54 protein-coding genes and 1 riboswitch (2 of these 55 running past the window's edge) are annotated in these 56,544 nt (G+C 64.0%); of the genes, 21 read left to right on the top strand and 33 right to left on the bottom strand.

Features of this window, described 5'->3' with window-relative positions; all coding sequences use genetic code 11:
* The 5 genes from SB753_RS22105 to SB753_RS22085 all read right to left on the bottom strand — a co-directional run.
* Positions 1-1,059, bottom strand: partial view of an ABC transporter substrate-binding protein gene (locus SB753_RS22105; RefSeq protein ID WP_087752462.1) — the 5' portion only. Its footprint begins 570 nt before the window's first position; 1,059 of the gene's 1,629 nt are visible here — the first part of the coding sequence; the start codon lies at positions 1,057-1,059; its stop codon lies off the left edge, out of view.
* 341 nt (positions 1,060-1,400) lie between these two features.
* Positions 1,401-2,231, bottom strand: a complete 831-nt coding sequence (metF, locus tag SB753_RS22100; protein ID WP_020070782.1) for a methylenetetrahydrofolate reductase [NAD(P)H] — start codon at positions 2,229-2,231, stop codon at positions 1,401-1,403.
* A gap of 11 nt (positions 2,232-2,242) precedes the next feature.
* Positions 2,243-2,596 carry a phage holin family protein gene (locus SB753_RS22095; RefSeq protein ID WP_006052549.1) on the bottom strand — a complete coding sequence of 118 codons (354 nt, stop codon included), beginning with the start codon at positions 2,594-2,596 and terminating at the stop codon, positions 2,243-2,245.
* Positions 2,597-2,743: 147 nt separating this feature from the next.
* A complete protein-coding gene (ahcY, locus tag SB753_RS22090; RefSeq protein ID WP_020070781.1) occupies positions 2,744-4,165 on the bottom strand; it encodes an adenosylhomocysteinase in 1,422 nt (473 codons plus the stop codon).
* Between the two features lie 32 nt (positions 4,166-4,197).
* A riboswitch (S-adenosyl-L-homocysteine riboswitch) is annotated at positions 4,198-4,336 on the bottom strand.
* Between the two features lie 158 nt (positions 4,337-4,494).
* Positions 4,495-5,304: a glycosyltransferase family 2 protein gene (locus tag SB753_RS22085; RefSeq protein WP_410801816.1), complete on the bottom strand. Its 810-nt coding sequence runs from the start codon at positions 5,302-5,304 to the stop codon at positions 4,495-4,497.
* 191 nt (positions 5,305-5,495) lie between these two features.
* Between SB753_RS22085 and SB753_RS22080 the strand changes: the two genes are divergently transcribed.
* Complete coding sequence (locus SB753_RS22080; protein WP_410801814.1) at positions 5,496-6,446, top strand: LysR substrate-binding domain-containing protein; 951 nt, start codon at positions 5,496-5,498, stop codon at positions 6,444-6,446.
* 63 nt (positions 6,447-6,509) lie between these two features.
* On the opposite strand, the gene SB753_RS22075 is transcribed toward SB753_RS22080, so the two are convergent.
* Together SB753_RS22075 and SB753_RS22070 are read right to left on the bottom strand one after the other, a co-directional pair.
* Positions 6,510-8,357 carry an OmpA family protein gene (locus tag SB753_RS22075; protein ID WP_410801812.1) on the bottom strand — a complete coding sequence of 616 codons (1,848 nt, stop codon included), beginning with the start codon at positions 8,355-8,357 and terminating at the stop codon, positions 6,510-6,512.
* A 195-nt stretch (positions 8,358-8,552) separates the two neighbouring features.
* Positions 8,553-10,205, bottom strand: a complete 1,653-nt coding sequence (locus SB753_RS22070; RefSeq protein WP_410801810.1) for a GMC family oxidoreductase — start codon at positions 10,203-10,205, stop codon at positions 8,553-8,555.
* Positions 10,206-10,681: 476 nt separating this feature from the next.
* Between SB753_RS22070 and SB753_RS22065 the strand changes: the two genes are divergently transcribed.
* Both SB753_RS22065 and SB753_RS22060 read left to right on the top strand, forming a co-directional pair.
* Positions 10,682-12,391 carry an isovaleryl-CoA dehydrogenase gene (locus tag SB753_RS22065; RefSeq protein ID WP_410801808.1) on the top strand — a complete coding sequence of 570 codons (1,710 nt, stop codon included), beginning with the start codon at positions 10,682-10,684 and terminating at the stop codon, positions 12,389-12,391.
* 115 nt (positions 12,392-12,506) lie between these two features.
* Entirely contained in the window at positions 12,507-13,925 is a 1,419-nt protein-coding gene (locus tag SB753_RS22060) for a coniferyl aldehyde dehydrogenase (RefSeq protein ID WP_410801806.1), read from the top strand.
* 34 nt (positions 13,926-13,959) lie between these two features.
* On the opposite strand, the gene SB753_RS22055 is transcribed toward SB753_RS22060, so the two are convergent.
* From SB753_RS22055 to fliE, 5 genes are all read right to left on the bottom strand, one after another.
* On the bottom strand, positions 13,960-14,319 hold the full coding sequence (locus SB753_RS22055; protein ID WP_288828550.1) for an EscU/YscU/HrcU family type III secretion system export apparatus switch protein: 360 nt from the start codon (positions 14,317-14,319) through the stop codon (positions 13,960-13,962).
* Positions 14,319-15,788, bottom strand: a complete 1,470-nt coding sequence (locus SB753_RS22050; protein ID WP_410801804.1) for a flagellar hook-length control protein FliK — start codon at positions 15,786-15,788, stop codon at positions 14,319-14,321. Before SB753_RS22050 ends, SB753_RS22055 begins: the two co-directional genes overlap by 1 nt.
* Positions 15,789-15,855: 67 nt before the next feature.
* Positions 15,856-16,182, bottom strand: a complete 327-nt coding sequence (locus SB753_RS22045; RefSeq protein ID WP_013589910.1) for a flagellar protein FliT — start codon at positions 16,180-16,182, stop codon at positions 15,856-15,858.
* Complete coding sequence (gene fliS / locus SB753_RS22040) at positions 16,179-16,613, bottom strand: flagellar export chaperone FliS (protein WP_027805060.1); 435 nt, start codon at positions 16,611-16,613, stop codon at positions 16,179-16,181. Before fliS ends, SB753_RS22045 begins: the two co-directional genes overlap by 4 nt.
* A 239-nt stretch (positions 16,614-16,852) precedes the next feature.
* Positions 16,853-17,203 (bottom strand): flagellar hook-basal body complex protein FliE, encoded by a 351-nt coding sequence (gene fliE, locus SB753_RS22035; protein WP_087752472.1) that lies wholly within the window; start codon positions 17,201-17,203, stop codon positions 16,853-16,855.
* A 236-nt stretch (positions 17,204-17,439) separates the two neighbouring features.
* Here fliE and fliF point away from each other — a divergent pair, with 236 nt between their 5' ends.
* The 13 genes from fliF to fliR all read left to right on the top strand — a co-directional run bounded on the left by fliF (position 17,440) and on the right by fliR (position 29,488).
* Complete coding sequence (gene fliF, locus SB753_RS22030) at positions 17,440-19,239, top strand: flagellar basal-body MS-ring/collar protein FliF (protein ID WP_410801802.1); 1,800 nt, start codon at positions 17,440-17,442, stop codon at positions 19,237-19,239.
* Positions 19,229-20,224 (top strand): flagellar motor switch protein FliG, encoded by a 996-nt coding sequence (fliG, locus tag SB753_RS22025; RefSeq protein ID WP_020070768.1) that lies wholly within the window; start codon positions 19,229-19,231, stop codon positions 20,222-20,224. The genes fliF and fliG overlap by 11 nt, the downstream gene beginning before the upstream one ends.
* Positions 20,211-20,894, top strand: coding sequence for a flagellar assembly protein FliH (fliH, locus tag SB753_RS22020; protein ID WP_410801800.1), 684 nt, complete (start codon positions 20,211-20,213; stop codon positions 20,892-20,894). Before fliG ends, fliH begins: the two co-directional genes overlap by 14 nt.
* A complete protein-coding gene (gene fliI / locus SB753_RS22015; RefSeq protein ID WP_410801798.1) occupies positions 20,888-22,552 on the top strand; it encodes a flagellar protein export ATPase FliI in 1,665 nt (554 codons plus the stop codon). The genes fliH and fliI overlap by 7 nt, the downstream gene beginning before the upstream one ends.
* A gap of 2 nt (positions 22,553-22,554) precedes the next feature.
* The gene (gene fliJ / locus SB753_RS22010) at positions 22,555-23,004 is read left to right on the top strand and encodes a flagellar export protein FliJ (protein ID WP_020070765.1); all 450 of its coding nucleotides are present in this window, start codon (positions 22,555-22,557) and stop codon (positions 23,002-23,004) included.
* A 60-nt stretch (positions 23,005-23,064) separates the two neighbouring features.
* Positions 23,065-24,627, top strand: a complete 1,563-nt coding sequence (locus SB753_RS22005) for a flagellar hook-length control protein FliK (RefSeq protein ID WP_410801796.1) — start codon at positions 23,065-23,067, stop codon at positions 24,625-24,627.
* A gap of 248 nt (positions 24,628-24,875) precedes the next feature.
* Positions 24,876-25,373 carry a flagellar basal body-associated protein FliL gene (gene fliL / locus SB753_RS22000; RefSeq protein WP_020070763.1) on the top strand — a complete coding sequence of 166 codons (498 nt, stop codon included), beginning with the start codon at positions 24,876-24,878 and terminating at the stop codon, positions 25,371-25,373.
* A gap of 64 nt (positions 25,374-25,437) precedes the next feature.
* Entirely contained in the window at positions 25,438-26,436 is a 999-nt protein-coding gene (fliM, locus tag SB753_RS21995) for a flagellar motor switch protein FliM (protein WP_020070762.1), read from the top strand.
* Positions 26,429-26,896 (top strand): flagellar motor switch protein FliN, encoded by a 468-nt coding sequence (gene fliN, locus SB753_RS21990; RefSeq protein ID WP_087752476.1) that lies wholly within the window; start codon positions 26,429-26,431, stop codon positions 26,894-26,896. The genes fliM and fliN overlap by 8 nt, the downstream gene beginning before the upstream one ends.
* Positions 26,893-27,504, top strand: coding sequence for a flagellar biosynthetic protein FliO (gene fliO, locus SB753_RS21985; RefSeq protein ID WP_204522544.1), 612 nt, complete (start codon positions 26,893-26,895; stop codon positions 27,502-27,504). The genes fliN and fliO overlap by 4 nt, the downstream gene beginning before the upstream one ends.
* A complete protein-coding gene (fliP, locus tag SB753_RS21980; protein WP_408197649.1) occupies positions 27,504-28,337 on the top strand; it encodes a flagellar type III secretion system pore protein FliP in 834 nt (277 codons plus the stop codon). The genes fliO and fliP overlap by 1 nt, the downstream gene beginning before the upstream one ends.
* A gap of 58 nt (positions 28,338-28,395) precedes the next feature.
* A complete protein-coding gene (gene fliQ / locus SB753_RS21975; RefSeq protein ID WP_011490196.1) occupies positions 28,396-28,665 on the top strand; it encodes a flagellar biosynthesis protein FliQ in 270 nt (89 codons plus the stop codon).
* A 40-nt stretch (positions 28,666-28,705) separates the two neighbouring features.
* Positions 28,706-29,488: a flagellar biosynthetic protein FliR gene (gene fliR / locus SB753_RS21970; protein WP_410801794.1), complete on the top strand. Its 783-nt coding sequence runs from the start codon at positions 28,706-28,708 to the stop codon at positions 29,486-29,488.
* 231 nt (positions 29,489-29,719) lie between these two features.
* On the opposite strand, the gene flgL is transcribed toward fliR, so the two are convergent.
* From flgL to flgB, 12 genes are all read right to left on the bottom strand, one after another.
* Positions 29,720-30,943 carry a flagellar hook-associated protein FlgL gene (gene flgL, locus SB753_RS21965; RefSeq protein ID WP_020070757.1) on the bottom strand — a complete coding sequence of 408 codons (1,224 nt, stop codon included), beginning with the start codon at positions 30,941-30,943 and terminating at the stop codon, positions 29,720-29,722.
* Positions 30,944-30,953: 10 nt separating this feature from the next.
* The gene (gene flgK / locus SB753_RS21960) at positions 30,954-32,927 is read right to left on the bottom strand and encodes a flagellar hook-associated protein FlgK (RefSeq protein ID WP_408174325.1); all 1,974 of its coding nucleotides are present in this window, start codon (positions 32,925-32,927) and stop codon (positions 30,954-30,956) included.
* A gap of 175 nt (positions 32,928-33,102) precedes the next feature.
* Positions 33,103-33,873: a flagellar brake protein gene (locus tag SB753_RS21955; protein WP_027805058.1), complete on the bottom strand. Its 771-nt coding sequence runs from the start codon at positions 33,871-33,873 to the stop codon at positions 33,103-33,105.
* Positions 33,874-34,246: 373 nt separating this feature from the next.
* A complete protein-coding gene (flgJ, locus tag SB753_RS21950; RefSeq protein WP_020070754.1) occupies positions 34,247-35,251 on the bottom strand; it encodes a flagellar assembly peptidoglycan hydrolase FlgJ in 1,005 nt (334 codons plus the stop codon).
* Between the two features lie 12 nt (positions 35,252-35,263).
* Positions 35,264-36,445 carry a flagellar basal body P-ring protein FlgI gene (locus SB753_RS21945; protein WP_027776978.1) on the bottom strand — a complete coding sequence of 394 codons (1,182 nt, stop codon included), beginning with the start codon at positions 36,443-36,445 and terminating at the stop codon, positions 35,264-35,266.
* 2 nt (positions 36,446-36,447) lie between these two features.
* Positions 36,448-37,146, bottom strand: coding sequence for a flagellar basal body L-ring protein FlgH (flgH, locus tag SB753_RS21940; RefSeq protein ID WP_020070752.1), 699 nt, complete (start codon positions 37,144-37,146; stop codon positions 36,448-36,450).
* Between the two features lie 49 nt (positions 37,147-37,195).
* Positions 37,196-37,984, bottom strand: coding sequence for a flagellar basal-body rod protein FlgG (gene flgG / locus SB753_RS21935; RefSeq protein ID WP_020070751.1), 789 nt, complete (start codon positions 37,982-37,984; stop codon positions 37,196-37,198).
* Positions 37,985-38,084: 100 nt separating this feature from the next.
* Positions 38,085-38,843 carry a flagellar basal-body rod protein FlgF gene (flgF, locus tag SB753_RS21930; RefSeq protein ID WP_020070750.1) on the bottom strand — a complete coding sequence of 253 codons (759 nt, stop codon included), beginning with the start codon at positions 38,841-38,843 and terminating at the stop codon, positions 38,085-38,087.
* A gap of 20 nt (positions 38,844-38,863) precedes the next feature.
* Positions 38,864-40,372, bottom strand: a complete 1,509-nt coding sequence (locus SB753_RS21925) for a flagellar hook protein FlgE (protein WP_087752480.1) — start codon at positions 40,370-40,372, stop codon at positions 38,864-38,866.
* A gap of 42 nt (positions 40,373-40,414) precedes the next feature.
* Positions 40,415-41,146 carry a flagellar hook assembly protein FlgD gene (gene flgD, locus SB753_RS21920; protein WP_310066047.1) on the bottom strand — a complete coding sequence of 244 codons (732 nt, stop codon included), beginning with the start codon at positions 41,144-41,146 and terminating at the stop codon, positions 40,415-40,417.
* Positions 41,147-41,156: 10 nt separating this feature from the next.
* On the bottom strand, positions 41,157-41,582 hold the full coding sequence (flgC, locus tag SB753_RS21915) for a flagellar basal body rod protein FlgC (RefSeq protein ID WP_027805057.1): 426 nt from the start codon (positions 41,580-41,582) through the stop codon (positions 41,157-41,159).
* 102 nt (positions 41,583-41,684) lie between these two features.
* On the bottom strand, positions 41,685-42,176 hold the full coding sequence (flgB, locus tag SB753_RS21910) for a flagellar basal body rod protein FlgB (protein WP_410801790.1): 492 nt from the start codon (positions 42,174-42,176) through the stop codon (positions 41,685-41,687).
* A 216-nt stretch (positions 42,177-42,392) separates the two neighbouring features.
* Here flgB and flgA point away from each other — a divergent pair, with 216 nt between their 5' ends.
* The 5 genes from flgA (at position 42,393) to SB753_RS21885 (ending at position 46,017) form a co-directional block, all read left to right on the top strand.
* Positions 42,393-43,961 (top strand): flagellar basal body P-ring formation chaperone FlgA, encoded by a 1,569-nt coding sequence (flgA, locus tag SB753_RS21905; protein WP_410801788.1) that lies wholly within the window; start codon positions 42,393-42,395, stop codon positions 43,959-43,961.
* A gap of 153 nt (positions 43,962-44,114) precedes the next feature.
* The gene (gene flgM, locus SB753_RS21900; RefSeq protein ID WP_087754255.1) at positions 44,115-44,468 is read left to right on the top strand and encodes a flagellar biosynthesis anti-sigma factor FlgM; all 354 of its coding nucleotides are present in this window, start codon (positions 44,115-44,117) and stop codon (positions 44,466-44,468) included.
* Positions 44,469-44,562: 94 nt separating this feature from the next.
* The gene (locus SB753_RS21895; RefSeq protein WP_410801786.1) at positions 44,563-45,009 is read left to right on the top strand and encodes a flagella synthesis protein FlgN; all 447 of its coding nucleotides are present in this window, start codon (positions 44,563-44,565) and stop codon (positions 45,007-45,009) included.
* A 418-nt stretch (positions 45,010-45,427) separates the two neighbouring features.
* Positions 45,428-45,610, top strand: a complete 183-nt coding sequence (locus SB753_RS21890) for a type II toxin-antitoxin system HicA family toxin (protein ID WP_408188220.1) — start codon at positions 45,428-45,430, stop codon at positions 45,608-45,610.
* Positions 45,607-46,017: a type II toxin-antitoxin system HicB family antitoxin gene (locus tag SB753_RS21885; protein WP_410801784.1), complete on the top strand. Its 411-nt coding sequence runs from the start codon at positions 45,607-45,609 to the stop codon at positions 46,015-46,017. The genes SB753_RS21890 and SB753_RS21885 overlap by 4 nt, the downstream gene beginning before the upstream one ends.
* Positions 46,018-46,089: 72 nt before the next feature.
* On the opposite strand, the gene SB753_RS21880 is transcribed toward SB753_RS21885, so the two are convergent.
* The 9 genes from SB753_RS21880 to cheY all read right to left on the bottom strand — a co-directional run.
* Positions 46,090-46,824 (bottom strand): RNA polymerase sigma factor FliA, encoded by a 735-nt coding sequence (locus SB753_RS21880; protein ID WP_020070741.1) that lies wholly within the window; start codon positions 46,822-46,824, stop codon positions 46,090-46,092.
* A gap of 28 nt (positions 46,825-46,852) precedes the next feature.
* Positions 46,853-47,722, bottom strand: a complete 870-nt coding sequence (locus tag SB753_RS21875) for a MinD/ParA family protein (RefSeq protein ID WP_408188221.1) — start codon at positions 47,720-47,722, stop codon at positions 46,853-46,855.
* Positions 47,715-49,706 carry a flagellar biosynthesis protein FlhF gene (gene flhF / locus SB753_RS21870; protein WP_410801781.1) on the bottom strand — a complete coding sequence of 664 codons (1,992 nt, stop codon included), beginning with the start codon at positions 49,704-49,706 and terminating at the stop codon, positions 47,715-47,717. The genes SB753_RS21875 and flhF overlap by 8 nt, the downstream gene beginning before the upstream one ends.
* Before the next feature lie 361 nt (positions 49,707-50,067).
* Positions 50,068-52,170: a flagellar biosynthesis protein FlhA gene (gene flhA / locus SB753_RS21865; protein ID WP_020070737.1), complete on the bottom strand. Its 2,103-nt coding sequence runs from the start codon at positions 52,168-52,170 to the stop codon at positions 50,068-50,070.
* Complete coding sequence (gene flhB / locus SB753_RS21860; protein WP_392392861.1) at positions 52,167-53,372, bottom strand: flagellar biosynthesis protein FlhB; 1,206 nt, start codon at positions 53,370-53,372, stop codon at positions 52,167-52,169. Before flhB ends, flhA begins: the two co-directional genes overlap by 4 nt.
* 217 nt (positions 53,373-53,589) lie before the next feature.
* Entirely contained in the window at positions 53,590-54,906 is a 1,317-nt protein-coding gene (locus SB753_RS21855; RefSeq protein WP_410801779.1) for a DUF3443 domain-containing protein, read from the bottom strand.
* 15 nt (positions 54,907-54,921) lie between these two features.
* Positions 54,922-55,458, bottom strand: coding sequence for a DUF2844 domain-containing protein (locus SB753_RS21850; RefSeq protein ID WP_204522551.1), 537 nt, complete (start codon positions 55,456-55,458; stop codon positions 54,922-54,924).
* A gap of 261 nt (positions 55,459-55,719) precedes the next feature.
* Positions 55,720-56,430 (bottom strand): protein phosphatase CheZ, encoded by a 711-nt coding sequence (gene cheZ, locus SB753_RS21845; RefSeq protein WP_020070733.1) that lies wholly within the window; start codon positions 56,428-56,430, stop codon positions 55,720-55,722.
* A gap of 1 nt (position 56,431) precedes the next feature.
* On the bottom strand, positions 56,432-56,544 hold the 3' portion of the coding sequence (gene cheY / locus SB753_RS21840) for a chemotaxis response regulator CheY (protein ID WP_006050905.1). Its footprint extends 283 nt past the window's final position; the window shows 113 of its 396 coding nt (coding positions 284-396); its start codon lies off the right edge, out of view; its stop codon occupies positions 56,432-56,434.

Here is a 56,544-nt window from a genome sequence, read left to right as displayed (position 1 = left end):
ATAGGACCATTGGGTCGGCGGCATCGGGTTCGTGGCGGCCTGGCCTGCGCCCTGGTACACGGAGTCGATGATCGCCTTCTTGTTGATCGCCATGTCGAGCGCCTGACGCACTTCGACCTTGTCGACAGGCTTGTGCGTCACGTTGTACGCGAGGTAGCCCAGGTTGAAGCCAGGCTGCGACGGCATCGCGAGACTCGATTCGGCCTTCAGCGGTGCAATATCGGCCGGGCGCGGATAGCTCATCACCTGGCATTCGTCGCGCTTCAGTTTCTGCACGCGCACGCCTGCGTCCGGCGTGATCGAGAAGATCAGCTTCGAAATCTTGACCGCATTCGGCTTCCAGTAATCGGGATTGCCGTCGAAACGGATGGTCGCGTCTTTCGTATAGCTGCGGAAGATGAACGGACCCGTGCCCACCGGGAACTGGTTGATGTCGGCGGCTTTGCCGGCCTTCAGCAACTGGTCGCCATATTCAGCCGACAGAACCGACGCGTATTCCATGGCCAGGTTCTGGATGAACGGCGCGTTGACTTCCTTCAGCGTGAACTTGACCGTGTACGGATCGACCTTTTCGACCTTCGTGATCAGCTTGTCCAGACCCATGTCGGTGAAGTACGGGAACTGCACCGGGTAGGCCTTGTGGAACGGCTGGTTCGCGTCGAGCATGCGCTCGAAGGTGAAGATGACGTCATCCGCGTTGAATTCGCGCGTCGGCTTGAAGAACGACGTGGTCTGGAACTTCACGCCATGACGCAGATGGAACGTGTACGTCTTGCCGTCCGCGGAGACATCCCACTTTTCGGCGAGGCCCGGCTCGACCTTGGTGCCGCCACGCTCGAACTCGACGAGACGGTTATAGACGGTGAACGTATTGGCCGTGAAATCGGTGCCCGTGGTGTATTGGGCCGGATCGAAACCCGCAGGGCTGCCTTCTGAGCAGTAAACGAGTGTCTTGTTCGGAATCTCGGCGCGCGCGCTTTGCGCACCCACCATCGATGCCGCTGCAGCTGCGACGAGCGTCGTAACACGCGCGGCGCGCAACAGGTTGTTTTGCTTCATGTTTCCTCCAGGTTCGGGGCTGGCTGACGCCAGCGTAGCGCGATATTACTGAGCTTTCCCCGGTGTCACAAGCAGAGGAAATTATCCGCCACGCCGCAGCCGGCGCGCCTGCGCGGATATTTCAAGACCTCTTTCGAATGACTTTCAGAGTAGGCCATCGCGGCGATTCTTGTGGAATCGTTTCGAGTTGTTCTGACTGGAAATCTGGGAAAAGTGCTGGAAGAGACAATTCGCCAGAGCCGCCGCGTATGAATCCGCACGGCGGCCTGGAACAACAATCGGCAACAAAGGCCAGCACAACGGCCAACATCAACGGCCAGAATCAACGACGAGTCAGCGGTTTAACTGCCCAGGCGCTCGCAGATCGCCGTGGTCGCCGCAGCGCCGTTGAGCGTATAGAAATGCAGACCCGGCACCTTCGCGCTGATCAGACGCCTGCACAGGTCCGTCACCACGTCGAGCCCGAATGCGCGAATCGACTCGCGGTCGTCGCCAAAACTTTCCAGCCGGCGCGCGATCCAGCGCGGCACTTCGGCGCCGCACATCTCTGAAAAGCGCATAAGCTGCGAAAAGTTCGTGATCGGCATGATGCCCGGCACGATCGGCACGTCGACGCCGAGTTTCCTGGCGTCGTCGACAAAACGGAAATACGCGTCCGCGTTGAAGAAGTACTGCGTGATCGCTGAATTGGCGCCGGCCTTCACCTTGCGAGCGAAGTTTTCAAGATCGTGACGCGGCGAACGCGACTGCGGATGATATTCCGGGTAGCCTGCCACCTCGATCCAGAACCAGTCGCCGAACTCTGCGCGGATAAAGCTCACCAGTTCAGACGCATAACGCAACTCGCCGACTTCGCCCATGCCGGACGGCAAGTCGCCACGCAGCGCGACGATATGGCGAATGCCATGTGCGCGGTACTCGTTGAGAATCGCGCGCAAGCTCTCTTTGGACGAGCCGATGCACGACAGATGCGGCGCCGCCTCGAGCCCTTCCTTCGCCATATCGACGACGGTATCGAGCGTGCCCTGTTGCGTCGAGCCGCCTGCGCCAAACGTGACGGACACGAACTTGGGCTTGAGTAAAGCGAGTTGCGCACGCGTTGCGCGCAGCTTGTCGACGCCTTCCTGCGTTTTCGGCGGGAAGAATTCGAATGAAAGTTCGATCGGGTTCATGGTTCAGTATGTCAACCGAGACTGCGGTTGCCGAAAATGAGCGCGGACAGCAGCCATGACACGATGCTATACAGAATCGAGCCGAAGAACGCCGACCAGAAACCCGACACTTCGAAGCCCTTCAGCAGCGACGCGCACAGCCAGAAGCACAGCGCATTGACCACCAGAATGAAGAGTCCGAGCGTGACAATCGTGACGGGCAGCGTCAACAGAATCAGCACCGGCCGCAGCACCGTGTTGATCAGTCCGAGCACTACCGCGACGATCAACGCGGTGCCGAAGCTGCGGATATGAATCGACGGAACGAGGTAGGTGATGATCAGTAGCGCCAGTGCATTGATCAGCCAGGTCAGCAGAACGGTCATGTAAAGCTCCTTGCAGGCAGGATGTCCGTTGAACGAAAAGGCAGGCATGGCGAGCAAAGCGGCGCCTAAGCGCCGCCCCGTCGTCACACCATCATGTTTTCAGGCTGCCCTCGGGCTTACGCGCGAGGGGCATACCGGAACGCGTACTTAGTAGCGGTAGTGGTTCGGCTTGAACGGACCGTTCTTGTCGACGCCAATGTAGCCCGCCTGCGCGTCCGACAACACGGTCAGGTTCGCACCGATGCGCGCCAGATGCAGACGCGCGACCTTCTCGTCCAGATGCTTCGGCAGCACGTACACGCGGTTCTCGTACTTCTTGCCTTGCGTGAACAGTTCGATCTGCGCGAGCGTCTGGTTCGTGAACGAGTTCGACATCACGAACGACGGATGGCCCGTCGCGCAACCCAGATTCACGAGGCGGCCTTCAGCCAGCAGAATCACGCGCTTGCCGTCGGGGAAAATGATGTGGTCGACTTGCGGCTTGATGTTGTCCCACTGGTACTGACGCGTCGAGGCCACGTCGATTTCCGAATCGAAGTGACCGATGTTGCACACGATCGCGTTGTGACGCATCGCCTTCATGTGATCGTGGTTGATCACGTGGTAGTTGCCCGTTGCCGTAACGAAGATGTCGGCTTTGTCGGCCGCGTATTCCATCGTCACCACGCGGTAGCCTTCCATCGCCGCTTGCAGTGCGCAGATCGGATCGATTTCGGTGACCCACACGGTTGCGCCGAGACCGCGCAGCGATTGCGCGCAGCCCTTGCCCACGTCGCCGTAACCCGCCACCACGGCGATCTTGCCCGCGATCATCACGTCGGTCGCGCGCTTGATGCCGTCGACGAGCGACTCGCGGCAGCCATACAGATTGTCGAACTTCGACTTGGTGACCGAGTCGTTGACGTTAATCGCCGGGAACGGCAGGCGGCCTTCTTTTTCCATCTGATACAGACGATGCACGCCGGTCGTGGTCTCTTCCGTCACGCCCTGGATGTGAGCGAGACGCGTGGAATACCACGTCGGGTCAGCGTCCAGATGGCGCTCGATCGACTTGTACAGCGCGACTTCTTCCTCGTTGGTCGGCTTGGCGATCACCGAGCGGTCTTTCTCGGCCTTCGAGCCGAGGATCAGCAGCAACGTCGCGTCGCCGCCGTCGTCGAGAATCATGTTCGCGAACTCGCCGTTCGGCCATTCGAAAATGCGGTGCGAGAACTCCCAGTATTCGTCGAGCGACTCGCCCTTGAACGCGAACACCGGCGTGCCCGCCTTGGCGATTGCCGCGGCGGCGTGATCCTGCGTCGAGAAGATGTTGCACGATGCCCAGCGTACGTCCGCGCCGAGCGCGGTCAGCGTTTCGATCAGCACGCCGGTCTGGATAGTCATGTGCAACGAACCTGCGATTCGCGCGCCCTTCAGCGGCTGCTGCGCCTTGTATTCGTCACGCGTTTGCATGAGACCGGGCATTTCCGTCTCAGCAATGGTGAGTTCCTTGCGGCCCCAGTCGGCAAGCGACATGTCGGCAACAATGTAATCCTGGGAAGCTTGGGAATCGATAACTGCGGCGTTCATCACGCCCTCCTTTCTAAATAGTGACTAGAAATTTGACGTGAGCGCGGTTCGATGCGGTGGACAGGAAAGCGCAATGCGCATCCGTTCCTTCCGATTGAAGCCTTCGAGCCTGGCGGGCGGCCGGCGAATATATGCTGATTCGCGGTACCCGTCGCAACGCTCCTCGAAGACGAACGGCGATTGTAGCAAATCGAGATGGCTTCGGGGCGTGAGGATCGGTTTGGGGTGGGCTTTTGGGGGCGGGCTTATTGGGGTGGCGTTGCCGCGGCGTTGCGTTGCCTTGCGGTCGCCTTTTGCGGCGGCGTCAGGCGGCTAGCTCTTGCGCCGGGTTACACAGCGGCCGCGCCGCCTACCGCATGCGCGCCGGCTTCGGCGGTCATCTGCGCGCCGTGCAACTGGACGATCCCCGCTCGCGCTCTGTCGAGAAACTGCCGGGAAAAGCGGAAAGCGTCGGCGACGTCGGCGGGATCGGGCGTCAGCCAGCCGAACGCAATGCGGAAGTAGCGCTCAGCGTGGATGCCCGGGTGGTAATGCATGCGCACGCGCTTCGCGTCCGCGAGCCGCGGATTGCCGAAAATTTCGCGGAGCGCCCACGAAAACGCGCCGTCCTCGCCGCCGATACGGCGAAACGCGTCATCCATAGGAAAGCCGCCGAGCGCTGCGAATGCCGCCCGACGCACGATGAGACTGCTCGGCACCGTATTGCTGAGCGTCGCCGCATGCTGCGCGAAGTCTTGGTGACCGGTGATTTCGCGAGGAAAACCAACGTACTCGACGTCGAGGCGCACCGACACCTGTTTCGGGTTCTGCGCGAGAAACGCACTTGCGGCAGCCAATGCGCCGGGCAGGTATTCGTCGTCGGCATCGAGAAAGGCAAGCAGATCATGCGACGCATGCAGCGCGCCCCAATTGCGCGCCTGCGCTGCGCCGCCGTTGCAGGGCAGGCGCAGCAGCGCGATGCGCGAGTCGGTCCGCGCGTACCGAAGGACGAGGTCGGCGGACGAATCGGTGGAGGCGTCGTCCACGACGATGATCTGCGCCGCCTCCGGCTGCAGCCGGCAGCTTTCGAGAGCCCGGGCAAGCGTCGAGGCGCCGTTGTAGCAGGGAATAACGACCGAAATGGGGTGAGCGGATGTCATGGGCAGAAGTTGTCGCAGGCGGCCGGCGCGGCAAAAACCGGCGATGGTAGCGCGGGCACCGGAAGGCCCGTCTCGAAATCGCGCGGGCTTCATGCGCGCTGTCCGCAAGCGACCTTCATCAACCTCGCCGCTATAAATTTGATGACTTACAATCTCCGGATTCATTCCAATATGGAATCCGGAGCCTGATCGTGGAACTGCGTGCGCTGCGCTATTTCGTCGAAGTCGTTCGTCAGCAGAGCTTCACTGTCGCCGCCGAGCAGATGTTCGTCACCCAACCGACCATCAGCAAGATGGTGAAATCGCTCGAAGACGAGATCGGCTCCCCGCTGTTGCTGCGTGACGGCCGCCAGATGGTGCTCACCGACGCCGGCCGCATCGTCTATCAACGCGGCCAGGAGGTGCTCGCCGCGCACGCGCAGCTGCAAGCCGAACTCAACGATCTCGGCATGCTCGGTCACGGCGAACTCACCATTGGTATTCCGCCGATGGGCGGTTCGCTCTTCACGCCCGCTATCGCCACGTTCCGCCAGCGCTACCCGAAAATCGAACTGAAGCTTTTCGAGCAGGGCTCCCGCGCGATCGAGACCGCGCTGATCAACGGAGAGCTGGAACTCGGGGGCGTTCTCCAGCCGGTGGACCCGGACAATATCGACGTGCTGCCGATCACGCGCCAGTTGCTCTGGCTCGTCGCGCGCTCCGGCTCCCGGTGGGACGAGCTTCGCGTAGTGCCACTCGCCCAACTCGCCGACGAACCGTTTGTGTTCTACGGCGAAAGCCTCGCGCTCAACGACGTAGTCCTCGGTGCCTGCCGCAGCGCGGGATTCGCGCCGACTATCGTCGGGCGCAGCGGACATTGGGATTTCATGGCGGCGCTCGTGCTGGCCGGCGTCGGCATTGCGCTGCTGCCTGCGCCCTATTGCCGGCGACTGGATGCCGCGCAGTTCACTTGCCGGCCGGTCGCGGAGCCGGAAATTCCATGGGAAATGGCGATTGGCTGGCGCCGCAATGGTTATCTGTCGCATGCCGCGCGCGCGTGGCTGGACGTGGCGCGCGAGACGCTACCCGGCCGGGCCGGCGACGATCTGATGCTCGGGCTGACCGGCATTGCCGCGCCGCTTCAAACGCCGCGTTCCGAATGACGACGCGCCGCCCGGCGGGTCGCGGGGGGCGTGTCGCTAACGTACTTGCAAGCGGCGCCTAACTCATTGCTGTGCAGCGAACTCGATGCGGCGATTGGCAAAGCGTCCGCTGGCGCTGTCGTTGGGTTGAAGCGGGTGCGCCTGGCCGTAGCCTTGAGCACTCAGCGAATCCGCCGGAGCACCGGTTTTGACAAGGTACGTACGAACCGCCTCGGCGCGCTGCTTCGACAGTTGCAGATTGGCCTGTTCGCCGCCCACGTTGTCGGAGTATCCCGCCACTTCGAGCTTCGCCGCCCGGCCGTTGCGCGCACACGCGTTCAGCACGCGCGTGGACTGGTTCAAGTCTTCCGCTGCTGACGTGGGCACATGCGCGCTCGCGCTCGTGAAATTGATCACTTGCAGGTTCAGCACCTTGGCCACATCGGCTGCGGCGCAGGTAGCACCGGGCGCGAGCAGCGCCTTGATTGCACTGCGAAAGTTCGCCGTTGCCTGCTGGATCGCGTCGTCTGCGTCGAACGTGCCGATCTCGTAGGGAGCGCCGAACAGCGATTTCAGCGTGTTCAGCCAGCCGAGCTTCGCATTCGCGGCCGCACCGCTCAGTTCGACATGCGTGCCGTCCAGTTTCAGTTCCGCACCCGGCACGCTCATCAGCGGCATCAGGCCGTCGAGGCGCGGGAGCCAGCCGGCGGGCTTCGTTGCCGGATCGACGGCAATGTTTGCGGCGTAGTTGTACTGGCCGAGGCGCTTCGTCAGTTCATCCACGAGCTGGGTTTTTTCTGCTTCGCTGCCGACCGTCGCCGTGAGCGTCGGTTTGCCGCTTTCGCCGACTGCGAAAGCAAGCTGGCTGTCTTTCGTCGGCGGGACGGTCACGCCCGGCTGACGCGCGGCGCTGGTTGCGCTCGCGGCGCTTGCGCCGCCCACTGGAGCTGAGCCGGCACCCGCAGCCGAGGCAGAAACCCCAGCCGTAGAACTCGCGGCACCGAGCGCTTCAATTGCACCTGCTGCATTAGACGCCGCGGCATCGCTCGACGCAGCCACCGCAGCAAGCTCACCTGACGCCGCAACCGGCGCCGAAGCCGACTGCGCGTCGGCAGACCGCTCCGCGCCCGAAACCGCCGACCCGCCGCTCCACTGTCCGCGCGGGAAGCCGCCCGGAAACAGATAGACGAGCGCCATTGCGGCGGCAATGATCGCCAGCAGCGGCCACCACAGCCACGCATGCGAGCGGCGTTTTTCGCCGACCACCGCGTCCGCCGGGACCTGAACCGCGGCAGTGACTTCCGGTGCGGGCTTTGCCGCTGGCGTGGGCTGCTCGATATGCGCCGACACGGCCTTGAGTTGCGCGAGCACGCTGCCGGCGAAAGCGCCGACGCTGCCCAGGCCGAGCGCGGCAAGCAGGCGATCGTTCAGATACGGTGCGATGAGCGGCATCTGATGGCTCAGCAGCACGGGCAACTGACCGACATTGCCCTGGCTCTTGAGCAAGTGCTGCTTCAGCACGCCCAACATGGTTGCACCGACGATTCCCGTAATGGCATGCGTCGCGTGCGCCGGCACGCCGGTTTGTGCTGCGACCTCGTCGCTGAGCGACTCGGCACGGCGGTCTAGCGATCGTTCGAGCAAACCGCGCCCCGCGCTTTCGAGTTCACTGACGCCGCCCGTACTCCCCGTCAGATGCGGCAACTGTTCGGCGATTCTCGCGTTCACGTCGGGCGAGACGACGGTCGCGAACAGCGAGCGCGCGCCTTCGAGCGTCGCAGCCCTCTGCATCAGACCGGCGAGCAACGCGGGCGCGGCCGTGCTCATCACCGAGCGCGCCGCCTCAGAAGGCAAGCCGATGCGCGCTCCAAGCTGCCCGACTACCTCGTCCGTCAACGCCGACTGAATCGCGTGAATCAAGTTGATGCTCATGCCTTCGCTTCCTTGAGTTTCCGGACTCGCCACCTGACGCGCCCGTTTTTGCGCGGCGATTATAGGCAGCGGGAAATCTCATAAACGGAATGGCACAATTTATGACGATTTAGACGACGTTTCGCCGACTTATCTCCTATTTGACATCGAGATGCTGGTTGTTCGACTTGAGCGGCAGAGCCTACGGAGTCGGTTTCATGCCGCGTTGCCCGCAGGCGCCATGGCGGTCGCCTGAACTGTCACCGTGTGCGGCTTTCGACGGCTTGCCGCGATCAACTCCGCCGCGCGTTCGCCGATCATTACCGTGGGCGCATTCGTATTGCCGCCGATCAGCGTTGGCATCACCGATGCATCGACGATCCGCAGCCCGGTGACTCCTCGCACGCGCAATTGCAGATCGACTACGGAGGCCGCGTCGCCGCCCATCCGGCAGGTGGCGACCGGGTGATAGATCGTGTCCGCATGGCGCGCGATGGCCTCGCGCAATTGCGCGTCGGTCTGACCCGGCCGCGTGTAAAGCTCGCGACCGCCGTGCAGCGCGAGCGACGGCGCATCGAGAATGCGCCGCGCCATCTGCACGCCTTCCACCAGCAGGTCCAGATCGCGCGAATCGCTGAAAAAACGCGGATCGATCACGGGCGCCGTGCGCGCATCCGCGCTTGCAAGCGTCACGGTGCCCCGGCTGAACGGCCGCAGCACGCATACATGCAGCGAATAGCCGTGCCCCCAATGCATATGACGGTTGTGATCGTCGACGAGCGCCGCGCAGAAATGCAGTTGCAGGTCAGGCCGTTCGAGCGTCGGCTTGCTCTTTAGAAAACCGCCCGCCTCCGCGACGTTGCTCGACAGCATGCCGCGTCCATGCCGGATGAAAGTGGCGAACTGCGGCACCATTCGCGCGATGCCGCGCACCGAAAAGCCCGTCGGCTCGATCGACGACACGCGTTTGTTGATGGTGAAGTCGACGTGATCGATCAGGTTCTGCCCAACTTCCGGCGCATCGTGCAACACCTCGATGCCGTGCGCCTGAAGATGTGCGGCCGGCCCGACGCCGGAGCACATCAACAGTTGCGGCGAATTGAAGGCGCCCGCCGCGACGACGACTTCCGCGCGCGCTTTGAGCATTTCCCGGCGACTTCCGCGCACAATTTCCACGCCGCAGGCGCGCTTCTGCTCGAACACGACGCGCAGCACCGTGGCATCCGCGATGGCATGCAGATTGGCACGCTCGCGGTCGTAGATATACGCGCGCGCCACGCTGCAACGGCGCCCGTCGCGCTGCGTGACCTGATAGAAGCCGATCCCTTCCTGGTCCGGGCCGTTGAAGTCGTCGTTCGGTTTGTAGCCGGCTTCTATCGCGGCCTGTACGAACCGCCTGGAAAACGGATTGCGGTAGCGCAGATCCGACACGGTGAGCGGGCCGCTGTCGCCGTGCCACGCGTCGGCGCCGCGTTCGTTGCCCTCGGCGCGGCGGAAATACGGCAGCACGTCGTGCCAGGACCAGCCGTCGCAGCCCAACTCCGCCCATTCGTCGTAATCGAGCGGATGACCGCGCGTGTAGATCATCGCGTTGATCGCACTCGATCCGCCGAAGCCGCGCCCGCGCGGCTGATAGCCCTGGCGTCCGGCGAGACCCGGCTGTGGCGTGGTCAGATAGCCGTAGTTCGTTTTGAGCTTGTTCGGCACGACCGCCGCGACGCCGACCGGCATATTGACCAGCAGGTTGCGGTTCGTGTGCGGCCCCGCTTCAACGAGGGCAATCGTCGCGTCGGGACAGTCGTCCGCAAGACGGCTCGCGAGTGCGCAACCGCCCGATCCGGCGCCTACGATGATGTAGTCGTATTCCATCGCTCCTCCTGATCGCCCGCGTTGCTCGCGGACCCTGTCTCGTGCACACTTGTCTACGTGTGTTTCACCGGCATTGTAGGGAGCGTTGTGTGGCCGCGGCGGCTTCGCGTCAGAGCGATTACTCTAAACACAGGCGGCGCCGCGACCCTATGATGGAAGTCCCATACGCGCCCGCCGGACGGTCGCGCGGGGCATTCAAACAACGTCCGCGGACGTCGCGCTTTTCCCGCGCGGCAGACACGCAGCGGTCAAACGTCGCAGCGCCGATTTGCGCCGCAGACCCGTCCGCAAAGGCGGCGACCGATCGCGAAGAGCGAGGTCAAAAACGTGCCACGAACGAGCCGTCGGTGAGTCGTCAATGAGCCGCGGACGACCCTTAAGCAGAACGCGGACGAGCAACGCAAAGACCACCGACCACGCGATGACCCGGCACACGGGCACACCGCCGTCGAACTCACGGCGAACGGAGACAGCAGATGCAACGCCATAGCTTCGGCCAGACCCACGAGGTCACCAACCAGGTACCGCCGCTCGCGGACTACAACCTGTTCTCTAGCGACGCTGCGCTGTCGGCCGCGCTCGAACGCGACGGCGCCGCGTGGCATCGCGATGCATTGCTGCGTCACGGCGCGGCGCTCACCACGCCCGAGACGCTCGCGCTAGCCGAACTCGCCAACCGCCACACGCCCGAGCTTTCCACGCACAGCCCGCAAGGCGAGCGCATCGACGCGCTTGAGTTTCATCCCGCGTGGCATGAGCTGCTATCGCTGCTGCGTCGCGAGGGGCTGCACGCGTTGCCTTTTTCCGATCCGCAGCCCGGCGCGATGGCCGCGCGCTGTGCCGGATATTTTCTGCATGCGCAGATCGAATCAGGGTCTCTTTGCCCGTTGACCATGACGTTCGCCAGCATTCCGGTATTGCAGCGCGAACCGCAATTGTTCGAGACCCTTCGCGACAAACTCTACGCACGCGAGCACGATCCACGCGACTTGCCGCTCACGCAAAAAATCTCCGCGATGATCGGCATGGGCATGACCGAAAAGCAAGGCGGCTCGGACGTGCGCAGCAATCAGACGCAAGCGCGTGCGATCGCCGCCGGTGGCCGCGGCGGCGCCTACGAACTCGTGGGACACAAGTGGTTCTTCTCCGCGCCGCAATGCGACGCACATCTCGTACTTGCGCGCACGCACGATCACGCCGGTCTTTCGTGCTTCTTCGTGCCGCGCTTCGCGCCGGACGGCAGCAAGAACGCGGTGCAGATCCAGCGTCTGAAAGACAAGCTCGGCAACCGCTCGAACGCCAGCAGCGAAGTCGAATTTCTCGATGCGTTCGGCATCATGATCGGCGACGAAGGACGCGGCGTGCCGACCATCATCGAAATGGCGAATTACACGCGGCTCGATTGCGTGATCGGCAGCGCAGCGCTGATGCGCGCGGCGCTCGTGCAGGCCATTCATCATGCGCGCCATCGCAGTGCGTTTGGCCGCAACCTCGTCGATCAGCCGTTGATGCGCAACGTGCTCGCCGACCTAAGCCTGGAATCAGAAGCGGCGACCGTGCTGTTCATGCGGCTCGCCCACGCGTTCGAGCAATCCGTGGATGCAGATTCGGCAACGTCTGCCGCGAACCCGGCAGAAGCATCCGTCGAGCGTGCGTGGCGGCGCATCGTCACGCCCGCGGCAAAGTACTGGGTCTGCAAGCGCACGCTCGAATTTACCGGCGAGGCAATGGAAGTGTGGGGCGGCAACGGCTATGTCGAAACCGGTCCGATGGCGCGCTTTTATCGGGAAGCGCCCGTCAACTCGATCTGGGAAGGCTCAGGCAACGTGATGTGCCTCGACGTGCTACGCGCCATGGAGCGCGAGCCTGAAGCGGCGCAAGCGCTCTTCGCGCAATGGCAAGCGGATGCCGCCGCGCATCCGGCGTTAAGTGCCGCGCTCGGCAAGCTCGCCGCGACGCTCAATGGTCCTGCCGAAGACCGCGAAGCGTCCGCGCGGCGCATCGCGCAGCAGATCGTGCTGATCGCGCAGGCCACGTTGCTCATCAAGCATGCGCCCGCTGCTGTCGCCGAGGCATTCATCGCCACGCGTCTCGGCAGTGGCTGCGGCGAAAGCGGCCGGGTCTACGGCACGCTGCCCGCCACGTTCGATCATGCGGCGATCATCGAGCGAGCTTTTCCAGACTGATGCCCGGAAGCCGCAGACGAACCGCAGCAAACGGCCGCAAACGGCAGCAGACAGCAGGCAACGACACCGATAGGCGTGGCGCGACCGCGCATCTTTGATCAGGGAGTGGTGAACAATGAAAAACGATCTGCCCGAGGTCGCCGCGCTGGAGGCGTTGCTTCACGATCAGCGTCACGCCTGGTTGCGCGCGCCGTATCCGTCATGGGAAACGCGCGCGGCGCATCTGAAAGCGCTGCGCAAAGTCCTGCTCGACAACCGCGACGCGCTCGCCGATGCGATGAATGACGACTTCGGCAATCGCGCGAAACAGGAAGTGTTGCTCGCGGAATTTCTGCTGGTGAAGGAGGAAATCGACGCCGCGCTGCGGCACGGCAAGCGGTGGATGAAGCCGCAGCGCCGGAGCACCAACAAATGGTTGCTGCCGGCCCGCGCGAAAGTGGTGCCGCAGCCGCTCGGCGTGGTCGGCATTATCGTGCCGTGGAATTATCCGGTGCTGCTCGCCGCTGGACCGCTCATCAGCGCGCTGACCGCCGGCAATCGCGCGATCGTCAAGATGTCCGAGTTGACGCCGCGCACGTCGGCGTTGTTCGAGCAGCTGATCGGCCAGACTTTTGCCCGCGATCACGTTGCTGTAGTGAACGGCGACGCCGCGCTCGCCGCCGCATTCAGCGCGCAGCCCTTCGATCATCTCCTCTTCACCGGCTCGACGAAAATCGGCCACGAAGTGATGCGCGCCGCCGCCGAGCATTTGACGCCGGTTACGCTGGAACTCGGCGGCAAGTCACCGGCGATCATCGTCGAGCATGCGCGGTTCGACAATGCCGTGGACAATCTCGTCGCCGGCAAGACGCTCAATGCCGGGCAAACCTGTATCGCGCCAGATTACGTGCTCGTGCCGCGCGGCAAGGAACAGGCGTTCGTCGAGCGGGCGCGCAAGCGGATGGCGAAGATGTATCCCGGCTTCGCGCACAACCCGGACTACACGTCGATCATTTCGCCGCGCCACTTCGCGCGCCTCCAGCGTCTCGCCGACGAAGCGCAGGCCGCGGGCGCGCAACTGCATCCGCTGACCGACAGCGCGCCCGACGCGGCGAGCCGCCGCTTTCCGCCTATCGCCGTGACTAGCGCGCCGCAGGATTGCGAACTGATGCAGGAGGAAATCTTCGGCCCGCTGCTACCTGTCGTGCCGTACGACACGCTCGACGATGCGATCGCGTGGATCAACGCCCGGCCACGCCCGCTTGCGCTTTACCTGTATGCGGACGACGCAGCCACCATCGAACGGGTCACGCACGAAACCATTGCCGGCGGCATGGCGGTCAACGAAACGCTGATGCATCTGGCGTGCGAAAGCCTGCCGTTCGGCGGTGTCGGAGCAAGCGGAATGGGCGCGTATCACGGCTACGAAGGCTTCGTGACTTTCTCGAAGATGAAGCCCGTGCTGACGCAGGCACGACTGAACGCGCGTGCATGGATTGCGCCGCCGTATGGCAGGCGCGTCAACGCGCTGCTGAAACTGATGATGCGGTTTTGAGCGACGCCAACTGTGTGGCTTCGCCGGACGGTGCCTAGCGCGCGCCTGTTGCGCCTTCGATATCGACCGCGACCACGTCGGTGACATCTTCCGCGCCGGTGCGCGCGCCGCCCGGCGCTGGCTGCGCCGGCTCGCTTTCCAGCCGATGCAGCCACGCGAGCAGTTCCGCCACCGCCTGATAGAGCTGCGGCGGAATGCGCGCGTCGAGGTCCACCTGCATCAGCAGTGAGACCATTTCGGGCGCTTCGTGCACATAAAGCCCGGCTTCCTTGGCGCGCTGCACGATCATCTCGGCGAGCATGCCGTAGCCCTTGGCGATCACGCGTGGCGCCGGATCGCCGCCTTGTGCGTCGTAGACAAGCGCAGCCGCGCTGCGGCGATGTTTGCGGCTCATCACATGTCCCAGTCGAAATCGTCGAGCGGCGCGGTCGCGGCGTTCGACGCGTGCGGTGCGCGACGGCTTTTCCCGGCGGCACTTGCCGGCGCTCCCGATGCGGCAGATGCAGCAGACGCCGCGGCGTCCGTCCGATTCGCCGCCGAGGCCGACCGCGCATACGCGGACGCCGCTGCCTGAGCCGAAGCCGCGGCGCCCGCTGCCGCCGCGCCGGTGGCGGGCGCCCCGCCACCGATCTCGAGAATCGTCAAACCGTTCAGCTGAATGCCCGCCGCCGCGAGCCGCTGACGAAAACTTTCCCCCTGCATCGCGAGACGCGCCGCGCCGCCGGGACTCGCCTGTACACGCGCGACGAGGCGCATGCCGGTCAACGTCAATTCGGCGTCGACGGTGCCGAGCGTCGGCAGCGACAGCGTCAGGCGCGTGCGCCACGGCTGATCGTCCTCGCTATCCGCGCCGCCGCCGCTGCGGTCCCACTCGTCGCCTTCCTGCTCGACAGTCCAGTCCAGCTTCGCGCCGGGCCATGCTTCGCCGGTCCAGCGGAACTGGCCGGTTGCGAGCAGATCCAGTTGCTGGCGCACGAGCGGCACCGTTGCGGGATGGACCGCGGCGGCCTGCGGATTCTGCTGCGAGCCTGCGTCAGCCGCTGGCGAGGCAGCGTTATGCAGGCCCGCATGGGACGTCTGGCCGTTCAGGTCGGATAAGGAACTTGCCAGCACTTCACCGGCGACGAAACGAGCGGCCTGCACGGTGTCGATCGACGGCATCGGGCGGCCGGCGGTGCTGGCTGCATTCGGGTTCGCGGCATTCGGGTTGCCGGCGTCGGCCGCGCCGCCTGATGTTTGCGGCGTCGCGCCCATGCCCTGCCTCGCGGCAGCTTGCGCGGGCGACGCGTCGCCCCCGTCGCTTGCCCAGTTCAACGGCAATTGCGCGGCGGCGGCGACGAGCTTGTTCTGTGCTTCGCCCGCGAGTGTCTCCGGCGAGCGCTGGCCGCTCAGCCATTGCGCGAGGTGTGCTTCGTAGAAAAGACCGCTGTCGCCGACCGTGTGTGCGAGCGCGGCCGCGAGCGCCGCCACCGGCACCTGGGTCGCCGCGACATTGGCCGTAGCCGCGGAAGCCGCGGCGTTGGAAGCGGTATTGGAAGGAGCAGGCGCGTCGAAGAGCGGCAAAGCGCCCACCTCGACGTCGAGTGCGGGGGCGGCGGGCCAGATCGGTAACTGCCCGACGATCGCGGGCGTCGCCTCGCCGCCGGAGCGCACGATCGCGTTGAGCGTCAGTGCGACGGCGGACAGCGCGGTCTGCGCGGAAGGCTGCGGCGCAGAAGGAGTGGCCGGAGCCGGCGTTGCCGGCGCGGTCTCGACGTCGGCCGCGCCCGTCTGGGCGGTAGCCGCGCTGCCGGGGGCAATGTTCAGCAGGCTGTCGACGCGGGTCGCGAGGAGCGATGCGACGGCCGTGTCGATTCCGTTCATGCCGATTCCTTGATCACATTGGCGTCAACGCGCTCAATTCACACAATCAGACGCCTTGCGGCCACCCTCAGCGCGCCCCGTACAGCTCCTTGAGCACCCGGGACGGCCGGCCGCCGAACAACGCCGACAATTTGGCGAGGCTCGGATTGGCCAGGTCGCGGATCGCGGCGTCGTCGGCGAGGATTTGCCGGATCAGCGCGTATTTGCGCAGGCGTTCCGTCTCGTCGAGTTTGACGCCCGTCTCCGCCTCTTTCAGCGCGTCGACGAGCAGCCGGTATTCATCCTGCAAGTGGACCAGATCGTTCCACAGGGCGCGTCGGGCAGCCATCAGCATGCGGCAGGACAACGCTGCGATGGCCTCGTAGCGGGCAAAGTATTCTGCGTTCGATGTCATCTCATGCTTTCCGCGACCGGCTGGGCAGCCATCCGCGCTATCTCCGGGGCAATCCCGATCCATGCCTCTTCGAGCGTGGCCAGCAGGCCATCGACTTCGACCAGCATTGCCTCGCTCTCTTTTATGTTGGCTTCGAGCAGCCGGCGCGACATATAGCTATATAGCGCGTTCAGCCGCTGTGCAATCTCACCGCCCACCTCAAGGTTGAGCGACTGTTGCAGCCCGCTTTCGACGATCTGAATCGCCTTGCCGATCGCCTCTCCACGACCGGGTACATTGGCCTGCTGCAAATGCATCCGCGCTTGCGCGATTGCCTGCCGGGCCCCCTGATACAACATCACGATCAGACGATGCGGACTCGCGCCCATCACCCCTGTCTCGACGCCCACGCGTGCATACGCATTGGCTCCAGAGTGTCCTGGGGAAAACATCGGCGCTCCTCCTCAAATGCAACTACGGTTGGTCGTGGCAGCCCATCGCGATGCGTAAGCGCACCCCGATTCATGCCTGTATCTGGTTATCGGATACGCAGCGAGAAAGCTTTAGGCCGGTGTAAGGAGGATTAAGGGCTGCAGGTTGCGCACGCCCCCAGGGGCGGCGCGGCGCGTGTCACGCGGGCAGTTGCGGCCGGGCGGGCGGAACATTCTTGCCGCCGTGGCCGCAGCCTCGATCAGACCTGCATCTGCATGATGTCGTTATAGGCGGACACCAGCTTGTTGCGGACCTGCAGGCCGAACTGGAAGCCGACGTTCGCCTTCTGCATGTCGACCATCACGTCGTTCAGCGAAACGTTCGACGCGCCAAGCTCGAACGCCTGCGATTCGCCGACCGCCTTGGTCTGATCACCGCTGATCTTGTCCAACGAAGCCTTCAGGGCCGACGCAAAACCGCCGGTGGTAGCCGCACCGGACTCACCTGCGGCCGAAGCGCCGGCAGCGGCGGTGCTGCCGCCGGCGGCCTGCGCCGCCATCGACTGCAATTGTTGCAGCGCCGACGAAAGCGCGTTCACGGGCAAAGTCATGTTCTCTCCAGGAATGACGAGCGGCACGACCAAACCGTACCGATCTGGACGAAAGCATAGCAGCGGGCTCTCCTGGAAAGCCCCGAAACTAGGGGGGAAACCCGGCTCTATTCAAGCAATCGGGCGCGCCTGCCGTGCGGATAATTTCAGTCGTGAAAGTATCTGTCCATACTCCCGCCGAGCCTCGGTGCGGTTGAGCGGCAGAACGCAAAAGGCTTCCCGGAGAAACCCGACGCATGGATTCGTCAGCCAACTCTTTGATCAACCCCGACGCCCGCATGGGCCTCGCCGGCGCACAGCCCGGCGCGGCAGCGGCGGGCGCCGGTCAGCCCGGCGGTAACGCAGACCTGGGCGGCCTCGGTGGCGGCCTCGGCGGCAATTTCGGCCAGCGCCTGTCAGGCCTCGCGCAAATGCGCGGCAACCCGCGCGCCCCGCTGATTTTCGCGGTGGCGCTGCTTGTCGCCGTGGTGGCGGGCCTGTTTCTGTGGTCGCGCGCCCCGGACTACAAGGTGCTTTACAGCAACTTGTCCGACCGCGACGGCGGCGCGATCATCACCGCGCTGCAGCAGGCCAACATTCCGTACAAGTTCTCCGAGTCGGGCGGCGCGATCCTCGTGCCGGCCGAACAGGTGCACGAGATGCGCTTGCGCCTCGCGTCGCAAGGCCTGCCCAAGAGCGGCTCGGTCGGCTTCGAACTGATGGACAACCAGAAGTTCGGCATCAGCCAGTTCGCCGAGCAGATCAACTATCAGCGCGCGCTGGAAGGCGAGCTGGAACGCACGATCGAATCCGTTTCGTCGGTCAAGTCGGCGCGCGTCCATCTGGCGATTCCGAAGCCCTCCGTATTCGTACGCGACAAGGAAGCGCCGTCGGCGTCGGTGCTCGTCAATCTCTATCCGGGCCGCGCGCTCGACGAAGGCCAGGTGCTGGCAATCACGCACATGGTGTCTTCCGCGGTGCCGGAAATGCCGGTCAAGGGCGTGACCATTCTCGATCAGGACGGCAACCTGTTGACGCAACCGTCGGTTGGCGGCGGGCTCGACGCGTCGCAACTGAAGTATCGCCAGCAGATCGAGCGCAACACGCAGCAGCGCATCGACGCGATTCTTGCGCCGCTCTTCGGCGCCGGCAATGCACATTCGCAGGTGAGCGCGGACATCGACTTCTCACGCACCGAACAGACTTCGGAAAACTACGGCCCGAACGGCAACCCGCAACAGGCGGCGATCCGCAGCCAGCAATCGAGCACCGCGACGGAAATGTCGCAAGGCGGCGCGTCGGGCGTGCCGGGCGCGCTGTCGAATCAGCCTCCGCAGCCCGCCTCCGCGCCGATCAATGCGCCCAATGGCGCGAGCGGCGGCGTGACGACGACGCCCGTCAGCGATCGTAAGGACATGACCACGAATTACGAGCTCGACAAGACCGTGCGTCACCTCGAGCAGCCGATGGGCGGCATCAAGCGTCTGTCGGTGGCCGTGGTGGTCAACTATCTGCGCGTGATCGACGGCAAGGGTCACGCGACGATGCAGCCAGTCACCGCCGACAAGCTCGCGCAGGTCAACCAGCTCGTGAAGGACGCGATGGGCTTCGACGCGCAGCGCGGCGACTCGGTCAACGTGGTCAACAGCCCGTTCACCGCCGACGTGGACCCGAACGCGGACCTGCCGTGGTGGCGCACGCATGACATGCTGGCTCTGTACAAGCAGATCGCGACGTATCTCGGCATTGGCGCCGTCGCCCTGTTCCTGTACTTCGTGATGGTGAAGCCGGCGCTGCGCCGCGCCTTCCCGCCGCCGGAACCGCTCGTCGCCGCGGCGCTGCCGTCGCCGGACGAGCCGATCCTGCTCGACGGCATCCCGACCGCGGAACGCGCCAACGGCAACGTCGAAATCGACTCCGGCGACAGCGAACTGCTGGCGCTGGAAAACGCGAAACACAAATATGAGCGGAACCTGGAGTTCGCACGCAGCATCGCGCGCCAGGATCCGAAGATCGTTGCAACAGTCGTCAAAAATTGGGTGACCGATGAGCGCTGAAGGCGTAATGAAGAGCGCGCTTCTGCTGATGTCGATCGGCGAGGAAGAAGCGGCGCAAGTGTTCAAGTTCCTTGGACCGCGTGAAGTTCAGAAGATCGGCGTCGCCATGGCCGCCATGAAGGCCGTGACGCGCGACGAGATCGACGTGGTGCTGCACGAGTTCGTGCGCGAGGCGGAAAAGCACACCGGCATGTCGCTGGACTCGAACGAGTACATCCGTTCGGTGCTGACGAAGGCGCTCGGCGACGACAAGGCCGGCGCGATCATCGACCGGATCCTGCAAGGCAGCGACACGAGCGGTATCGAAGGCCTGAAGTGGATGGACTCGCCGGCCGTCGCGGAACTGATCAAGAACGAGCACCCGCAGATCATCGCGACGATCCTCGTTCACCTCGACCGCGATCAGGCGTCGGAAATCGCCGCGTGCTTCACGGACCGTCTGCGTAACGACGTACTGTTGCGAATCGCGACGCTCGACGGTATCCAGCCGGCCGCGCTGCGCGAACTCGACGACGTGCTCACGCATCTGCTGTCGGGCAGCGACAACCTGAAGCGCAGCCCGATGGGCGGCATTCGCACGGCGGCGGAAATTCTCAACTTCATGTCGAGCAACCACGAGGAAGGCGTCATCGAAAACGTCCGCCAGTACGACGGCGAACTCGCGCAAAAGATCGTCGATCAGATGTTCGTGTTCGAGAACCTGCTCGACCTGGAAGACCGCGCGATCCAGCTGCTGCTGAAGGAAGTCGAATCCGAGGCGCTGATCATTTCGCTGAAGGGCGCAGCGCCTGCACTGCGTCAGAAGTTCCTGTCGAACATGTCCCAGCGTGCAGCCGAGCTGCTCGCGGAAGACCTCGACGCGCGCGGCCCGGTTCGCGTCTCCGAAGTCGAGACGCAACAGCGCCGTATCCTGCAGATCGTGCGCAATCTGGCAGAAAGCGGCCAGATCGTGATTGGCGGCAAGGCGGAAGATGCATATGTCTAATCGCAACTCCACGGCAAAGGAAAGCCTCTCGGCCTACCAGCGCTGGGAGATGGCCTCATTCGATCCGGTGCCGCCGGCACCGCCCACGTCCGAGATCGACGAAGCGGCTTTCGAAGCCGAGCTCGAGCGCCTGCGCGAAGCCGCGCACGCGCAGGGCATCGCATCCGGCCACGTGGCGGGCCAGGCACTCGGCTATCAGGCCGGATACGACCAGGGCCACGCGCAAGGTTTTGAACAGGGCCGAAGCGAAGCGCGCGAGGAAGCTGCGCGACTCGCAGCGCTCGCCGAAACCTTCAAGGCCGCGCTCGACGGCGCGCAAGGCGCCATTTCGGAGACGCTCGTCGTGCTCGCGCTGGACATCGCGCAACAGGTGGTGCGCCAGCATGTGCTGCACGACCCGACCGCGCTGATCGCCGCCGCCCGCGAGGTGCTCGCGGCGGAACCGGCGCTGATCGGCGCGCCCGCGCTGATCGTGAGTCCCGCCGATCTGCCGGTGGTCGAAGCGTATCTGATGGAAGAACTGCAAACACGCGGCTGGACCGTGCGCACCGACCCGGCCGTGGAGCGTGGCGGCTGCCGCGCGCAGGCCGGCAGCGGCGAGGTGGACGCCGGCATCGATACACGCTGGGAACGCGTTGCCGCGGCGCTTGGCAAAGTGAGTACATGGTGAAACCGACGCTCGAGGAGATCCGCGCAAGCGACCTGACGCCGCTCGAACGCGAGCTGGCGCTGGCGTCGTTCGGCGCCGAGGCGCTCGCGGATGCACCGTTCGCGGATGCAGTCTCGACCGCCGCGACGGCGGCTGACCCGGGTCATGCTCATCCGCTGACGGGCGCGGCCGCGAGCCGCGAGTCGGCGCCGGCTGCGGGCGCCGGTCTGGGTGTGGGTCCGGCCGCCGCCAAGGCAGCAAGCGCCGTGGCTCCTGCTGCGTACGATCCCGCGCTCGACAGCAATCCGCATATGCAAGCCTGGCGCGGCCGGCTCGACGCACTGCGCGCGCGCAACGCGATCGCGAAGCCGATGCGCGCCTGCGGACGCCTGACGCGCGCCGCCGGTCTCGTGCTCGAAGCGGTTGGATTGCGCCTTTCGGTAGGCGCCGAAGTGATGATCGAACTGCCGCCGGGCAGTTCTCTGCCGATGGCTGAAGCGGAAGTTGTCGGCTTCTCCGGCGACAAGCTGTTCCTGATGCCCACCACCGAAGTGATCGGCCTGCTGCCCGGTGCGCGCGTCTACCCGCTCGAAAGCGCGCCGATCGCCGATCCGATGGCGGGCGCGAAGCGTCTGCCGGTCGGCTGGGAACTGCTGGGCCGCGTGCTCGATGCGTCCGGCCGCCCGCTCGACGGACTCGGCCCGCTCGGCGCGCATGCCGACGCGCCGCTGTCCGCGCCGGTCATCAATCCGCTGAACCGGGAGCCGATTCACAAGGTGCTCGACGTCGGCGTGCGCGCGATCAACGCGCTCCTGACCGTGGGACGCGGGCAGCGCATGGGACTGTTCGCAGGCTCGGGCGTCGGTAAATCGGTGTTGCTCGGTACGATGGCGCGCTACACCAGCGCCGAAGTGATCGTGATCGGCCTGATCGGCGAACGCGGTCGCGAAGTGAAGGAATTCATCGAGCAGATTCTTGGCGAGGAAGGCCTTGCGCGCTCGGTCGTGATCGCCGCTCCGGCCGACGTTTCACCGCTTTTGCGGATGCAGGCCGCGTCGTATTCGACATCGCTCGCCGAATATTTCCGCGATCAGGGCAAGCACGTGTTGCTGCTGATGGATTCGCTGACCCGCTACGCGATGGCGCAGCGCGAAATCGCGCTGGCCGTCGGCGAGCCGCCCGCGACCAAAGGCTACCCGCCTTCTGTGTTCGCGAAGCTCCCGGCGCTCGTCGAGCGAACTGGCAACGGTCCGGCGGGCGGCGGTTCGATCACCGCGTTCTACACGGTGCTGACCGAAGGCGACGACCAGCAGGACCCGATTGCGGACTCGGCGCGTGCGATTCTCGACGGCCACATCGTGCTGTCGCGCTCGCTCGCGGAAGCCGGCCACTATCCGGCAATCGACATCGAAGCGTCGATTAGCCGGGCAATGACCGCGCTGATCGACGATAACCATCTGGACAAAACGCGTATGTTCAAGCAGATGCTGTCGCGCTATCAGCGCAACCGCGATCTGATCAACGTTGGGGCTTATTCGAGCGGACGTGACGCGTTGCTCGACCGCGCGATCGCGCTGTATCCGCGGATGGAAGCCTTCCTGCAGCAAGGCTTTCGTGAGTGCGCGAATTTTGAACCGAGTGTCGAGATGCTGGACGCGCTGTTTGCCCAAGGAGCCTGACGATGGCGAAACACTTTCCGATCAAGACGTTGATTGGGCTCGCGCAAGACGATGTCGACGCCGCCGCGCAGCGTCTTGGCCGAGCACAGCGCGAGCGTAACGACGTGGAGGCGCAGCTGCAGTCGCTCGTGCAGTACCGCGACGAATACCACGCGCGTTTCACGGCAACCGCCCAGGCGGGAATGCCCGCCGGCAACATGCGCAATTTTCAGGCGTTCATCGACACGCTCGACGCCGCCATCGAACAGCAGCGCAACCTGCTCGTGACGGCCAATGCGCGAGTCGAGGCGGCCAAGCCCGACTGGCAGCGTCAGAAGCAAAAGCTCGGCTCCTATGAAGTGCTGCAGGCGCGCGGCGAAGCGGCCGAGGCCAAGACCGTGGCGCGGCGCGATCAACGCGACGCCGACGAACACGCTGCACGAATTCTGAGGATGCGCGCGGAAGGCGCCTGACGCCCGCGCGTCCCTCCACTGACTGAACACCGTACCCTTTGACGGATTGACAGGACACTTATGTCGCTTCTTTCACAGATCGGCTCGCTGCCAGGTTCTACCGGCAGCACCTCTACCAACGGTTCGAACAGCGCCGCGGCGCTGGCCGCCGCAAGCGCGAAACCGTTCTCGCAAACCCTGCAGCAAAGCATCAGCCTGCAGAACAGTGCGGCTGCAAGTGCTGCTGCAAGCGCGGCTGCCAAATTCAACGCAAGCGTCAACGCGAGCGCGAGCCAGTCTGCCGCAACGCCGACACCTTCCCCGACGCAGGTGGATGCTTCGCAGGCGTCGGCGAGCGTGCACGACGCGCCGCCGCCGGACGACTCCGCAACTAAAAACGCCGACGACGCGAACAGCGACACCAAGGACAGCACCGCGTCAGACGCATCGGCGTCTGCGCCGGCGGACAAGCCGCAACAGGCATCGACGGACAAGACGGGGGCCGCGCCTGCGAAGTCGGCCAACACCGCCACCGCGGCGAGCAGCAGCGACGCAAGCACGGCGGCGGCAGCCGCAGCGGCTCAGGCGCAAGCCCAGGCCCAGGCCGATGCAAGCGCTGCGGCCGATGCGGCCAACGTGAACATTCCCGCAGCGACGGATGCCAGCACGACCGCAGCCGGCGCGGCCACCGACGCCACCACGGTCGGCCTGCCCGGCAAGAAGGCGCCGACCGATCCAAAGTCGCTGCAGGACGCATTGCAGGCGGCTCTGGCGGCGCTCGCGAACGGCCAGGCCGTGGTGCCATCGCAGGCGCTGGCAAGCGGCGCAGCCGCCGCTGCGGCGGCAAATGGACTGGCGAGCGCGAACGCGTCGCTGAACGATACAGACGGCAAGACGCTGGAAGCCGGTCTCTCCGGCGGCGGCAAGGGCTCCGCAGCCGCCCGCGGCGCATTGACGACGGCTGCGACCGTGGCAGATCCGACGGCGGCTGCGTCGGCTGCTTCCGCGGCGGCGGCAGGTGCGTTGGCATCGACGGGCGCGGCAGGCGCACAGGCGGACGACCTGGCGGCGTTCAAGAACGCAGCCGACGCAGCGAGTGCCGCGCTGGCCGCGTCGCAGGCAGCCGCGAACGCAGCCAGCACGACGGCCGCCGTGCAGACGACCGGCAATGCGGGTGCGGCCGCAGCGGCAAACGCGTTGGGACCGCAGGTCGGCACGACCGACTGGGAGGAAGCGCTGAGCCAGAAGGTCGTGTTCCTGTCGAACGCTCATTCGCAGAGCGCCGAGCTGACGCTGAACCCGAAGGATCTCGGACCGCTCCAGGTCGTGCTGCAGGTCGCCGATAACCATGCGCACGCGTTGTTTGTTTCGCAGCATCAGCAGGTACGTGAAGCCGTCGAGGCAGCTCTGCCGAAATTGCGCGAGGCGATGGAAGCGAACGGTATCGGACTCGGCAGCGCGAGCGTCAGCGACGGATTTGGGCGCCAGGGCGGACAACAGCAGAATGCCGAGTCGGGACGCTCCGGCTCTGGAAGCCGCTCTGCGGCGGGTAGTGGAGGCGGCATGGGCGGTGCCGCGGGTGCCGGCGTGACGGCGGACGTTGCCGTGCGGCGCAGCGTCGGGTTGGTCGATACGTTCGCCTGACGGGTTTTTTTGCGGGTTGCGGCTTTGTTCGGTGGTTGATTCGAGGTGTTGGCCGTTCCTCGAAATCGCGGTGCTCTATTGGCGCTGCCCTTGTGCGGGGCAATGCCCATGGACCACCGCGATTTCATTTCAGGGAAAGGCCAAAAACTAGAGATAGCCCGCATTAACCCTTCTGTTCGACCCATCGCGCCGCAGGCAAATCAACAACAATCACTATCACCAGCACTAACGGCAAGCAAGCAAACCTCATGGCTACCACTCCCGCAAATCAGCAAGCCGCGCCCGCGTCTCCGGGCCCCTTGAAGCGCATCATCCTGATCGCCCTCATCGCTATCGTCGCCGCCGGTGGCGCCGGCGCAGGGGTGTGGTTCTTCATGTCCAAACGCGCTCCGGCCGCCGCCACCGCAGCTGCGCCGGCTCCGGCTCCCGCTCCGACGTTCTTCCCGCTCGAATCGATGACGGTCAACCTGCAATCGGACGACGGCCAGCAGCACTTCCTGCGTATCGGCCTGACGCTCAAGCTCACCGATCCGAAGACGCCGCAGGAACTCACCGAACACATGCCGGAAATCCGCAGCCGCATCCTGCTTGCGCTGTCGAACCATCATCCGGATGAACTCGCTCCGCTCGAAGGCAAGCACGCGCTTTCCACCGAACTGCGGACGCTGATCGAGCAACCGACCGACAAGGGTGCCGCGCCGATCCATGTCCAGGACGTGCTGTTCACCGAATTCGTCGTGCAGTGACGTCGTTGTGACGCTGTCCCGCACTGCCATCATCAACCGTCACGGTATGCACGAGGAATAAGGAATGGGCCACGAAGAGTTCATGTCCCAGGAGGAGGTCGATGCCCTCCTCAAGGGCGTAACCGGCGAGTCCGACTCTGAAGCCGAGCAGAGCGAACGTGTAGGCGTACGTCCCTACAACATCGCGACGCAGGAACGCATCGTCCGCGGCCGGATGCCCGGCCTCGAAATCATCAATGACCGCTTTGCGCGCCTGTTGCGCGTCGGCATCTTCAACTTCATGCGGCGTTCGGCGGAAATCTCCGTCGGTCCGGTGAAGGTGCAGAAGTACAGCGAGTTCACCCGCAACCTGCCGATCCCGACCAACCTGAACCTGGTCCACGTCAAGCCGTTGCGCGGCACGTCGCTGTTCGTGTTCGACCCGAACCTGGTGTTCTTCGTGGTCGACAATCTGTTCGGCGGCGACGGACGCTTTCACACGCGTGTCGAAGGTCGCGATTTCACGCAGACCGAGCAGCGCATCATCATGAAGCTGCTCAACCTGACGTTCGAACACTACGCGGCGTCGTGGAAAAGCGTGCGTCCGCTGCAGTTCGAGTACATGCGCTCGGAAATGCACACGCAGTTCGCCAACGTCGCGACGCCGAACGAAATCGTCATCGTCACGCAGTTCTCGATCGAATTCGGCACGACGGGCGGCACGCTGCACATCTGCATGCCGTACTCGATGATCGAACCGATCCGCGACATTCTGTCGTCGCCGATTCAGGGCGAGGCGCTCGAAGTCGACCGCCGCTGGGTCCGCGTGTTGTCGCAGCAGGTGCAGGCGGCGGAAGTCGAACTGACGGCCGACCTCGCGCAGGTGCCGATTACGTTCGAACAAATCCTGAACATGCGCAAAGGCGATGTTCTGCCGATCAACATTCCCGAGCACATCACGGCCAAAGTCGACGGCGTGCCGGTGATGGAATGCGGCTACGGAATTTTTAATGGTCAATACGCGTTGCGCGTGCAAAAGATGATCAGCGCAGCCGACACGATGAAGGAAGGTGGATATGAGTGATCTAAACGCAAAGCCCGCGGATGAGCTGACCGCCGCCGCCGCGCAAGTGGCCGCCGACGCGGCGAGCGCGGAAGACGAAGCAGCGCTGGCCGACTGGGCGAGCGCGCTCGCCGAGCAGAACGACAACCCGAGCGAAATCAGCGCCAGCACGGCCGGCGTGTTCCAGCCGCTGTCGAAAGTCGCGTCGACCTCGACGCGCAACGACATCGAAATGATTCTGGACATTCCTGTCCAGATGACCGTCGAACTCGGCCGCACCAAGCTCGCGATCCGCAACCTGTTGCAACTCGCGCAAGGTTCGGTGGTGGAACTGGACGGCATGGCCGGCGAACCGATGGACGTGCTCGTCAACGGCTGCCTGATCGCCCAGGGTGAAGTGGTGGTGGTGAACGACAAGTTCGGTATTCGCCTGACCGACATCATTACGCCGTCAGAACGTATCCGGAAGTTGAATCGATGAAAACCGCAGTCCGCCGCGCCGTGTTCCCTGCGTCGCGTCGCGTCATCTCCCGCGCAATCGGCGCAGCGCTGTCGGCAACGGCGTCGTTCTGCGCACCGTTCGCTGCACACGCAGCCGACATGAACGCGGTCAATAACGCAGCGAAGATGGCGTCGAGCGTCGGCGCGGGCACTGCGGTTCCGGCGCTTGGCGTCGGCGCGGTATTGCAGACGATCGTCGGCCTCGTCGTGGTGATCGGTCTGGTGTTCGGATGCGCGTGGCTTGCGCGCCGCTTCGGCTTGCAGCCGGGCAGCCGCAGCGGACTGGTGAAGACAATTGGCGGCGCGTCGCTCGGCGGTAAGGAGCGCGTGGCGGTGGTCGAGATCGGCGATACGTGGCTCGTGCTCGGCGCTGCGCCCGGCAACGTGCGTCTGCTTCATACGATGCCGGCGGGATCGGTCGCCGTCGACACGATCGGCAATACCCAGGCGGGCACGCCTGGCGCAACGGGCAGCAGCAGCGCGGCGGGCAGCACTGGATTGCCAGGCAGCTTCGGCCAGCGCTTTCGCGACGCCTTGAAAGGCGAAGTGAGCAAACGTTTCAACGGGCAAGGCAACGGGGTTCGGTAATGCAGTTCAGTCTTCAATCGGCGCCTGGCGCGCCCTCCACCCGCACCTCGCGCGCCGCCTCCGCAGTGCTTCGCGGTTTGCATCGCGCCGCGCCCGTCGCGTCGCTGGTTGTGCCCGCGGCATTGCTCGCGTTGCCGACGCTTTCGTTCGCGCAAACCGCCGGCTTGCCAGCCTTCAACACGAGCCCGGGCCCGAACGGCGGCACCACGTATTCGCTGAGCGTGCAGACGATGCTGCTGCTCACGATGCTGTCGTTCCTGCCTGCGATGGTGCTGATGATGACGAGCTTCACGCGCATCATCATCGTGTTGTCGTTGCTGCGCCAGGCGCTCGGCACGACGACCACGCCGCCTAACCAGGTGCTCGTCGGTCTTGCGCTCTTTCTTACGCTGTTCGTGATGTCGCCAGTGCTCGATAAGGCTTACACCGACGGCTACAAGCCCTTCTCCGAAGGTACTGTTCCGATGGAGACGGCGGTAAGCCGCGGCCTCGCTCCGTTCAAGACGTTCATGCTGCGTCAGACGCGCGAAAGCGATCTCGCACTGTTCGCGCGCATCTCGCACGCCGCGCCGATGCAAGGCCCGGAAGATGTGCCGCTGTCGCTGCTCGTGCCTTCGTTCGTTACTAGCGAACTGAAGACCGGCTTCCAGATCGGCTTCACAATCTTCATTCCGTTTCTCATCATCGACATGGTGGTGGCGAGCGTGCTGATGTCGATGGGCATGATGATGGTTTCGCCCGCAACGATTTCACTGCCGTTCAAGCTGATGCTGTTCGTGCTCGTCGACGGCTGGCAACTGCTGCTCGGCTCTCTTGCGCAGAGCTTTGTCTGAGCGTGCTCGCTCGATAGTCCCTGTTTTCAACGTTGTGCCAGTTTCCGGTTGAATCGCCATGAATCAAGAATCCGTCATGACACTCGCGCACCAGGCCATGTACGTCGGCCTGCTGCTCGCCGCGCCGCTTCTTCTTGTGGCGCTGGTGGTCGGCCTGGTGGTGAGCCTTTTCCAGGCTGCCACGCAGATCAACGAATCAACGCTGTCGTTCATTCCGAAGCTGCTCGCTATCGCGGTCACCATGGTGATCGCCGGTCCGTGGATGCTCACCACCATGCTCGACTACCTGCGCCAGACGCTTACCAACATTCCGACGCTCGTCAACTGAGCGACGCGATTTTCTCCCTGCATCGAGCCTCGCCGCCGCCATGTTTTCCGTCACCTACGCGCAACTGAACGCCTGGCTCACCGCGTTTCTTTGGCCGTTCGTGCGGATTCTCGCGCTCGTCGCGACCGCGCCTGTGCTCGGCAACCGCTCGTTGCCGCTGCGCGTGAAGATCGGCCTGGCGGCTTTCGTGACGATCATCGTCGCGCCCACGCTCGGCGCGCTGCCGCAAGTCACCGTGTTTTCCGCGGAAGGTGTGTGGATCATCGTCAACCAGTTTCTGATCGGTATCGCGCTCGGCATGACCATGCAGATCGTGTTTCAGGCGATCAGCGCGACCGGCGACTTCGTCGGCCTCGGCATGGGCCTCGGCTTCGCCACCTTCTTCGACGCGCTGGCGAGCAGCTCGAGCCAGGTGCTGTCGAGCTACATGAACACGATCGCGATGCTCGTGTTCCTCGTGATCGACGGTCATCTTCAGATGGTCAGCGCCCTGCTCGCGTCGTTCAATTCGCTGCCCGTGTCGGCAAATATTCTCGGCTCGCCGGGCTGGCGCACGCTCGCTAATTTCGGCAGCACGATTTTTTCAGCGGGACTGCTGCTCTCTCTGCCGGTCGTCGCCGCCCTGCTGATCACCAACCTCGCGCTCGGCATTCTCAACCGCGCGGCGCCGCAGATCGGCGTGTTTCAGATCGGCTTTCCGCTCACCATGCTGATCGGTATGCTGCTTTTGCAGTTGATGATTCCGAACATGATTCCGTTCTTCGGGCGCCTCTTCGCGGTGGGCATCGACCAGATGGGGCGGGTCGCGCTGGGATTCAGGTAGCGGGGGAATTTGGGCCGTTGCCCGCTCGCCGTTAGAAGTGACTTTGAAGCCGACAGTTGATGTCGGCTTTTTTCGTTTGGATGCGCGACTGGTGCTAGCGGTGCTCCGCGTTGAATCTGTTAATAGAGCATGCGTCTCGCATACTTCTCACGCCCCAAAAAAACAAAAGCGCGGTAACCAGTCCCCCGGTTACCGCGCTTGCCTATCGAAACTAATCGAGCAGAAGCTCTATCAGTTCAGGTACTGAAACAGCGACATATTCTGGATCTTCACGAACGCCTGTTGTGCTGCTTGCAACGCGTTCTGCGCCAGCGTGTATTTGCCGACCGTTTTGATCAGGTCTGTCTGCGTCAGGTCCGACAGGTTGCTGGCCGTTTGCAGCGTATTGGTCTGCGTGACCGCCTGCAATGCCTTGACCTCCTGCGAGCGGCCGCCCACAGTCGCTTGCGCGGTCGTGATGTTGTTCATCGTGTTCTCGAGCTGCGTCATGCTGGTGGTGAGCGCGCTCTGGAAGCTCGCGGTCGACGCACCGCCCGAGATCGGCGATTGCAGCGTGCTGATCAACTGGCTCAGGTTCGCGAACACATCCATGCTGCCTTGGGTCGCGGGCGTCACCGAGAAGCTGTCGCCCGCGTTCGGCGCGCCGCTGATCGTCACCGACTGGCCGCCGAGCGTGATCGCCGTACCTGCCGTGAAGGCTTGCGGTGCGCTCGTCGTAACCGCGCCGGTCGCCGGATTCGTCTGGCTCACGGTGTAAGTCGTCGACGACGTAAAGTTGATCGCGTATTTGTCGGCGTTCGTCGGATCGGTCGGGTTGTTCAGGCTTACGGTGCTGATGACACCCGTACCCGTGTTGCCCGTGGTCGCCGCCGGCACCGCGCTCGTGCCGATAGGCGCGACACTGCTGAAGATCGAAATGCCGGTGTCGCCGGTCTGCACGACGTGCGAGTCGGTGATCTGCACCGCAGGCGTGCCGGTGTCGCCCGAATACGTGACCACGCCGGCCGAACTCGTCGTGTACGGCTGTGCGCTGCTTTGATAGCCGGCGAACATGTAGTTGCCCTGCGGGTCCGTCGAGTTCCCGAGCGTTATCAACTGGCTGCGCAAGCTTTGCAGTTGCGTCGCGATGGAGCCGCGGTCGCCGTTGTTGAGCGAACCGTCGCCGGCGCGCAACACGAGCGTGTGGATACTTTGCAGCACGTCGTTGACGCTGCTGAGCGTCGTGTCTTCGAGCTGCAGCGACGCAAGCGCCGTGTTCTGGTTGCTCGTGTACTGCGCGAGGCTCGTCGCGGTCGAACTCAACTGCACGGCCTGCGCCGCGCCGAGCGGATTGTCCGACGGCGTCGCAAGGCTCACGCCGCTCGAAATCTGCGCGTAAAGCTGTGACAACTGAGCTTGCTGATCGCTCATCGTCGCCACGTTCATGGTGAAGTACTGCGTGCTGGAGATGCGCATGTTCAACGCCTCACTGGAAGATGCCGAGCAGCGTCTGGAACAGGGTCTGCGCAGTCTGAATGACCTTGCTGTTCGCCTGATAGAGCTGCTGATACTGAAGCAGATTGGCTGCTTCCTCGTTGATGTTGACGCCCGAGACGGACTGCTGCGCCGTGGTGATCTGCGTTACCAGCGAAGCCTGCGCCGTGCTCGAAGTCTGAATCTGATTCGTCTGGTTGCCGATGTCGTTGACGTAGTTCGCGTACGCGCCCGTCAGCGTGACCGTGCCGCCGTCCATCGATTTCGCCGTCGACAGGTTCGACAGTGCAAGCGCGTTGCGGCCGTCGTTGTTCGCGCCGGTGTTCGGCCCGATGGTGAACTTGTCGCCGGCAGCGGGCACGCCGCTGATCGTCACCGACACCTTGTTCATCTGGCCGGCGGTCGTGTTGTTGATCGTCAGACTCGCGCCGTTGCTCGACGAATACGGCACGACGGTCGTCGCGCTCGTGATCGAATAAGTGGTCGCCGGCGAGCCCGCCACGGTCACCGTCGAGCCGACCGGGAAGCCGGTGAGACCAGTGCCGTCGTACGTCAGCGTGGTCGTCGAGTTCGGCATCGTGTAGCCCGCCGCGACCGTGCCCTTCGTGATGGCGCCGGTGCCGGTGTTGGTCGACGCTGCCGCGCCGAGTACCGGCGCTGCGGCCGCGATCGCCGAGGCGTCCGTCGTCGCAGTTGCAAAGCTGTTCAGCGCGCCGCGAGTCGGCTGAACCGTGAACGAGTCACCGGCGTTCATCGTGCCCGTGGTCGAAAAGTTCAGGCCGTTGATCGGCTGGCTCAGATTCGTCGCCGAGCCCACCACGCCACCCGTCGAATTGTCGGTCAACGTATAGGTGGTGCCGTTGAAGGCGAGCGTGTAGTCGCCCGTGGTCGGCTGTGCAGGATTTGCGAACGACACGTTGAGCGACGCATTGCCGGTGTTCTGCGTGTTCGCATAGACGGTCGGGCCGCCCACCGAGAACAGGGCGCCGCCCTTCACGCCCGCGAGCGTGATGCCGAGCGCGTTCTGCGCATTGACCTGCGAGGCGAAGCTCACCGCAATCGCGCCGAGTTGCGCTTCTGCCGGATCGAGCGTCTGGCTGCGGAATGCGACGAGACCGCCGAGCGTGCCGCCCTCGATCTTGCTGTCGGGCAAATCCTGCGGCGCGGCGGCAGGGTTTGCGCCGGCCTGGCCGAGATACTGCACGGACAATTCGCTGGAGTCGCCCGTCGAAGGCGTGGTGCCCAGATTGAAGCTGTTGCCGCCCGACACGAGCGGCTGGCCATTGCTCATGAAGACGCCATAGCTGCCATTGCTGTTCACCACCTGCACGCCGATCAGTTGCGACAGATTCGACACGGCGAGATCGCGCTGATCGAGCAACTGGTTCGGCGGCTGGCCTTGCGTGCTCGCGGCGGAAATCTGACCGTTCAACTGCGCGATCTGCTGCGTGTAGCTGTTGATCTGCGAAACGGTGTTGCTCAGTTGCGTGTTGACGCTCTGGCGCAGCGCGTCGTATTGCTGGCCCGCGGCATTGATCTGGTTCGCGAGTGTCTGCGCGCCGCTCATCGCCGTTTGGCGCGTGGCGAGGCTCGAAGCATTGTTCGAGACGTTCTGCATGCCCGTGAAATAACTCGTGACCGCGCTGGCAATACCGGCAGTCGGGCTGCCGATCAGATTGTTCAGTTGCGAGATCAGCGTGTTGTAGGTCGCGAGCGAGCTGCTGGACGACTGCGCGTTATTGAGCTGGGTCGTCAGATACTGGCTGTATTGGCGAGTCACCGTGACGGTCGAAACGCCGTGCGGCAGATAGCCGGAACCCGTGTATTGCCCACCCGTTTCCGCGAAGACCGGCGTTTCAATGGTATAGCCGGGCGTCGACGCGTTGCTGATGTTCTGGCCGGTCGTCGTGAGTCCCCACTGGGCTGCATTCAGTCCGCTGAGGCCGAGATTGATGAGATTGGACATGCGTCATCCTGAAGGGCGACACCACACATGCCGCCGCGTTACTTGAACTTAGTGTTTAACGGCTTTCGCGACGGAAAATTGAGGCCATTCACGACGCTTGCGAGAGTTTGTTTCAACGTTTGCGAGGCCAATGCGCCGGGCCTTCGCCGGCGCGTCATGTCTGGTCCGCGCGCTGTCAGCGAACCAGCGAACGGCGCTTCATTTCGAGTTGCGTGATGAGACGCTGCAGCGTGTTCTCCGCGTTGCCTGGCAACGTCAGAAAACGGAAACCGAGCTGATAACGCTGGGTGCCGTTCGGCAGCGCGAGCGAGCGATGCGACACGAGTTGCAGATCGAGCGAGAGGCGGCCCAATCCGCCGAGCGACAATTCGCAATCGTCGAGACGCGTGCCCATGGGCAGTTCGGCGACGCGTTCGTCGGAAGTGCGCATGCCGACGCCGCCCAGCGAGAGGTCATGCACCTCGAAACGGAACGAATCGCCTTCCGGCAGACGACCGCTGCACACGTACGGATCGAGAATCGGTGCGTCGACGCGGAAATACTCGCGGCGTTGCACGTAGTACAGCACTTCCGGAAAGTCGGCTTCGAATGCCGGCATTCCCTCGTAACGCGTTTCGCGCGGCGTGCTGGTGACGAACTCCATGCGCACGCCCTCGGGCGCCGCGTGGAACTGACAGCTGGACGCCGCAAGCAGACCGCGGTTTTGATCGGACAGCGCGCCCCAGTCGAACGTGAAGGTGCGTCCGCGCACGTCGACGTCGAGCAGGCGCGTAACGAGCTGGCCGCCGGCATATTGAACGGTAAGAAAATCGCCCCGATTGACGAGGTTGCGCAATTGAACGCCGATTTCGAGCGGATTGCGGCGGCCAAAATCGAGTGCACTGTCGTCCAGCGGAACGTGCGGCTGAAGCGTGTCGGTTTGGCCGTTCGACTGATTGGTTTCCATGGGCTTGCCGGTATGCATGTTCTTGCGGGTACGTGCCAGAGCTCCTGACGGGGCTTTCACGCGGTCTCTCATTCCCGGCCGCGGCACGCACATTCAACCGGACATGAACGCTTCCGGTATGGGGTCTAACGGATTAGCGGCAGTATCGAGCCAAAATTTAGGGGCGACTAATAATAAATTTAGAATAATCGCGCGCAAACGTTAAAGCCCCGGTAACTCGCCGATAACGCGTCTTTGAATCACCCGCCGTTTTTTCGCCGCGTGTTTGTTGCGTGTTTGTCGCGTGTTTGTGGCTTGTACGTCTGTTGTTCGGCGCGCCCCGCAAAACCGCTTCTCGCGGTCAATCCGCGCCGACCGGTCGAAATCACGCCGCTCAGCCCATCTTTTGCATGATGGACATCAGTTTCTTCGCGTAATGCGGATCCGTTGCATAACCGGCGCGCTGCATGCCGGTCGCAAAACCCTTCACGTCGTGCGCGGAATTGATGACCTGCGCGTAACGCGGATTGCCCTTCAGCATGCTCGCGTAGTCGGTCATGGCTTCCTGATACGAATCGTATGCGCGGAATTTCTCGACCACGCGCTGCGGCTTGCCGTTCACATACTCGGTGGTAAGCGTGGACACCGTCTTGCCGGTCCAGTCCTTGGTCGCCTTGATGCCGAATACGTTGTGGCTCGTGCTGCCGTCAGCCTTTTTGATTTCGCTCTTGCCCCAGCCCGATTCCAGCGCCGCCTGGCCGATGATGAAGCGCGCCGGAATGCCGGTCGCCGCGCTGGCGGCCTGCGCGGGAGCCGCGAGCTTGTCGACGAAAGCGTCGACCTTCGGCGAGCTGCCGTCACCCTTCAACGGCGGCGTCAGCGCGCTGTTGGCCGAGTAGCCTTTGCCCATCGCGAGCTGGCCGTTTGCTTGCGCATTGCCGTAGGCCTTGGCGAGCGCGTTGAGCGCCGCAGTCTGGCCTTCGTCGCCGCCGCTGCCGCCGCCGAGCGCGTTGGCCATGCCGGCCAGTCCGCCCGCGCCGCCTGCTCCGTTCGGGCCGCTCACTTGCATGCCCTGGTTGCGCATCAACTGCTTGAGCATCGCATCTGCCACACCGATGCCCTTCTGCGACATCTGCTGCGACAACTGCTGATCCATCATCGACGTAAACGTCGCGCTGTCGTGCGAGTCGAACGGGCCGTCCTGCGGCGTCGCATCGCGCATGCTCTTCAGCATCATCTGCGTGAAGACCGCGTCGAACTGCTGCGCGGCTACCTTCATGCCTGCTTGCGGCGACGCCTTCGCCTGCGCGCTCAGCTTCGCGAAACCCTGCACGTCCAGCGCGAAGCGCTGGCTAAGATCGTTCGCCGCGGCGGCGGAATTGGTCGTATCCGAATTCATCTGCTGTCGTCCTTAGATGATTTCCAGGTCGGCGCGCAAAGAGCCCGCCGCTTTCATGGCCTGCAGGATCGACATCAGATCCGCGGGCGTCGCACCCAATGCGTTGAGCGCCTTCACCACGTCGGCGAGGTTCGCGCCGGCGGTCACTAGCTTGAGCGCGCCGTTGTCCTGCTTCACCTGAATCTGCGACTGCTTCGCCACCACCGTCTGGCCGTTCGAGAACGCGCCGGGCTGGCTCACCACCGGCTGCGTATTGATCACGACCGACAGGTTGCCGTGCGCGACCGCGCAGTTCTGCAGCGTGACCATCTGGTTCATGACGATCGAGCCGGTGCGCGCGTTCAGGATCACCTTCGCTGCGGCCTGCGCCGGCTTCACGTCGAGATTCTGCAGTTGCGCCATGAAGGCGACCTGCTGTTCGGGATCGGTCGGCGCGCGCAGTTGAATCGTGCGGCCGTCGAGCGCCGTGGCCGTGCCGCCGCCGAACGCGTTGTTCACTGCCGCCACCACGCGTTGCGTCGTGTCGTAGTCCATTTCGTTCAGGTCGAGCTGCATCGTGCCGGCTTGCGACACCGACGTCGGCACCGAGCGTTCGACGATCGCGCCGCCGGCGATACGGCCGGCAGCAAGTGTATTGACCTGCACCTTGCTGCCGTTGGCGCTCGCGCCGGCGCCGCCAACGGCGAGATTGCCCTGGCCGAGTGCGTACACCTGGCCGTCCGCGCCCTTGAGCGGCGTGAGCAGAAGCGTGCCGCCGCGCAGGCTCTTCGCATTGCCGAGCGAGGACACGGTCACGTCGATCTGTTCACCGGGGCGTGCGAACGGCGGCAGCACCGCCGTCACCATCACCGCGGCAACGTTCTTCAACTGAACGTTCGACAGCGACGATTGCGAGTTGCTCGAACCGGCGGCCTGGTTGTTGATCGAGATGCCGAGGTTCGCCAGCATGTTGGCGAGCGTCTGCGTGGTGAACGGGGTCTGCGTGGTCTGGTCGCCCGTGCCGTCGAGACCGACGACGAGGCCGTAGCCGATCAGCGGATTGTCACGAACGCCCTGGATCTGCACGAGATCCTTCAGGCGCTCGGCGTGCGCGGGCGTCGCCGCCGGCAGCGCCGCGCAGGCGAGCGCGACGAAAGCCAGCGCCCGGCCGATGCGGCCGGCTCGCGCGAGAAAGCGGAAAGAAACAGTACCCATGATCACCACGGCGACACGTTGAGGAAGAAGCGCTGCAGCCAGCCCATGTTTTCGGCCTCGTCGAGATAGCCTTTTGCCGAATACTCGATCTTTGCGTCGGCCACCTGCGTGGAGTACACGGCGTTCAGACTGGAGATCGTGTTCGGATTCACCACGCCCGAGAAGCGCACGAACTCGTTGCCCTGATTGATGAGCATCTGCTTTTCACCGCTTACCATCAGATTGCCGTTCGGCAGCACACCGGTCACCGTCACAGTGATCGTGCCGTTGAATGTGTTCGACGCGTTGGCACCGCCGGTGCCGCTGAACACGTTCCCACCCTTGGCGCTCAGATTCGCCTTGCCGAACAGTCCGGCAAGGAAGCCCGCCGTCGGCACCGCAAGGTTGGTACTGCCCGAGCGGTTTGCATTGGCACCCGAGGACTTCGTCGCGTTGACGTTTTCCTGGATCACGATGGTCAGGATGTCGCCGACATTGCGCGGACGCTGATCTTCGAACAACGGCCGGCCCGCGTAACCCGGGTTGTAGATCGAGCCGGGCGACTGCGCTTGCGGCGGCATCGGCGGCAGCGCCGTCATCGGCTGCTGCGTGATCGGCTGCTTCGGCACGAGGCCGCAACCGCCGAGCGCGACGAGCAGCGTGAGCTGCGCGAGCGCGACGGCAGTACGCGAATGAACCGGATTACGAGTGAAGTGCGACATCTTGATTACCGCCTGATTTACAGCCTGTTAATTACCAGTGACTTCAGCGTCAGACTTGCATCTGGCTGAGCGTCTGCAGCATCTGGTCGGACGTCGTCACGGCCTTGCTGTTGATTTCGTAAGCACGTTGCGTCTGGATCATGTTCACCAGTTCCTGCACCACGTTCACGTTCGATGCTTCGACGTAGCCCTGATTGAGCGTGCCCGCGCCGTTCAGGCCAGGCTGTGCGACGTTAGGCGCACCCGACGACGCCGTTTCTGCGAACAGGTTCTCGCCCTTCGCGTCCAGACCGGCCGGGTTAATGAAGGTGGCGACCTGCATCGAGCCGAGCTGCTGGCTGTTGGTCGAGCCGGCGACGGTGATCGACACCACGCCGTCGCTGCCGATGGTGAGCGAGGTCGCGTTGTTCGGCACGGTGATGGCCGGGATCACCTGATAGCCGCTCGACGTCACGAGCTGGCCTTGCGCGTTGGTTTGAAACGAGCCGTCGCGCGTATAGGCGGTCGTGCCGTCGGGCATCTGCACCTGGAAAAAGCCCTGGCCGTTAATGGCGACGTCTTTCGAGTTGCCGGTCTGCTGCAGGTTGCCCTGCGTGTACAGACGCTCGGTGGCGACCTGTTGCACGCCGGTGCCGAGCTGGATGCCCGAGGGCAATTCCGTTTGCTGCGTCGAGTTCGCGCCGGGCTGGCGGACGGTCTGATACAGCAGATCCTCGAACACTGCGCGCGATCCCTTGAAGCCGTTGGTGCTGACGTTCGCGAGGTTGTTCGAGATGACGTCCATCTGCGCCTGTTGCGCATTCATGCCGGTGGCGGCGATATACAGCGAGCGATTCATATTCCTTCTCCTATGTCGACCGGAGTGCCTCCGGTTCCATGCAAGGCACTTACTCTGGTCCCATGCAACATGGTGGCGGGCCGGCACAAGCCGGCGGCCGTTAGCTAAAGCTGAGCAACTGGTTAGCCGACTGATCGTTCTTGTCGGCGCTTTCCAGCAGCTTGGTCTGCATCTGGAACTGGCGCGCGTTCGTGATCATCGAGACCATCGCGCTGACCGGATTCACGTTGCTCCCTTCGAGCGATGCAGGCGCGACCGTCACGGCCGGATCGGCGTCGGCGGGATTGCCGTCGGCGGTGCGAAAGAGGCCGTCGTCACCGCGCGTCATGGTTTTCGGATCGGGGTTGACCAGCTTCAGTTGATCGACCGTCACCACGGCGGTCGGCGGATCGCCCGGTGTGAGCGCCGACACGGTGCCGTCCCGACCGATGGTGATCTGCGCACCCGGCGGCACCGAGACCGGCCCGCCGTTGCCGAGCACCACCTGATTCGTGGCGTTCACCAGCTGGCCGTTCTGGTCGATGTGCAGATTGCCGGCACGCGTGTACGCCTCGCCGCCGTCAGTGGTCTGCACCGATAGCCAGCCCGGACCTTCGATAGCGACATCGAGAGGATTGCCCGTCTGCTGGATCGGGCCGGGCGTGTAGTCCGCGCCCGGCGTCGACGACAGCACGAAAGTGCGCGTGGTGTTGTCGTTGATCGAACTGCCGTCGCCGAACGCCATCGGCACGGCGCGGAAAGTCGCCAACTGCGCGCGAAAACCAGTGGTCGATGCGTTCGCGAGGTTGTTCGCAACGATTGCCTGCTGTTCGAGCGCTTGCGTGCTGCCCGACATCGCGGTGTAGATCAGCCGATCCATGATGGGTCCGTCCTGCTCGCTTACAGGTTGATGAGCGTCTGGTCGACGGTCTGCTGCGTCTTGATCGTCTGCGCGTTCGCCTGATAGTTGCGTTGCGCGGTGATCAGGTCCACGAGCTGGCTCGTCAGATCGACGTTCGAGTTTTCCACGGCGCCGCCTTGCAGCACGCCGTGATTGGTCGAGCCCGGCGCCGAAATCTGCGCGGCGCCCGATGCGTCGGTCTGCTGGAATTCGTTATTGCCGAGGTTCACGAGGCCGTTCTGGTTCGCGAAGTTCGCGAGCGCGATCTGGCCGAGCGCAGCCGTCTGCTGGTTCGAATAGTTGCCGGTCAGCGTGCCGTCAGCGCCGATGCTGAAGCTCGTCAGCGTGCCGGCCGGATAGCCGTCGGGCTGCAGCGAATTCACGCCGTCCTTGCCGCCGTACTGCGTGGTGCCGCCAATATTCAGCGTCAGTTTCTGAGGCGTCGCCGAACCGTCGGTGGTCGGCACCGAGAAGTTGAAGACGAACGGCGTGGCAGTCGCCGCGCCGGAAGCGTCGGTCGTGCCGAGCAGCGTGCCCGACGAGTTGAAGTTCGCATGGCCGACGAGCGCCGCAGTGCCGGTGGAGACGCCGGCATACACGTCCCACGTGCCGGCGGCCGTCTTGGCAAAGTACATGTTGACCGTCTGCGAGCCGCCGAGCGTGTCGTACACCGTGGTGCTCGTCGAGTAGTTGTACGTCGTCGAACTGTTCTGGTTGAACGCCACGGGAGTCGGCGTGACGCTATAGCTGTCGCCCGTCGCCGGCACGCCGTTGAACGTGATCGTCTGGCCGTTGCCGAGCGAAATCGGCGAGCCGGCCGTGTACGTGCCGGTCGTCGACGTGCCGAGCGTGGTGTCGGTCACCGTGTAACCCGTCGCGCTGGTGAACGAGACGGTGTAGTTGTCGTTGTTCGTTCCCGACGCCGTGTTGGTGATCGTCGCGCCGGTCGTGCTCAGCGTGCCGGAGTTGGTGCCTCCTGCCGTCACCTTCGGCGTGCCGAGCATCAGCGGATCTTGCGCATTCAGGTTCAGACCGGCTGCGATGTTGGTCGTCGCCTTCGGCGCGATGTTCGCGGTCGGCACGCTAAGCGGCACGGTCTGCGCAGTATTGATGATGCCCGAGCTGTTGGCCGCGTAGCCCATCAGTTGCAGGCCTTGCGAGTTCGTGATGAAGCCGTTCTTGTCGAGCTGGAACACGCCGTTGCGCGAGTACACGAGCGAACCGTTGTTCGACAGCTGGAAAAAGCCGTTGCCGTTGATGGCGACGTCGAGTGCCTGGTTCGTGCTGGTGATCGTGCCTTGCGAGAACTGCTGCTGCACCTGCGCGAGCTTGGTGCCGATACCGACCTGGTTGCCGACAGCCGTCGCCACCGAATTGGCGTACATGTCGGCGAATTGCGCTGCGCCGCTCTTGAAGCCAACCGTATTCGCGTTGGCAATGTTGTTGCCGATCACGTCGAGATCGCTCGACGATGCGGACAAACCACTCAAACCTTGTTGGTAACCCATGACGGTCTCCGTGTCTGGAAAGTCGTAACTGACTGAATCGAATTAGAGGATCGCGGCCACGCTGGTCAGCCCGACAGTCGAGCCGTTCGAGAGCACGAGGCCCGGCGTACCGTTGTTCTGCATGACGACGCTTTGCACCGTTGCGCCTGCGAGCGTGGTGGCCGTCGCTTGCTGACCGTTGATCGTGCCGACCGCGCTGATCGTGTACGTGCCGTCGGGCAGCGCATTGCCGGCCGAGTCGGTCGGCGTCCAGCCCACCGGAATCGTGCCCGCCGACTGCTTGCCGAGGTCGATCGTGTTGACGATCTGGCCTGCCGAGTTCTTCACGACGACCTGCAGGTCGCTCACCGAGTTCGCGAGTTGCACGCCGAACGCGCCTGCCTTGCCGCTCGCGACCGACACGGAGTTGCCCGGCGCGAGCACGGTCGAGCCGATCAGCAGCGCCGCTTGCGACTGCTGACCCGCCGACATCTGCGTCGCGAGCGAGCTCAACGTCGTGTTCAACTGGCTGATGCCCGACACGGTGTTGATCTGGGCGAGCTGCGAGGTCATCTGCGAGCTGTCCATCGGATTGGTCGGATCCTGGTTCTTCAGCTGCGCGACGAGCAGGCTCAAAAAGGTGTTTTGCAGATCGGTCGCCGAAGTGCCCGACGTGCCGGATGTGCTGCCCGTCGAACTGCTCGAGCCCGAGGCACTGTTCGTGCCGTTCATCGTATCGAGCAGCGTTTGCGACACGGTCGTGCCGTTGTTGCCGATGGTGGTGCCAGTAGTCAAGGGGCTCTCCTCAGGTTCCGATCGTGAGCGTTTTCAGCATCAGGGTCTTGGCGGTGTTCAGGGTCTCGACGTTGGCCTGGTACGAGCGCGACGCCGAAATCATGTTCACCATTTCCTGCACCGGGTCGACGTTGGGCAGCGTCACATAGCCGTCAGCGTTGGCCGCCGGATTGCCGGGGTCGTAGGCGGTTTTCATCGGCGTCGGGTCGTCGACCACGCCGGTGACCTGCACGCCGCCAACCTGCTGGCCTGAGCCGCTGCGCGCGCCGCCGAGCGGCGCAACGCCGAACACGACCTGCTTGGCCTTGTACGGCTGGCCGTCCGGGCCGGTGGTGCTGTCCGCGTTGGCGAGATTCGACGCCGTCACGTTGAGCCGTTGCGACTGCGCGGACATCGCGGAGCCTGCAACACCAAATATGTTCATCAAAGAAGGCATGTTTGCTGACCTTTCCCGCCGGTTCGATCCGGCTTCAAGTTAGTTCCCGTAGCGATTGTTCTTGCGTACTGCGTGTTTCTTTGCGTGCAGACCGTTACCCGGTTACGAGCCCGACTGGATCGCCGACAACATCGCCTTGATCTGGCTCGACAGCATCGTCATGCCAGATTCGAAGTGCAGCGTGTTGTCCGCGAACTGAACGCGCTCGGTGTCGATGTCGACCGTGTTGCCGTCGAGCGCGGGCTGCGTCGGAACGCGGTATTGCAGGTTGCCGTAGTCGTCGGGCCTGCCGCCCGCCGCGCTCAGCGTCGACTTGCCGGACATGTGGCCCGGCGTGGTCGACGCCATCGACATTCCGCTCGTCACGCCGGCCGGCTGCGCCATCGGCAGCGTCGCGGTGTTCGACGCCGTATGCGCGGCCACACCGGTCTTTTTCAGCGCGCCCGCGAGCGACGAAGCGAAGTTGACGTCGCGCGCCTTGTAGCCGGGCGTGTCGGCATTGGCGATATTCGACGACAGGAGCTCCTGGCGATAAGCGCGCACATCGAGCGCTTCACGTCCAAAGGCGAATTCGGCATCGAGTTTGTCCAGCATAAGAATCTCCGGAGTACGGTCCCGAGGCTTCCCGTGCGCCTCGCGTGAGGACTGCATCAGACGGGAAGACCTTTTTGCATGAGGTGCATCTTATGGGCCGAGTGCAAGCAGCAATCGGACGAATAACCGGGAAAGGGGGCTTCTATTCAACGTTTGCGCGAAGGGGGCTCTCAATAGAATGCAAGGCGTACCAAATGCATTCGATGGAGAACCGCAATGGACCAGCACACTTTCGATCCGACGCACCGCGCGCAACGCGCGGCGGCGCATCGCCTGTGTGCGGCTGCGCTGCGCGTCGCCGCGCGGCTCCTGTTGAGTTCGTCGCTGGGCGTGCCCGGTGCCGGCGCCGCCGTGCTTTGCGCGCCTGCCGCCGCTATGTTGATCGCCAATGCCGCGAACGCGGGCGAGGCGGACGGTCCCATCGTGATTGCCGGTCCGAACGAAAAGGATCCAGCGGCACTCACCGAGCTTGCCGAGCACATGCAGGCAGCACCCGCGAAACGCGCCGGGTCTGCGGCGACCCTCGCCGCCGCAACCGCACAGTCGCTGACGCGCGGTTCGACCGCGCGCGACGCCGATCCTTTCAGCCGTGCCGCCAATGCAAGCGGCTCGATCGTCATCGCGGGCTCGGGCGAAGCGCCGGCCGCGCCGCAAATGATCCGCACCAGTTTCAAGCCCGACGCGAACGGCGTCGTGACCATTCCGGCGCCGGGCCGTGCCGGTTCTGCCGCGACGAACGCAACGAGCGCAACCAGCGTCGATGAGATGCCGGCCTCGCGCCGTGTCGTTCCGGTCGTCGTGACACCGGCGCTGCAAGCGAACGGCGTGCGTCAGGCCGCTGGCGTTCAGCCGGTGGCGGCCAACGCGCCGACCAGCGTGACGGGTCGCGCAGCGGCTGCGGCGTCGCAAGCATTGGGAGCATCGGCAACCGACTCGATCGACACGCTCGCTTCGCGCGGCGAGCCGCCGCAACTCGGCGCGGACGGCAAGCTGATCCCGGCGCGTTCGAACGCGCCCGCCAATTCAACTCGTGCCGCTGCGGCGTCGCCGACGGCGCGCGTGGCCGCGACGCGGCCCATCGCGGCGGCACCGGCACCCGCACCGGCACCCGCACAGCAGAATCAGCGTGCAGCCGCGCCGGCGCAGCCCGAGCCGCTGCCCGGCCAGCAAGACTCTGAAGCGATCCGCACGACCGCGCTCGCGTTCCTGCAGCAGCAGTCGGCGGGACTGCCGGGGAAAGTGGACATCACCGTCGCACCCGCGTTTCCACGCGGTCTCGCGGCCTGCATGGTGCTGGAGCCGTTCATGCCAAGCGGCGCTCGCCTGTGGGGCCGCGTAACCGTCGGCGTGCGTTGCGCGGGCCAGCGTCCGTGGACCATCTATCTGCAGGCGCGCATCTCGCTGCATGCCACCTACTATCTCGCCGGCCGCGCGATGTCGCCCGGCGAAGTGCTCACGGCCGCCGACCTCGTCGCGCGCGAGGGAGATCTGACGGGCTTGCCGCAAGCGATCGTGACGGACCCGTCGCAAGCCGTCGGCTCTGTCACGTTGACACGCGTTTCCGCAGGCATGCCGCTGCGCCGCGATATGCTCAAGAGCGCGTCGGCTGTGTCGATCGGACAAACGGTACGCGTCGTCGCCGCCGGTGAAGGATTCGCGATTTCGTCGGAAGGCAGCGCGATGAACAATGCGTCGCCGGGTCAGCAGGTCCGCGTGAAGACGCCCAACGGTCAGGTTATCTCGGGCATCGTCAAGGACGGCGCGACCGTGGAGATTCAACTGTGAGCCGCGGGCTTTCCTGGCTGGCGGCCGATCCGCATGCGTCCGCCGTTTCAGGGCCGGATCGTATTGACAGACAAGGGAAAAGCAGCAGCGATTGCGCTAAAGTTTTGATCGACGCCTGCCGTTATCAGGATCAAATCGTTCAGGAAGCCAATCGTGAAAGTCGATTCCAAAACCAATTCGAATCTGCCGACGTTGAAAGACGGCGTGTCCCGCTCGCACCAAAGCGACGCGGCGACGGCCAACACCGGCGCGCAGACCGCGAGCACCGCCTCGCAAGCCACTCCCAGCGGTTCGGGCGACGCCAGCGTCAGCCTGTCGGGTCTGTCGCAGCACCTGCGCAGCCTCGCGGCGTCCGGCTCGGCCGACATCGATACGGCGCATGTCGAGTCGATCAAGCAGGCCATCAAGGACGGCACGCTGCAGATCGACTCGGGCAAGATCGCCGACGGCGTGCTGAGCACCGCACGCGAACTGTTGCAAAGCAAAACCCCGTCGACCGGCAATTAATCGACGCATCGAAGTACGGTGAATGGCCGGGCGGCGTTCGACAAACCCGACTCGCGGATCGTCCGCGAGCCGTCGTTTTCAGCGAGTTGTTGAGATGAAAGACGCCCTGCTTGCCACCCTCATCGAAGAGTATTCCGCCGTCGAGGCGTTCGCCTCCGTTTTGACGCTGGAGACGAAGGCATTGACTGCCTTGTCGCCGGTTGAACTGCTGCCGCCGGTCATCGACAAGAAAACCGAACTGATCGGCGAGCTCGCGCAGCTCGAAACCCGCCGCGACGAACTGCTCGCCGGCATGGGTTTTCCGGGCGGTTGGGCCGGCATGGAACTCGCGGCCAGCACCGACGAGCGGCTCGCCGAACAGTGGTCGCTGCTGCAAAAAGCGGCCGAGCGAGCGCGCCGCTTCAACACGAGCAACGGTGAACTGATTCGCGTGCGCATGGATTACAACCAGCGGGCGCTCACGGCGTTGCAGGTAGCGTTGCCGCAAAAGGCCAACTTCTATGGCCCGGACGGACGCATTCCGGCGCGCGCAGCGGTGTGATGCCGGGTGACGCTGGCACTCAGCTTCAGCGTCTCCTGCTCGCTACCCTGAATGCTGCTTATATCGCGATACAGGCCTCGCATTGCTTTGCGGCGTTTGACACCAACGCCTGACTCGCCCGCAACTTCGTGATGCGTGGCTAGCTCGCCGCAGCAACGCAGCCGGCTCAAGCAGCCTCGCGTGAACAGAAGGGTTCGTCGTCTCGACGAGCCCTTTTTGTTTTCTATCTCCTCGCCCTTCGCTCCCCGCCCGCCGCAGCCATTCGGCAGGAGGCGCGAATCCGTCGCGCACGATCAAATCTCCTCTTTTCCCTAACGAAGTTTTCCGCTGCTAGCGGGCGTGCCGACGCATCGCGGCAAGCGGAAGCTAACTTCATCTAGCGAGAGTGTGTAATCGTGTGTGATTCGAGGAGTGCAATATGAACAGTGCCGAAGTCGTCAAACTTATTCAGGCGAACGGCTGGCGGCTCGTCCGCATATCGGTCAGCCACCATCATTTTCGGCACGCATTCAAAGCCGGGCTCGTGACCATCCCTCATCCCAGGAAGGATCTGCCGGCCGGCACGCTGAACAGCATCTTGAAACAGGCAGGGCTGAAATGAAAAATCTGATCTTCCCGATCGCAATCGAGGCAGGCGACGCACAGCACGCGCTCGGCGTCGTCGTGCCGGATATTCCGGGCTGTCACTCGGCGGGAGATTCGCTGGAAGAAGCGTACGCGAACGCGAAAGAAGCGATCGAGGCGCATCTGGATACGCTGCTCGATGAAGGCTTGCCGATTCCCGAAAGGCTGACACTAGACGAGCATCGGCGTAATCCTGACTACGCGGGTTTCACGTGGGGTTTCGTGACAACCCGGAATATTCCCGCGCTGAAAAAGGCGGTACGCATCAACATTTCGTTGCCCGAAGCGCTGGTGCATGAAATCGACGAATACGCGCAGGCGCGTGGCATGTCGCGTTCCGCTTTTCTCGCGCTCGCGGCCGAACATGAAATGGCGGACGCATGACGGAAGGCGCGGGTAACGCCCTCGCTTCACAACTCATTGCCCCGCTGAGCGTTAGCTCACGAGGCAAGCCGCTCAGGTTGCCTCGGCATTCGCCCACGCCATCTCGCGCAAGCGCGTGCGCAAACGCGCTACCGCCTGGCTGTGCAACTGACACACGCGCGACTCGCTGACTTCCATCACCGCGCCGATTTCACGCAGGTTCATGCCGCGCTCGTAGTAGAGCGACATCAGCAACTTCTCGCGTTCCGGCAAGCGGTCGATCGCCTCGACCAGCGCCGAGCGCAGACTGTCGTCGAGCAAGGCGGAAAGCGGGTCCGAATGATCGACACAGTAGCGGTCGAGAAACGGTTCGTCGTCCGCAGAACGGTCGAAGTCTTCGTAGTAGATCAACTGGCTTCCGTGGAGATCCTGCAACATCGACTGATACTCGTCGAGTGGCATGTCCAGGTGTTCGGCAATCTCGGTTTCGCTCGCCGAGCGGCCCAGATTCTGCTCCACCTTGTGCACCGCCGTCTCCACTTCTCGCGACGTGCGCCGCAAGCTACGCGGCAACCAGTCGTTGCTGCGTAGTTCGTCCAGCATCGCGCCGCGAATCCGCTGGCTCGCGTAGGTTTCGAACTGCGCACCCTGATCTTCCTTGTAGCGACTCGCGGCATCCAGCAAGCCAATCATGCCCGCCTGAATCAGATCGTCGAGATCGACGCTGGCCGGCATTTTTGCAACGAGCTGCAAGCCGAGTCGACGCACCAGCGGTGCGTACTTCGTCAAAACATCGGCTTGGGAAATCTTTCCCTGAGCGTTATACATCGTGCTCCCCTTGTCCTTGTGCCGCCTCTCAGGCGTGCTGCGCAGACGGTTGGTCGGCGTGTTGCGCCGCTGTAACTGCCGCAGGCGCCATCCATGGCGTTTGCGACGACATCGCTGGCCGCATCGGCCAGTACTGCAATTCGGCTGCGAGGTGGCGGAAGTCGCGCGCTGCCGGTGTCGACGGAAATGCGTCGACGACACAACGCGACAACTCCTCGGCTCGCGCCATCCGCGCATCCGCGGCAATGCAACCGGCGTCTTCCAGCGCCACCGCGAGGTAACGCCCGGCCACGCCGGCCAGGTTTGCAAAAGCAGTGCGCGCGTCTTCCACGCTCTGCACGTGATTCACCAGCACGCGAAACTGCGCGATCGCATGCGCGTAGTGCAGGCGCTTCATGCACGCATACGCGTCGGTGATCGCCTGTGCCGCCATGCGCGTGACGATCATCACGTCGTGAGCCTGCATCGCGAGCGCCGAGAGGTGCCCTTGCTGATCCAGTTGCGCGTCGATCAGCACGATGTCGGCCGAACCGCCCAGCACCACGCTGAACTGCGCCGCGCTATAGCCTTCGCGATGCGCACGTGAAGCGGCGAGCACCGAGAAGCCGAGCGCGTGCCGCAAAGCGGCTTCGTCGAGCGTCATCTCGCCGCGCATGACGGCGGCAAAGTTGCCCGCGCCGCGCACGCTGCCGAGCATCGCGCTCACTGACTTGTCGCCCACGCACTCGTCGATCACGAGCACATCTTTCCCCTGCTGCGCAAGCGCCACCGCAAGGTTCATCACTGTCGCCGTACAGCCGGCGCCAAGTGAGCCGCCCGTCACCGCAATCACGCGCGAGCCGCTCCGCGCGAGAAGGCGCCGCAGTCCTTCTGCCTGATCGGAGACGAGCTTATCCAAAGCGGACCTCGTGCAATTCGGCCGTCGAGCGCGCGGACAGCGCGGACAGCAATGCCGGAACATCGTCGTCATGCGGCACGAATGGCGAGTGATCGCGCGGAATGCAGAACGCGCTCTTGATCAGAAAACGTTTGGTCGCGACGTACAGGTTCTCCGGCACTTTCTGACCGGTCGACACGTAGTGCACCGGCAGCTTGTAGCGGATCACCGTATCGAGCACGCCGCCCAGGTTGGTCGCCTCGTCGAGCTTGGTCAGAATGCAGCCGGCGAGCGGCTGTTGATCCGGTCCGCGCTGATAGGCCTGCACGACTTCATTGAGCGTGTCGCCGTGGCTCGTTGCGTTGAGCAGCAACAGGCGTTGCACGGGCTGGCCCGCACGGCTCAGCATCGCGATCTGCTCGGAAACAAGGCGATCGCGCTGGCTCATACCGATCGTGTCGATCAGCACAATGTGCTTGTTGCGTAATTCGGAGAGCGCGAGTTGCAGGTCGGCGCTGTCTTTCACTGCATGAACCGACACGCCGAGAATCTTGCCGAAGATGCGCAACTGTTCGTGGCCGCCGATCCGGTAACTGTCGGTGGTGAGCAGCGCCACTTTGCTGGCGCCGAAACGCATCACGCAGCGCGCCGCGAGTTTTGCGGTGGTCGTCGTCTTGCCGACGCCCGTCGGGCCCATCAGCGCAAAGACGCCGCCGCGTTCCATCAACGTGTCTTCATCTTCCATGACCGGCAGATTCGATGCGAGCACCGAGCGCACCCAGTCCATGCCGTCGTCCATGTTGTCGACTTCGTCGGGCAGGTTCGCGACCATCATCTGCACGAGCTGCGCGGAAAAGCCAGCGGCGAAGAGATGCTTGGTGAGCGACGCGTGTGCCGGATTCCGGCGCTGACGATCGCCCCACATGAGCCCGGCGAACTGTTCTTCCATCATGCCGCGCATCGAAGAAAGCTCGTTCATCACGGTTTCTTTGACGACCTGCTCCATGCGCGCCTTGATCGCTTCAGCGACGGCAGCAGGCGTGCGCGAGTCGTCGGTCGGCGGCAGCGTGGTCGGTGCGACCTTCTGCGCGGCGCGCCGTGCGGCAACCTGCGCGGCTTCGCGGGCCCAATCAGGCGTGTTGTCCGCCTGCGACGCAGCGGCCTTGCCCGGTTCCACGGCAGCGCCAAGACCCTTGGCCATCGCGGCGGCCGGCGTCATCGCGCCCGGACGTGTGTTGTATTCGCTCTGCGGCTCGTGGTCCGCGGCGATGCGTCGAGCGTGATCGATCAGCCAGGGATTCGATTCGGCCATCGTACGCGGCGCGTGGAGGTCCGAGGCCGGTGCTGCAGAGCCGGACGGCACGCCGGCGGCCTTCAGCAGATCGGCGCGGATGTCTTCGTTCAAACGAGCGGCGGCTGCGCGCGCGCTCGGCTGTCCGACGTGAATCTGTTGCGGTTGCGGCGCCGACGCGGGCTTCGTGGCCATGCCCGGGGCACCCGGCAATGCGGTCTTGCGCGAGTCGGCCTGGCCGGCCGACGCCTTGGCTGCATTCATCGCGGCACTCATGGCCGCGCTCGGAACGACCTTCGCAGCGGGCTGTGCATCGTGACTCGCGGCCAGCGCTGAGTCGGCGAAGCTGCCCGTCGTTTCGGTGCCGGCTTCCGGGCTCGCGCCGAACACCGACGAGAACACGTCCGGCATGCCGCTCGCGTACGGATTGGCCTGCATCGGCTGCGCGGCGGACATTGCGCGCGGCGCATTCAGCGCACTCGGCGCGGGTTGCGCAGCCGCTGCATTCGTCGATGCGAATTGCGCTGCGCTCGCGTCTGCGCGCGGAGCCTTCGGCGTGATTGCCGCGAGGTCGCTGTCGGCCAGGGCGACGATTTCGACGCTGCCGTCGTCCATCGTTCGATTGGACAGCACGACCGCGTCGGCACCCAGCGCTTCGCGCACGAGACGCAGTGCGTCGCGACTGGTAGCACCGATAAATTTACGAATGTTCAAGCTGGACCCCCGATGAGGTATACGGACTGACGGACCGGCAACACACCGCTTCCCATTGAGATCATTATTGCGAAACGTGACGACCGACGATCGGTGGATAAGGGCTGTTAAACGTGGGTAATTCGAACGATGGACGGATGCCGCGATTCGCAACTCCTGCATCTATCGAATGACTCGCGCGCCGGACGATTGCTTCCGGGTCCCGCAGGCGAAGCATGGACGAGCCAATACGTCGGCGGTACGAAAAGTCAGGCGCGGAAATGAAAACCGGCGCCCTGGGGCGCCGGTCAATATGCAGGTCGTTGTCGAGCCGGGAAGCAAACGCAACTCGCCGATCGCAGTCACGCTCGTCGAACGCGCTTTAACCGTGTGCGCCGATCAGATTCACGACCTTGATGTTGCGCGTGTCGGGTACTTCCGCATACGACAGCACCTTCAGTTGCGGCAGGCTGCGGCGCAGGAAGCGCGCGAGCATCGGCCGCAATGCATGTTGCACGAGCAACACCGGCGCGAGCCCAAGGTTCTGCTGGCGATTCATCGCCTTCTGCGTTTCGTTCATCAGCGTATGCGCGAGGCCAGGCTCGAGACCCGGGTTGGAGCCGGTCGAAAGCGCTTGCGACAGCACGCGTTCGAGATTCGAGTCGAGGCCCATCACCTGCATGTCGCCGGTGCCGGGGAACCACTGCTGCGTGATCGCGCGGCCAAGCGCAAGGCGCACGGCGGCGGTGAGATCGTGTGCATCGGTGATCTTCGGCGTGTGTTCCGACAGCGCTTCGAGAATCGTGCGCATGTCGCGGATCGGCACGCCTTCTTCCAGCAGGTTTTGCAGCACCTTTTGCAGCGTGGTGAGCGGCAGCGACTTCGGCACCAGATCGTCGACGAGCGACGGCGTGTCTTTCTGCATCCGCTCGAGCAGCGCCTGCACTTCGCGGCGACCGAGCAGTTCCGACGCATGCGTGACCACCAGGTGATTCAGGTGCGTCGCAACGACCGTGCTCGAGTCGACCACCGTGTAGCCGTACACCTGCGCCTGTTCGCGCAGATTGGTGTCGATCCAGATGGCCGGCAGACCGAATGCCGGGTCCTGGGTCGGCGTGCCCGGCAGCGCAGCGGAAACCTGGCCGGGGTTGATCGCGAGCCATTGACCCGGATACGCCTCGCCGACGCCCACTTCCACGCCCTTGAGCGCGATCCGATAACCGTTCGGACGCAATTCCAGGTTGTCGCGGATGTGAATGACAGGCGGCAAGAAGCCAATTTCCTGCGCAAACTTCTTGCGGATGCTTTTGATCCGCTTGAGCAACTCGCCGTCGGAATTCTTGTCGACGAGCGGAATTAGCCGGTAGCCCACTTCGAGGCCGAGCGTGTCGATCATCGTCACGTCGTCCCAGCTTGCTTCCGCGTTTTCGATCGGTGTTACGGCTGCCGGTGCGACATCCACGAGCGCGGTCGTGTTCTTGCGTTCTTCGGCACGCTTTTTCATCGTCCGGCCGAGTTGGATCAAACCGCCGCCGAGAATCAGAAACGCAAAATGCGGCATGCCCGGAATCAGGCCCATCAGCACGAGAATGCAACCCGTGATCGCCAGCACGCGCGGGTTCGTAAAAAGCTGCCCGGTGAGCTGTGTGCCGATGTCTTCGTTCGTCGCGACACGCGACACGATCACACCGGCAGCGGTCGAAATCACGAGCGACGGAATCTGCGCGACCAGGCCGTCACCGATCGTCAGCAGCGTGTAGTTCTTGCCCGCCGACGCGAAGTCCATGCCGTGCTGAACCATCCCCACGATCAACCCGCCGAAGATGTTGATCACCATGATCAGCAGGCCGGCAATCGCATCGCCGCGCACGAACTTGCTCGCGCCGTCCATGGAACCGTAGAACTCGGCTTCCTGCGAGACTTCCGAGCGACGCTTACGTGCCTGTTCTTCGTTGATGAGACCGGCGTTCAGATCGGCGTCGATCGCCATCTGCTTGCCGGGCATCGCGTCGAGCGTAAAGCGCGCGGACACTTCCGCGATACGCCCCGCGCCCTTCGTGATCACCATGAAGTTGATGACCATCAAAATGATGAAGACGACGATACCGACCGCGAAGTTGCCGCCCACGAGGAAGTGGCCGAACGACTCGATCACCTGGCCGGCCGCGTCAGGACCCGTATGGCCTTCGAGCAGCACGACTCGCGTCGACGCAACGTTCAGCGACAGCCGCAGCAAGGTCGAGAACAGCAGCACGCTCGGGAAAGCGGCAAAGTCGAGCGGCTTCATCGTGTACATGCTGACGAGCAGCACCATCACGGAAAGCGCGATATTGAAGGTGAACAGCAGATCCAGCAGGAACGGCGGCAACGGCAGAATCATCATGCCGAGGATCATGCAGATCAGCACCGGGCCGGCTAGGGCGCGTAAATTGGTGCCGCTCAAGGCATCGGGCCGTCGAGCGAGGAAACCGGCGCGAGCGTTCATGCGGAGGCTCCGTTATCGTTAGCGGGGTTAAGCGTGTCGGCGGCTTCCTGATCGGCTTCTTCATCCGATACACCGCCCTTGTCGAGTTCAGCGGGCACGTCGAGCTCGGTCGGTGCGACCGGCACGTCGCCGCCGTCGGTTTTGAAGCGCCGCAACTGGTACACCCACGCGAGCACTTCGGCGACCGCGCCATAAAGCTGGCCGGGAATCTCGCGATTCAGTTCGACGTTGTGATACAGCGCGCGGGCAAGCGGCGGCGCTTCGAGCAGCGGCACATTGTTTTCGGCGGCCAGCTCGCGAATCCGCGCGGCCACCAGGTTCACGCCCTTGGCTACCACCTTCGGTGCGCGCATCTCGCCGTCCGTGTATTGCAACGCGACCGCGAAGTGCGTCGGGTTCGTGACCACGACGTCGGCCTTCGGCACCTGCGTCATCATGCGGCGGCGGGCAATCGCGCGCTGCTGCTGGCGAATCCGGCCTTTTACGTGCGGATCGCCTTCGCTTTCGCGGTGCTCGCGCTTCACTTCTTCCTTGCTCATGCGCAGCTTCTTGTGGAACTGCCATAGTTGATACGGCACATCCATCGCGGCCACGACGAACATGCCGGCCACCGTCATGCCGCAGCACACGGCAATCAGATGCACGGTGTTCGCAAGCGCAAGGTGCAGCGGCTGCGTGGCCAACGCGAGAATTTCCTCGCGTCGATTCCAGATCGCGGTGCCGCCGATCACGCCCACCACCAGCGTCTTCGCGAGCGACATGACAAGCTGGATAGGGCCGTTGATCGAAAAGATCTTGCCGAGGCCTGCAATCGGATTGAGACGGTCGAACTTGGGCTCGAGCCCTTTCGCCGACAGTTGCCAGCCGCCCAGCGCCATTGGCGCGAGCAAGGCCGCGGCACCCGTGACCGCGAGAATCGGCAGCAATGCGGCGAGCCCTTCGCGGCTGGCGGAACCTGCGCCGATCAACATGCGACGGGTCTCGAAAGCGGACGCGTGATCGAAAGTGAAGGCAGCGCGCAGCATGCCCTGCAAATGTTCGCCGATGCTGCCGGACATGCCCCACACGCCGAAAAAGCCCGCCGCGAGCAGCGCGAACGTCGACAGCTCCCGCGAACGCACGATCTGCCCTTCCTCGCGCGCTTTCTGCAAGCGCCGGGGAGTGGCTGATTCGGTTTTTTCGAGGTCGCTTTCCTCTGCCACAAAGCTCTCCAGTCGGCCGAGGCACAACGCCTCTTTCCAGTGAGAGCGATTATTCCCGCTCGGCGCAAGCACCGATCGGCGGATAAGGAAGGGGAAACGGGGGCTTTTCGGGGGATGGGCAAGCGCGGCGTGGACCCGCGCGAAGCCGAAAAAAGAAACGCCCGCGCGGGGTCGCGCAGGCGTTGTGGACAGCGGTCAGGCTTTGCGTGGCGGCAGGTTAGCTTGCGTAAGCCACGAAAGGCGCCTGGGTGCCGCCGATCGGCCGCAGATCGAAGCCGTGATACACGTGGCGTCCGTAGAAGAACGGCAAGCCGAGGTCGAATGCGGCGAGACCGCCGACCTGACCCGCCAGATCGTTGAACGCGTAGTTGGTGCCGTTGCCGAACAGCGTCGATGCACTGACGATGCCGATATTGGCCGTCGCCTTCACGTTGTTCAGGCCGGCCAGCGTGATAGAGCGGGTTTGCGCGGTGGACGGGCAATAGAAGCCCGAGAAATTGCTGCCGCACAACGTGAGCGAGCTATCGCTGAAGAAATAGCCGTTCGAGCCCGAATCCAGGAACGCCGTCACCGTGTTGCCGTTGAACACGCTGTTGGTCAGATCGCCGAAGTTATCCGTCGTGAAAGTCTGTGCCGATCCGAGCGCATTGTTCGACTGCGTGCCGATGCCGAACACCAGCGTGCCGGTGGCCGACGGCGCCCCGCTGTTCGAGATGGGCGGCATCTGCACGATCACACCGTTGTTGTCGACCGGGAATTTGGCGACCGGATTGGCCACCTGATTCGCCAGCGCGACCGCGGTGCGAGCGCAAGACGTGCCGTTCGGACACGCGAAGTAATTGCTGTAAGTCGCCGCAGTAGAGGCATTCGCGCACGTGGCGCCGCAATCATAAAGCGCGGTGCCGATGCCGATGATGCCGTTCGCGCCCAGGTCGCTCGCCGTGTTTTCCGCCGAGCCGCTGCCGCAACCGGCTGACGGCACGGTGCTCGCGTCTTTGTCGCCGATCACCTGGATCGGAACCGCAGATGTCGTGGTTTCGCCGCCGATGGTGACGGCAGCGGTACGCACGGTGCCCCACGTGTAGCCGTCGGCGAACGTCGCGCATTCGGCAAGCTGAGCGCCGCCCGAGGTCGCGGTGACCGGCAATGCTCTTTGCATCGCCGCATTCAACGCCCCGCCGACGATGCGCAGGCCGAACGAGCCCGTGTCGACCTGAATGTTGTTGATGGTCTGGCAGGTCGTGGTGCCGGGCGCGCACAGCGTCACGCTGATCGTGGGTATGTTGATCACACCCGTGGCGCCGTGGGCGACCGTGATCGGCACGGTGTTCGCGGCTGTCGCGGCGATCGGCTGCTGGGTTGGGCTGGCTGGCAAGGAGCCGCTGATCTGACTGCCTGACGAGCCGCCACTGGAGCTGGAACTGCCGCCGCTGTCGCCGCCGCCACCGCACGCGGCGAGCGCCGATACCAGCGCGACGGTCGCCACAACCTGCATCCAGTTCTTGAGTTTCATCGCAATATGCATGGTTCGCATCGTTCGTCCTCGCCGTTACTGGATGTCTGAGCTGCTGACGCCGGCCGGCAGCGCGGGCGGCAGCCATGCACGGCCGCTAAAAGCGCCCATGTGACCGCCGGACTGCACGACGAGCGTGCTCTGATCCACCGCAACCGGCCCGCGAGCGCCGCCGCGCGCCGCGCGCGCCGCCTTCACACCCGCGACGTACTGCGGAAAGTAACTACCGAGCATTTCATTCAGATCGGGCATTTGCGGACCGCTCCACGCGATGCCGAACACGGTGCCGTCAGCGGACAGATATTCGCGCACCACCGTGCCGTTGCCGAGCGTGGTTTCACGAACGGTATAGGACGCGGAAGCCGAAGCGGAAGAAGCCGCACCGGATGCCGAGCGCATCACGGCGTTCGCCGACGTGTCGGCAGGCTGGAACTTGCGGGACGAAACCGACGCATCTGCCGGAGGCGACATTGGGGCGCCGCCGAGCGCCGCGTGAGCGGACTGCACGGCCGTCAACGAACAGGGCAAAACAAGCGCCGTAACCACACCGGCGCGACGTACACGACTCCACATAACGAGACTCCTCCCTGGCTGCTAGCCGGCGCAAGCTCATGCCAACCGGCTGCAAATAGGCAAATCATAGGGCACGGACGGGGCCGCATTGCCGAGGAATACCTCGTCGTGCAGGCCGCTGGTGATAGCGTTCACCTTCGGCCGCGCCGCTGCTTGACCTCGTAGTATGCCTGCGGTTTGTGTCGATAGACAGCACTCGCGCGCGGGAGCGCGCCTTGCTATCCATACTGGCTGGCCTCGCGCCGCAAGGGCGCGGGCCGCTCAGAAACCGAGGCTGGCGAGCAGATCGTCGACCTGCGACTGGTCCTGCACGACGTCGGTCTTGCCTTCCGGATTGATCTGCGGACCGTTCAGCAGATGCTCGGGGCTGCCGGTCGGAGATACTTCGGCGACCAGCGCCGCAGCATGCGCCGCGAACTGCTCGCGCCGCTCGAGCGCGATGTTTTCGACGAGCACGCCGAGCAACTGCTGCTCGATCAGGTACACGACGTCAGTGATCTTCTTGATTACCTGACCGGTCAGATCCTGGAAATCCTGCGCCAGCATGATCTCCATGAGCTGCGAATTGGTCGCCGTGGTTGCGGCGGGCACGCCGCGCAGAAATTCGCGCGTATCGTTCATCAGCGCGCGCACTTCCGCGCGTTCGATCGGCGCCGCGTACCATTGCTCCCAACGCGCGTCGAGTTCGCCGGCGTCTTTCTGCAACTGCTCCTGGATCGGCTTCGCGACATCGATCGAGCCCAGCACGCGCTCGGCGGCCTGCTCGGTCATGTTCGCGATGTACTTCAGACGGTCGCGTGCATCGGGTACCGCTTCGGCCGCGCGCTCGACATGCTTGTCGAGGCCCAGCTCGCGCATCGAATCACGCAGCGTACGTGTCAGTTGTCCAATGCGGGCAAGAATGCGGTCTGACGCGAAGTCGCCGCTCTCGTTGACCGCTTCAGCGCCTTGTGCATTGGTCGGCAGGTTCACATCAGCTCCCGGTCTTGGCCATCTTTTCGAGAATCTTGTTGAGCTTCTCGTCCAGCGTCGCGGCCGTGAACGGCTTTACGACATAACCGCTCGCGCCGGCCTGAGCCGCCGCGA

The sequence above is a fragment of the Paraburkholderia sp. SIMBA_053 genome, from assembly GCF_046534895.1.
Taxonomy (GTDB): domain Bacteria; phylum Pseudomonadota; class Gammaproteobacteria; order Burkholderiales; family Burkholderiaceae; genus Paraburkholderia; species Paraburkholderia caledonica.
Note: the sequence above shows the minus strand (reverse complement) of the source record. Positions and strands in the feature narration are given on the sequence as shown.

Bases quoted from the DNA above. Each gene is read 5' to 3' on its own strand.
- flgJ (WP_020070754.1), bottom strand. From the start codon at position 35,251: ATGAATTCGGATACGACCAATTCCGCCGCCGCGGCGAACGATCTTAGC.
- flgB (WP_410801790.1), bottom strand. From the start codon at position 42,176: ATGCTGGACAAACTCGATGCCGAATTCGCCTTTGGACGTGAAGCGCTC.
- SB753_RS22075 (WP_410801812.1), bottom strand. From the start codon at position 8,357: ATGAGCATCAACTTGATTCACGCGATTCAGTCGGCGTTGACGGACGAG.
- metF (WP_020070782.1), bottom strand. From the start codon at position 2,231: ATGAACCCGATCGAACTTTCATTCGAATTCTTCCCGCCGAAAACGCAG.
- flgF (WP_020070750.1), bottom strand. From the start codon at position 38,843: ATGGATCGGCTGATCTACACCGCGATGTCGGGCAGCACGCAAGCGCTC.
- SB753_RS21945 (WP_027776978.1), bottom strand. From the start codon at position 36,445: ATGGGTACTGTTTCTTTCCGCTTTCTCGCGCGAGCCGGCCGCATCGGC.
- SB753_RS21890 (WP_408188220.1), top strand. From the start codon at position 45,428: ATGAACAGTGCCGAAGTCGTCAAACTTATTCAGGCGAACGGCTGGCGG.
- SB753_RS22070 (WP_410801810.1), bottom strand. From the start codon at position 10,205: ATGGAATACGACTACATCATCGTAGGCGCCGGATCGGGCGGTTGCGCA.
- fliP (WP_408197649.1), top strand. From the start codon at position 27,504: ATGCAGTTCAGTCTTCAATCGGCGCCTGGCGCGCCCTCCACCCGCACC.
- fliO (WP_204522544.1), top strand. From the start codon at position 26,893: ATGAAAACCGCAGTCCGCCGCGCCGTGTTCCCTGCGTCGCGTCGCGTC.
- SB753_RS22005 (WP_410801796.1), top strand. From the start codon at position 23,065: ATGTCGCTTCTTTCACAGATCGGCTCGCTGCCAGGTTCTACCGGCAGC.
- SB753_RS22095 (WP_006052549.1), bottom strand. From the start codon at position 2,596: ATGACCGTTCTGCTGACCTGGCTGATCAATGCACTGGCGCTACTGATC.
- flgK (WP_408174325.1), bottom strand. From the start codon at position 32,927: ATGTCCAATCTCATCAATCTCGGCCTCAGCGGACTGAATGCAGCCCAG.
- fliS (WP_027805060.1), bottom strand. From the start codon at position 16,613: ATGTTTTCCCCAGGACACTCTGGAGCCAATGCGTATGCACGCGTGGGC.
- flgL (WP_020070757.1), bottom strand. From the start codon at position 30,943: ATGCGCATCTCCAGCACGCAGTACTTCACCATGAACGTGGCGACGATG.
- flgC (WP_027805057.1), bottom strand. From the start codon at position 41,582: ATGCCTTCTTTGATGAACATATTTGGTGTTGCAGGCTCCGCGATGTCC.
- fliN (WP_087752476.1), top strand. From the start codon at position 26,429: ATGAGTGATCTAAACGCAAAGCCCGCGGATGAGCTGACCGCCGCCGCC.
- SB753_RS22085 (WP_410801816.1), bottom strand. From the start codon at position 5,304: ATGACATCCGCTCACCCCATTTCGGTCGTTATTCCCTGCTACAACGGC.
- fliM (WP_020070762.1), top strand. From the start codon at position 25,438: ATGGGCCACGAAGAGTTCATGTCCCAGGAGGAGGTCGATGCCCTCCTC.
- fliQ (WP_011490196.1), top strand. From the start codon at position 28,396: ATGAATCAAGAATCCGTCATGACACTCGCGCACCAGGCCATGTACGTC.
- SB753_RS22065 (WP_410801808.1), top strand. From the start codon at position 10,682: ATGCAACGCCATAGCTTCGGCCAGACCCACGAGGTCACCAACCAGGTA.
- fliH (WP_410801800.1), top strand. From the start codon at position 20,211: ATGCATATGTCTAATCGCAACTCCACGGCAAAGGAAAGCCTCTCGGCC.
- flgA (WP_410801788.1), top strand. From the start codon at position 42,393: ATGGACCAGCACACTTTCGATCCGACGCACCGCGCGCAACGCGCGGCG.
- fliI (WP_410801798.1), top strand. From the start codon at position 20,888: ATGGTGAAACCGACGCTCGAGGAGATCCGCGCAAGCGACCTGACGCCG.
- SB753_RS21850 (WP_204522551.1), bottom strand. From the start codon at position 55,458: ATGTGGAGTCGTGTACGTCGCGCCGGTGTGGTTACGGCGCTTGTTTTG.
- SB753_RS21885 (WP_410801784.1), top strand. From the start codon at position 45,607: ATGAAAAATCTGATCTTCCCGATCGCAATCGAGGCAGGCGACGCACAG.
- fliF (WP_410801802.1), top strand. From the start codon at position 17,440: ATGGATTCGTCAGCCAACTCTTTGATCAACCCCGACGCCCGCATGGGC.
- SB753_RS22060 (WP_410801806.1), top strand. From the start codon at position 12,507: ATGAAAAACGATCTGCCCGAGGTCGCCGCGCTGGAGGCGTTGCTTCAC.
- fliJ (WP_020070765.1), top strand. From the start codon at position 22,555: ATGGCGAAACACTTTCCGATCAAGACGTTGATTGGGCTCGCGCAAGAC.
- SB753_RS21855 (WP_410801779.1), bottom strand. From the start codon at position 54,906: ATGCGAACCATGCATATTGCGATGAAACTCAAGAACTGGATGCAGGTT.
- SB753_RS21895 (WP_410801786.1), top strand. From the start codon at position 44,563: ATGAAAGACGCCCTGCTTGCCACCCTCATCGAAGAGTATTCCGCCGTC.
- flhA (WP_020070737.1), bottom strand. From the start codon at position 52,170: ATGAACGCTCGCGCCGGTTTCCTCGCTCGACGGCCCGATGCCTTGAGC.
- flgG (WP_020070751.1), bottom strand. From the start codon at position 37,984: ATGAATCGCTCGCTGTATATCGCCGCCACCGGCATGAATGCGCAACAG.
- SB753_RS21925 (WP_087752480.1), bottom strand. From the start codon at position 40,372: ATGGGTTACCAACAAGGTTTGAGTGGTTTGTCCGCATCGTCGAGCGAT.
- SB753_RS22045 (WP_013589910.1), bottom strand. From the start codon at position 16,182: ATGACATCGAACGCAGAATACTTTGCCCGCTACGAGGCCATCGCAGCG.
- fliR (WP_410801794.1), top strand. From the start codon at position 28,706: ATGTTTTCCGTCACCTACGCGCAACTGAACGCCTGGCTCACCGCGTTT.
- SB753_RS21955 (WP_027805058.1), bottom strand. From the start codon at position 33,873: ATGGAAACCAATCAGTCGAACGGCCAAACCGACACGCTTCAGCCGCAC.
- ahcY (WP_020070781.1), bottom strand. From the start codon at position 4,165: ATGAACGCCGCAGTTATCGATTCCCAAGCTTCCCAGGATTACATTGTT.
- SB753_RS22055 (WP_288828550.1), bottom strand. From the start codon at position 14,319: ATGAGCCGCAAACATCGCCGCAGCGCGGCTGCGCTTGTCTACGACGCA.
- fliE (WP_087752472.1), bottom strand. From the start codon at position 17,203: ATGACTTTGCCCGTGAACGCGCTTTCGTCGGCGCTGCAACAATTGCAG.
- SB753_RS22050 (WP_410801804.1), bottom strand. From the start codon at position 15,788: ATGAACGGAATCGACACGGCCGTCGCATCGCTCCTCGCGACCCGCGTC.
- flgH (WP_020070752.1), bottom strand. From the start codon at position 37,146: ATGTCGCACTTCACTCGTAATCCGGTTCATTCGCGTACTGCCGTCGCG.
- SB753_RS21880 (WP_020070741.1), bottom strand. From the start codon at position 46,824: ATGTATAACGCTCAGGGAAAGATTTCCCAAGCCGATGTTTTGACGAAG.
- fliG (WP_020070768.1), top strand. From the start codon at position 19,229: ATGAGCGCTGAAGGCGTAATGAAGAGCGCGCTTCTGCTGATGTCGATC.
- fliL (WP_020070763.1), top strand. From the start codon at position 24,876: ATGGCTACCACTCCCGCAAATCAGCAAGCCGCGCCCGCGTCTCCGGGC.